Source organism: Nostoc sp., from assembly GCF_036918015.1.
In the GTDB taxonomy this organism is placed as follows: domain Bacteria; phylum Cyanobacteriota; class Cyanobacteriia; order Cyanobacteriales; family Nostocaceae; genus Nostoc.
Window position 1 is genome coordinate 1 of record NZ_JBALEO010000092.1, and the last position, 48,456, is coordinate 48,456.

Annotated in this window: 36 protein-coding genes and 2 pseudogenes; 19 read left to right on the forward strand and 19 right to left on the reverse strand. The window is 42.4% G+C overall.

Going from position 1 to position 48,456, the window contains the following annotated elements; translation table 11 throughout:
* Positions 1-571 (forward strand): tetratricopeptide repeat-containing protein (locus V7K61_RS28800; protein WP_335058830.1); only part of this gene is annotated, 571 nt, incomplete at its 5' end.
* 197 nt (positions 572-768) lie between these two features.
* On the opposite strand, the gene V7K61_RS28805 is transcribed toward V7K61_RS28800, so the two are convergent.
* The 7 genes from V7K61_RS28805 to V7K61_RS28835 form a co-directional block, all read right to left on the reverse strand.
* The gene (locus V7K61_RS28805; RefSeq protein ID WP_335058832.1) at positions 769-1,131 is read right to left on the reverse strand and encodes a hypothetical protein; all 363 of its coding nucleotides are present in this window, start codon (positions 1,129-1,131) and stop codon (positions 769-771) included.
* Between the two features lie 65 nt (positions 1,132-1,196).
* The gene (locus V7K61_RS28810; RefSeq protein ID WP_335058834.1) at positions 1,197-2,690 is read right to left on the reverse strand and encodes a catalase; all 1,494 of its coding nucleotides are present in this window, start codon (positions 2,688-2,690) and stop codon (positions 1,197-1,199) included.
* A gap of 204 nt (positions 2,691-2,894) precedes the next feature.
* On the reverse strand, positions 2,895-4,268 hold the full coding sequence (locus tag V7K61_RS28815; protein WP_335058836.1) for an alkaline phosphatase family protein: 1,374 nt from the start codon (positions 4,266-4,268) through the stop codon (positions 2,895-2,897).
* Positions 4,269-4,415: 147 nt separating this feature from the next.
* Entirely contained in the window at positions 4,416-5,642 is a 1,227-nt protein-coding gene (gene eboE, locus V7K61_RS28820) for a metabolite traffic protein EboE (RefSeq protein WP_335058838.1), read from the reverse strand.
* A gap of 351 nt (positions 5,643-5,993) precedes the next feature.
* Entirely contained in the window at positions 5,994-6,926 is a 933-nt protein-coding gene (gene eboC / locus V7K61_RS28825) for a UbiA-like protein EboC (RefSeq protein ID WP_335058840.1), read from the reverse strand.
* Positions 6,927-7,018: 92 nt separating this feature from the next.
* The gene (locus V7K61_RS28830) at positions 7,019-7,987 is read right to left on the reverse strand and encodes a TatD family hydrolase (protein ID WP_335058842.1); all 969 of its coding nucleotides are present in this window, start codon (positions 7,985-7,987) and stop codon (positions 7,019-7,021) included.
* Between the two features lie 104 nt (positions 7,988-8,091).
* Positions 8,092-8,973: an EboA family metabolite traffic protein gene (locus V7K61_RS28835; RefSeq protein ID WP_335058844.1), complete on the reverse strand. Its 882-nt coding sequence runs from the start codon at positions 8,971-8,973 to the stop codon at positions 8,092-8,094.
* 473 nt (positions 8,974-9,446) lie between these two features.
* On the opposite strand from V7K61_RS28835, the gene V7K61_RS28840 reads away from it, so the two are divergent.
* Both V7K61_RS28840 and V7K61_RS28845 read left to right on the forward strand, forming a co-directional pair.
* Positions 9,447-10,649 (forward strand): 3-dehydroquinate synthase, encoded by a 1,203-nt coding sequence (locus V7K61_RS28840; protein WP_335058846.1) that lies wholly within the window; start codon positions 9,447-9,449, stop codon positions 10,647-10,649.
* Positions 10,650-10,743: 94 nt separating this feature from the next.
* Complete coding sequence (locus tag V7K61_RS28845) at positions 10,744-11,664, forward strand: hypothetical protein (protein ID WP_335058848.1); 921 nt, start codon at positions 10,744-10,746, stop codon at positions 11,662-11,664.
* Between the two features lie 266 nt (positions 11,665-11,930).
* Here the strand turns inward: V7K61_RS28845 and V7K61_RS28850 are convergent, their stop codons facing one another.
* Positions 11,931-12,629, reverse strand: coding sequence for a YdcF family protein (locus tag V7K61_RS28850; RefSeq protein ID WP_335058850.1), 699 nt, complete (start codon positions 12,627-12,629; stop codon positions 11,931-11,933).
* Between the two features lie 312 nt (positions 12,630-12,941).
* On the opposite strand from V7K61_RS28850, the gene ctpB reads away from it, so the two are divergent.
* The 5 genes from ctpB to V7K61_RS28875 all read left to right on the forward strand — a co-directional run bounded on the left by ctpB (position 12,942) and on the right by V7K61_RS28875 (position 19,319).
* The gene (gene ctpB, locus V7K61_RS28855; protein WP_335058852.1) at positions 12,942-14,282 is read left to right on the forward strand and encodes a carboxyl-terminal processing protease CtpB; all 1,341 of its coding nucleotides are present in this window, start codon (positions 12,942-12,944) and stop codon (positions 14,280-14,282) included.
* A 148-nt stretch (positions 14,283-14,430) separates the two neighbouring features.
* On the forward strand, positions 14,431-15,399 hold the full coding sequence (locus tag V7K61_RS28860; RefSeq protein ID WP_335058854.1) for a glycosyltransferase: 969 nt from the start codon (positions 14,431-14,433) through the stop codon (positions 15,397-15,399).
* Between the two features lie 853 nt (positions 15,400-16,252).
* On the forward strand, positions 16,253-18,238 hold the full coding sequence (locus tag V7K61_RS28865; protein ID WP_335058856.1) for a sensor domain-containing protein: 1,986 nt from the start codon (positions 16,253-16,255) through the stop codon (positions 18,236-18,238).
* Positions 18,239-18,363: 125 nt separating this feature from the next.
* A complete protein-coding gene (locus V7K61_RS28870) occupies positions 18,364-18,525 on the forward strand; it encodes a hypothetical protein (RefSeq protein ID WP_335058857.1) in 162 nt (53 codons plus the stop codon).
* Positions 18,526-18,623: 98 nt separating this feature from the next.
* Entirely contained in the window at positions 18,624-19,319 is a 696-nt protein-coding gene (locus V7K61_RS28875; RefSeq protein ID WP_335058858.1) for a response regulator transcription factor, read from the forward strand.
* 630 nt (positions 19,320-19,949) lie between these two features.
* On the opposite strand, the gene V7K61_RS28880 is transcribed toward V7K61_RS28875, so the two are convergent.
* On the reverse strand, positions 19,950-20,234 hold the full coding sequence (locus V7K61_RS28880; protein ID WP_094350942.1) for an Npun_R1517 family heterocyst differentiation transcriptional regulator: 285 nt from the start codon (positions 20,232-20,234) through the stop codon (positions 19,950-19,952).
* A gap of 866 nt (positions 20,235-21,100) precedes the next feature.
* Here V7K61_RS28880 and V7K61_RS28885 point away from each other — a divergent pair.
* The 4 genes from V7K61_RS28885 (at position 21,101) to V7K61_RS28900 (ending at position 27,050) form a co-directional block, all read left to right on the forward strand.
* Entirely contained in the window at positions 21,101-21,460 is a 360-nt protein-coding gene (locus V7K61_RS28885; protein WP_094350943.1) for an NAD(P)H-quinone oxidoreductase subunit M, read from the forward strand.
* 587 nt (positions 21,461-22,047) lie between these two features.
* Positions 22,048-24,306 (forward strand): protein phosphatase 2C domain-containing protein, encoded by a 2,259-nt coding sequence (locus V7K61_RS28890; protein WP_335058860.1) that lies wholly within the window; start codon positions 22,048-22,050, stop codon positions 24,304-24,306.
* Between the two features lie 374 nt (positions 24,307-24,680).
* The gene (locus V7K61_RS28895; protein ID WP_335058862.1) at positions 24,681-26,255 is read left to right on the forward strand and encodes a CHAT domain-containing protein; all 1,575 of its coding nucleotides are present in this window, start codon (positions 24,681-24,683) and stop codon (positions 26,253-26,255) included.
* Between the two features lie 147 nt (positions 26,256-26,402).
* Positions 26,403-27,050: a hypothetical protein gene (locus tag V7K61_RS28900; RefSeq protein WP_335058864.1), complete on the forward strand. Its 648-nt coding sequence runs from the start codon at positions 26,403-26,405 to the stop codon at positions 27,048-27,050.
* A gap of 371 nt (positions 27,051-27,421) precedes the next feature.
* On the opposite strand, the gene V7K61_RS28905 is transcribed toward V7K61_RS28900, so the two are convergent.
* The 7 genes and pseudogenes from V7K61_RS28905 to V7K61_RS28935 all read right to left on the reverse strand — a co-directional run bounded on the left by V7K61_RS28905 (position 27,422) and on the right by V7K61_RS28935 (position 37,187).
* Complete coding sequence (locus V7K61_RS28905; protein WP_334839771.1) at positions 27,422-28,804, reverse strand: PrsW family glutamic-type intramembrane protease; 1,383 nt, start codon at positions 28,802-28,804, stop codon at positions 27,422-27,424.
* Between the two features lie 436 nt (positions 28,805-29,240).
* Positions 29,241-29,569 (reverse strand): annotated as a pseudogene (locus V7K61_RS28910) (DJ-1/PfpI family protein); the annotation flags it as partial.
* 172 nt (positions 29,570-29,741) lie between these two features.
* A complete protein-coding gene (locus tag V7K61_RS28915; protein ID WP_335058867.1) occupies positions 29,742-30,194 on the reverse strand; it encodes a nitrate reductase associated protein in 453 nt (150 codons plus the stop codon).
* A 59-nt stretch (positions 30,195-30,253) separates the two neighbouring features.
* Positions 30,254-30,712 carry a phosphate-starvation-inducible PsiE family protein gene (locus tag V7K61_RS28920; protein WP_335058869.1) on the reverse strand — a complete coding sequence of 153 codons (459 nt, stop codon included), beginning with the start codon at positions 30,710-30,712 and terminating at the stop codon, positions 30,254-30,256.
* 394 nt (positions 30,713-31,106) lie between these two features.
* A complete protein-coding gene (locus tag V7K61_RS28925) occupies positions 31,107-33,350 on the reverse strand; it encodes a molybdopterin oxidoreductase family protein (RefSeq protein ID WP_335058871.1) in 2,244 nt (747 codons plus the stop codon).
* Positions 33,351-33,765: 415 nt separating this feature from the next.
* Positions 33,766-35,268 (reverse strand): NarK family nitrate/nitrite MFS transporter, encoded by a 1,503-nt coding sequence (locus V7K61_RS28930; protein ID WP_335058873.1) that lies wholly within the window; start codon positions 35,266-35,268, stop codon positions 33,766-33,768.
* A gap of 314 nt (positions 35,269-35,582) precedes the next feature.
* On the reverse strand, positions 35,583-37,187 hold the full coding sequence (locus tag V7K61_RS28935; RefSeq protein ID WP_335058875.1) for a ferredoxin--nitrite reductase: 1,605 nt from the start codon (positions 37,185-37,187) through the stop codon (positions 35,583-35,585).
* 517 nt (positions 37,188-37,704) lie between these two features.
* Between V7K61_RS28935 and V7K61_RS28940 the strand changes: the two genes are divergently transcribed.
* From V7K61_RS28940 to V7K61_RS28955, 4 genes are all read left to right on the forward strand, one after another.
* Positions 37,705-38,115 carry a QcrA and Rieske domain-containing protein gene (locus V7K61_RS28940; protein ID WP_335058877.1) on the forward strand — a complete coding sequence of 137 codons (411 nt, stop codon included), beginning with the start codon at positions 37,705-37,707 and terminating at the stop codon, positions 38,113-38,115.
* A gap of 103 nt (positions 38,116-38,218) precedes the next feature.
* On the forward strand, positions 38,219-39,577 hold the full coding sequence (locus V7K61_RS28945) for a HEAT repeat domain-containing protein (protein ID WP_335058893.1): 1,359 nt from the start codon (positions 38,219-38,221) through the stop codon (positions 39,575-39,577).
* A gap of 720 nt (positions 39,578-40,297) precedes the next feature.
* Positions 40,298-41,098, forward strand: a complete 801-nt coding sequence (locus tag V7K61_RS28950; RefSeq protein ID WP_335058879.1) for a WGxxGxxG-CTERM domain-containing protein — start codon at positions 40,298-40,300, stop codon at positions 41,096-41,098.
* A gap of 235 nt (positions 41,099-41,333) precedes the next feature.
* Positions 41,334-42,281 carry a LysR family transcriptional regulator gene (locus tag V7K61_RS28955; RefSeq protein WP_335058881.1) on the forward strand — a complete coding sequence of 316 codons (948 nt, stop codon included), beginning with the start codon at positions 41,334-41,336 and terminating at the stop codon, positions 42,279-42,281.
* Positions 42,282-42,476: 195 nt separating this feature from the next.
* Here V7K61_RS28955 and V7K61_RS28960 read toward each other — a convergent pair whose 3' ends face one another.
* The 3 genes from V7K61_RS28960 to V7K61_RS28970 all read right to left on the reverse strand — a co-directional run bounded on the left by V7K61_RS28960 (position 42,477) and on the right by V7K61_RS28970 (position 45,562).
* Positions 42,477-42,653, reverse strand: a complete 177-nt coding sequence (locus V7K61_RS28960; protein WP_335058883.1) for a hypothetical protein — start codon at positions 42,651-42,653, stop codon at positions 42,477-42,479.
* 594 nt (positions 42,654-43,247) lie between these two features.
* Positions 43,248-44,192 (reverse strand): eCIS core domain-containing protein, encoded by a 945-nt coding sequence (locus V7K61_RS28965; protein ID WP_335058885.1) that lies wholly within the window; start codon positions 44,190-44,192, stop codon positions 43,248-43,250.
* A 122-nt stretch (positions 44,193-44,314) separates the two neighbouring features.
* On the reverse strand, positions 44,315-45,562 hold the full coding sequence (locus tag V7K61_RS28970) for a hypothetical protein (RefSeq protein ID WP_335058887.1): 1,248 nt from the start codon (positions 45,560-45,562) through the stop codon (positions 44,315-44,317).
* A gap of 196 nt (positions 45,563-45,758) precedes the next feature.
* Here V7K61_RS28970 and V7K61_RS28975 point away from each other — a divergent pair, with 196 nt between their 5' ends.
* From V7K61_RS28975 to V7K61_RS28985, 3 genes and pseudogenes are all read left to right on the forward strand, one after another.
* Positions 45,759-45,998, forward strand: coding sequence for a hypothetical protein (locus V7K61_RS28975; RefSeq protein WP_335058889.1), 240 nt, complete (start codon positions 45,759-45,761; stop codon positions 45,996-45,998).
* Positions 45,998-46,522: a phage tail protein gene (locus tag V7K61_RS28980; protein ID WP_094350961.1), complete on the forward strand. Its 525-nt coding sequence runs from the start codon at positions 45,998-46,000 to the stop codon at positions 46,520-46,522. Before V7K61_RS28975 ends, V7K61_RS28980 begins: the two co-directional genes overlap by 1 nt.
* 23 nt (positions 46,523-46,545) lie before the next feature.
* Positions 46,546-48,456, forward strand: a pseudogene (locus tag V7K61_RS28985) (hypothetical protein); the annotation flags it as partial.

Consider the following 48,456-nt stretch of genomic DNA (forward strand, 5'->3'; position numbering starts at 1 on the left):
ACTCTACAAATCACAGGGAAGGTACAGCGAAGCCGAACCTTTGTACATCGAAGCTTTGGCGATGAGAAAACGCCTGCTGGGGGATGAACACCCAGATGTGGCACTTAGCCTGAACAATTTGGCATTACTCTACGGTTCACAGGGAAGGTACAGCGAAGCCGAACCTTTGTACATCGAAGCTTTGGCGATGTATAAACGCCTGCTGGGGGATGAACACCCAGATGTGGCAACTAGCCTGAATAATTTGGCATTACTCTACGGTTCACAGGGAAGGTACAGCGAAGCCGAACCTTTGTATATCGAAGCTTTGGCGATGAGCAAACGCCTTCTGGGGGATGAACACCCTCATGTGGCAAGTAGCCTGAACAATTTGGCATTCCTCTACAATTCACAGGGAAGGTACAGCGAAGCCGAAGCTTTGTACATCGAAGCTTTGGAAATCGCTGAAAAATGCTTGGGGGCAAATCATCCCAATACAATAACTTACCGTGGAAATCTGGAATACTTGCGGCGGAATCGTCAGCCTTGGTTCAGGAGAATGGTTGCTTTTGTCTGGCGTTGGTTTCAGTAATTTAGGTAATCTACACCGGCTGCATTACCCGCCTGAGATTCAAATCCTAGTTTAATAAGTAGGCAGCATAATTAATTACACAATGTCATTGCAAAGACAGTGAAGCAAAATAATGAGATCGCAACGCCTAGAACTACTTTTCTACGATATGCTCTGCGAAGGGTGCGATCGCAATAACTGTAAATATTTTTATTTCTCTACTTAATGAGCCTCTGAACTCCGTCAACGAGTATTTTATCTCCGTCAACGAGGCTTTTATCTCCGTCAACGAGTATTTTATCTCCGTCAACGAGTATTTTAGCTCCGTCAACGAGTATTTTATCTCCGTTAACGAGTATTTTAGCTCCGTTAACGAGGCTTTTATCTCCGTCAACGAGGCTTTTATCTCCGTTAACGAGTATTTTATCTCCGTTAACGAGTATTTTATCTCCGTTAACGAGTATTTTATCTCCGTTAACGAGTATTTTATCTCCGTTGACGAGTCTGTTTTGATTGATCAAATCCCCGATTTCTTGAAGAAGTCGGGGATCTAAATCTAGCTTAAGTACGTAACTCACCATCCAGGTTTTCGGTGCGTTAGCCTACGGCATAACACACCCTACGAAACTACTACGAAACTACGAGGCTACCAGTTACCTACAGGTTGAGCAGTAGCACCCAGCATTGATGGATCGATTGAAATGCCCAATCCTTCAGCTACACGACGACCATAAGAAATATCTGCCCGGAAGAAGTGGCAAAGTTGACGCATTTGGATGTCTTCCCTTGCTTGAGAGAGACTACCGACAATATTTTTAGCCAGACGCTCTTGCTGTTCAGGAGTTAGTAACCGATACAGATTACCTGCTTGGGTGTAATCGTCGTTTCCTTCACGATGACTGTAGCGATCGACTGTGACATCGCCCAAATGACTAGGTGGTTCTGCATAAGCTGGATTTTCTTTGGGCGTACCCTCAGCACTATTCGGTTCATAGTTAGGAACGCTACCGCCGTTGTTCCCCGGTGCCATAAAGCCATCTCGCTGATAATGCATCACTGGACATTTGGGCTGGTTGACAGGTAGTTGCTGATAGTTACCACCCAAGCGATACCGTTGAGCATCTGGGTAAGAAAAGATTCGAGCTTGCAGCATTTTGTCTGGAGAGAAACTAACGCCAGGAACGACTGCACTAGGGCTAAAAGCGGCTTGCTCTACTTCGGCGAAATAATTCTCAGGGTTCCGATTTAGCTCTAATATCCCGACTTCAATTAAAGGATATTCTCCTTGTTTCCAAACTTTGGTCAAGTCAAAAGGATTATCAGGATGTTTTTCCGCTTGCTCTTCAGTCATCACCTGAATGCACATCCGCCACTTAGGATAGTCTTTGTTAGCGATCGCTTCAAACAGATCGTGAGTCGCATGATCGGGATCTTCGCCCTTAATCTTAGCTGATTCTTCCTCTGTCAAGGTTTGATGCCCTTGCAGAGTCTTAAAGTGAAATTTACACCAAACGCGATCGCCTTCAGCATTAATTAAACTGAAGGTGTGGCTACCAAAACCGTCCATGTGGCGATGGGTTTTGGGAACTCCCCGATCTGAAAAGAGGATCGTTACTTGGTGAAGCGATTCTGGACTGAGTGACCAAAAATCCCACTTTGCATTTTGGTCTTTGCAATTGGTTTGGGGATTGCGCTTTTGGGTATGGATAAAATCAGGAAACTTCAAAGGGTCGCGGATGAAGAAAATAGGGGTATTGTTACCTACAAGATCCCAGTTACCCTCCTCAGTATAAAACTTGAGGGAAAAACCTCTAGGGTCGCGCTCGGCATCTGCTGAACCCTTTTCTCCTCCGACTGTAGAAAAGCGCAAGAGAAGTTCTGTTTTCTTGCCAATTTCAGAAAAAAGTTTGGCTTTACTGTAGCGGGTAATGTCATTGGTAATAGTCAAAGTACCATGAGCAGCCGCACCTTTAGCGTGAACAACTCTTTCAGGAATACGTTCTCTGTTGAAATGAGCCAGCTTTTCTAAGAGATGGAAATCCTGGATTAATACAGGGCCACGCGCTCCAGCTGTAAGTGAGTTCTGGTTATCGCTAACTGGAATACCGTCAGCAGTTGTCAAGTTTTGGGGTTCAGTCATGGTTAAAGAAGCTCTCCATGTAAGTTACTCAGATTGCCCACAGTACATTTTAGTCAGTAGATTGACCGATGCCTACAGATAGAACAATCTAATTCATAGTCATAACGAGTTTATATAAAGCATACTCGATATGACTATGAATTACAAGGAATTTTTTGTATTTTGGTAAGATGTAGAGACGATATATCGCCTCTATACTGCCTTTCAGGTATTTAAATGTTTGAGAATCAACGAGCAAACATCTGTCGCCTCAATTTGATGTTCATTAACTAGGTGAGTTTGATGGGTGATAAATAGAGGCCCTTCATCAACAGAAGTGGTGATATTACCGTGAGAGCCACGCACCAGCGAAGCATCCAGAGGGATCACATCCATTAAGTAGCGAAAACCCAGTTGTTTCTTAAGTAACTTGAGAGCAACTTTGCCTTGAGGAAATTTTATTTGCGGATCGAGGAAAAGTTCTACAGGATCGTAACCAGGTTTGCGGTGGATATCTACAGTTCTAGCAAAATCAGGCGCTTTCGCATCATCGAGCCAATAATAATAGGTAAACCAAGCGTCAGATTGTGCGATCGCTACCAACTCTCCCGATCTAGGATGATCGAGATGGTAGGCTTGTTTACCCTGTTCATCCAATACCTGCGCTACACCTTCAGTCGCTTCTAAAAGCGATCGCACTTTCGGGATATACGCCGGATCGTTCACATATACATGAGCAATTTGATGATCGGCAACGGCAAAGGCAATGCTAGCACCAAAATCGAGTAGTTCTCGCCCTAATTCTTCTCGCACAGCAATTAAACCATTTTCTCGTAGTACGCGGTTCAAATCCACCGCTTTAGAAACTGGCGTAATGCCGTACTCAGAAAGAATAACTACCTGAGTATCACGTGCTTGAAAATATTCAATTAAATCTCCACAAACAGCATCAATTTCTCGTAAATCTGCTTGAATCTGTGTTTGATTGTTACCAAATTTTTGCAGACAGTAATCTAAATGTGGTAGATAAACTAGTGATAATGTCGGGCTGTAACGTTCCTCAATCCACTTTGCGGAATTGGCAATCCATTGGCTAGAACTAATGGAAGTTTTGGGGCCCCAGAAATCGAACAAAGGGAAGTTTCCTAAATCAGATTGAATTTGCGATCGCACATCACTAGGATGGGTATAAATATCAGGTAATTTTCTCCCATCTGCGGGATACATTGGGCGCGGCGTAATGGCATAATCTGCTGTGGAGTACATATTGTACCACCAAAAAAGGTTGGCACAAGTGAAATTTGGATCAATTGATTTAGCTATTTCCCAAACTTTGGGAGCCTGAACTAGCTTATTAGATTGTCGCCAAAACTTCACTTCACATTCATCGCGGAAGTACCAACCATTAGCGACAATTCCATGTTCATTAGGCAATTTTCCGGTTAAATAAGTAGCTTGAACCGAACAAGTCACAGCAGGTAACACTTTTTTGATAGGAACCACTTGCCCTTTAGCCGCCCAAGAAGATAAAAACGGCGTGTTTTCTCCTAATAAACTGGGTGTTAATCCCACGACATTTAGAACAACTGTTTTCTGCATAAACTTAGTCCTCTCTTATACCAATTTGAAAAAATTAACTAGAAATGTACCATAATGCATCTCTACAGATTTAAACTCAAAAATCCAGTTCAAATCTTAATTAATTACGAATTACGTTAGCGCAGCGTTAGCGACGCAGGAGCGTCATTACGAATTACGAATTATTTTTAATACCCACTCATATTCACGCTGAATAGAAGTTAGCAAATCTATCTTCATTTCTGACGGCAATACATCCCAAGTGTAAGTTTCAATTTCTAAATGTGAGCAAGCATTGTTTGTTTGAAGTAGCTGTAAAACAGTAGCAATATCATCTTGGGTAGATTGCAAAATTTGATAATCATGAATAAAAATTGGCACATGAAAGTGAGTGCGCCATTCTTCAGCAAGAGATTGTTCTAAATGTGGTAATGCAGTTATTAAGTCAGGATAGTGATGGAGTGTGTCATCGCTGCGACGTTCTATTACCTGGTGAAGATAAGTAGATTCAGCAAAAGGACGTAAACGCTCAACTATCAAACTACGCTTCTCAACCTCAGCAGGTATTTTTACTTTAATTGCAGCGCTGATTTGAATTTTTCCAATCTTAATTCCTGCCGATTGCAAACGTGTAAATACAGAAGCTGGCTGCTCATATTCAACTGAGAAATGGCAGGTGTCATAGCAAACCCGAACGTGTTCTAGCAATTTAGTCTCTGCTAAATCCTGCTCAATATTTAATTTCTCTGATAAATAAATACCACCAATTGGCAATAACCAATTTTGATAAAAATCAATTACTTCTGAGGTGTTTTCAATCAAACCATCAGGCTCAGGTTCTAAATCAATATGAAGTATCTTGCCTGTTTCTTCACCGATGCGAATCATTTCTACAACAACTGATGCTATATTCAAACAACTCTTTTTCAGAACAGTCTCGAAAGTTGCTTGGTCTTTTACCCACCAAGGTTTATAGGATAATGGTAATGTAGAAATTCCGCCATCAAGTCCTTGGGGTAATAAACTAGCTAAAATATGTGCCAAGTTTAATGTATAATCAGCCCGTTCTTGTGTAGACCAATCAGGTGCATAAACTTGGTCTTTTACCACCTGTCGATGAAATCCGCCATAAGGAAATCCGTTTAAGGTGAAAACATACAAATCTTCTTGAGTTAGCCAAGCTTGGAATTTAGCTAAGTTATTACTTTCTAAAAGTTGTTTTGCGGCAACATCTGCTAACCTCAAGCCAATACCAAAAGGTTCTGTAGGTGATAAACGTGATTTGAGTTCAGGAATATACTTCTCTAAATTGGCGAAAACCTCTAGCCAACTTTCACCAGGATGAATATTGCTACAATAAGTTAAGTGAAAATTATTGTTTTTTGTAATTTTCATTTTCTAGCTCTATCCTTTGTATATGTAATCTGTTTTCTTTGGCTTAAAGTATTTCGCAAAATACTTGCTACATATTCATAGTTAGGGGCGCATAGATGTCATTGGTGTCAACTTAACGTGAAACCCGCTTGGTGACAACGTTTTGCCCTCACCCCCAGCCCCTCTCCCCAAGGGAGAGGGGAGCTAGATATTCAATTCCCCTTCTCCCAAGGGAGAAGGGGTTAGGGGATGAGGGCGTGAGGGATTTGCAAAACGCCTGTCTGATATAATTTTCGGCTTAAGTTGACACCAATGCATAGATGTGCGCCGCTACTGTCAATTAATAGTATTACTGGGTGTATACATTCCAATTTAAGTAACAGCAAATAGTTTTGCTAACTTCATCGAAATTGGTAGCAAGATTAGAACGAATAAGCCGTAATACAAACCAGCAAAACCAGATGCAATGGTTGCATCTAAGACTATTAGAGATAAAACGCCTATTTTCACAGCATTTCGGATATTTTCGGCTATCGGTTCTCGCGCCGCTTTGATAAAGTTAGGCAAGATTCTGATCGCTAAGAAAATAGCAAATGGTAGGGCTGCGATCGCTGTATACTCTTCTAATAATCCTAAAGCTAAAACTGCTGTCAAAACTATTGCAATTAGCAGTAGTGCTAGTACTCCTGTAATCTTCTTACCTCCGTGAACTTCACCCTGACTAATTGCGGTGATAGCAGCAATATAAAGAACAGGAATCAGCGCTAAATACCAACGTTCTCCGATAATTTCTGGTACAGCACTTACGCCTAATAATAAGTTACTGCCACGGCACAAACCCATATTTAAAGGGCCGAAAAAAGGATGATGTTTGGCGAGTGAGTTATAGAGGAGGCATGAAAGAGTGATAAAAATAGCGATCGCAGCACTCAACAAGGATACTTGAAAAGCAGCTACAATCCCGATTGCAAACAGTATACTCCCCAATAAAGTAGCATTTTGACGAGATACGCGACCACTGGGAATTGCTCTATTTGGTCGCTCTTTTGCATCTAATTCTGCATCAAAAACATCGTTAAAAACTATCCCACCACCATATAAACCAGTTGTAGCCAATAACAACCAAGCTAATGGAATTAGTATGGAAAAATTTGCTTCTCCATTCATTAATTGAATAAAAATAATCCCAGAACCAGAAGCAGCAAAACCTAGAAGAATATCCGCCCAAGCAGTAACAATATTAGCAGGACGCATCAATTCCAGATAACCCCGCCAGCTTTGAAAATTTAAGCTTGCAACATTCACTTATCTGCCTCCCTGCCTAGTAATTTTTCAAAATAAACTGCATATTAAGATGGAAATCTCTCTTGCAATGCCCAATCCCGCCTTCCCATTTTCTACTCAATCAACACAAAATCTGAAGCTGATTTGATTCCTGGTTCTTGTCCCCGCAACACAGAATTACCACTGAACAACTGACGTTGATCGATAGATTGAGGATTGAGCCAGTCTGAAGCTTGCATCTGCCCAGTTTGACTGTAAGCAGCTAGGGCATTTTCATAACAAACCGCTCGCACATGTTCTTCAGGAATACCCCTATCTAACATTAACTGAGCCGTTTTTGGGACTGCCAAAGGATCGCTAATACCCCAATCAGCACTACTATCTACAATGATGCGACGAACGTTATCACGTCCCGCTACGCTATCGCATCCATACTTACGGACAACTTCTACCATCCTGGCGTTACCCATCTTCGTCTGTGGGTAAATCGTGAAAGCCGCCCAAAAACCGCGTCCTAATACTTCTTCAACAGTTTCTTCGTTGTTGTGATCGATAACTACTTGTGAAGGATCTAAACCATATTCAATACAGCGATCCATACTCCGACTAGCACCCGCTTTTTTATTCCGGTGAGGAGTATGAATTAGTACCAACGTATCGAGTTCTTTGGCTAATTCTAACTGTTGACAAAAGTACTTATCTTCTGCTTCTGTCATATCGTCATAGCCAATTTCACCAATGGCAACAACTCCTTCTTTACAAGCATAAAGTGGTAGTAGTTCCATAACTTCATCTGCTAGCGCTTCGTTATTAGCTTCTTTCGGATTTAAGCCGATTGTGCAGTAGTGTTGGATGCCAAACTGGCTAGCACGAAACCGTTCCCAGCCCACAAGACTACTGAAGTAGTCTTTAAATGAGCCAGCGTTAGTTCGAGGTTGTCCTAACCAAAAGGCTGGTTCAATAACGGCGACAATTCCATATTCCCGCATTACTAAGTAATCGTAAGTAGTACGGGAACACATGTGAATGTGAGGATCGATGAACATCATGGTTTTAATGATTGGGAATTGGGCATTGGGCACTTGTACTGAGCGTAGTTGAAGTATTGGGCATTGGGAATTTTCCTTGTACAAACGCGATTAATCGCGTTTCTCCCCAGTCCCTTTTATTTGTAAACTGACAAGCGTTAGCGCAGCCCGCCGCAGGCATCGCGGCTAAAACTGCTCCAAGTCAGATTACCTTGTTGAATGGATGACTGTAAATCTGGGTAATGAGAAAGTAATTCTTGTGCTTCGGGTAAAGGAGACTCAGCACAAGCTAAGGCTGCTGCTTCTTGCTCGTGTATATCCCCATTAGCCAGTACTTTTTCCAAATCTGTAATGATGGTGCTATCCGCAAACCGCCCTACAGGTCGCCAAAGTTCTGGTGTAACTGAGCGTTTAGCTGCCCAACGTTCATGGGCATAATCTGCCAACATCTTCGCCAATTCTGGGTTAGCACGCCGATCTAGACCCCAAATTAGATGTAAAGGACTGCCGACAAACACAGCCTTCAGTACCATCTGATTCCAAGCAGCATTATCTAAGTAATTTGCTGGATAAGGGTTACGCAGTGCTATAGCTTGAAAGACATTACTCATATTGCTGCGGATTCCCTCAGCAGTACGGTGGCGATGTAACTCTGGATGTGGTATTAGCGGCAAACTTTGATAAAGGGCAACTAACTCCCCCATATCGGCAGTGGAGAAGACTCGATCGAGCGATCGCACGTAGCCCTCAGCATCATCATGGGGCAAAGCTAAAAGCAAAAGTGTGCGACCGGCTTGATCTACACTCCAATTACCAGGATACCAGCCGGGAATCAGATCCTCTGCTGCTTCCAAGTCCTGGAATGTTAGCTGCAAATCCTGCTTACCTAGATAACGCGGCACAGCACTAAAAGCCGTAAAAAACACTCGTTCAGCAGCGCCGCTAGCAATCTGTGCCTGCTTCTGTTCCAACCAAGTAAAAGCTTTCTCTGAAACAGACTTTAACAACCAGTGATGCAGTAATGTGTTTACTTTACTCATGATAAATTCAGCATAAGTTGCCCAACTTTTTTGTGGCAACCAAGTATAAAATTTACCACTAAACTTGATCTTTTGGGATTGAAGCAGTTAGATAATATACTACTGAGATCATAACTTCACTAAATCTATAAAAATCTCCTGACTTTAAAGAAGATACTGTAAAGATACTATTTTGATTAGATAAATCCTAAAATTATCTTACGGAAAAAAATTAGAATTTTATGTAATAATGATCTCCATTACTAACCTCAGATATCAAGCATAGGCATTAATATAAATTTTAAATTCATGTTAATCTGAACTTTATCTGTTAGGCGAAGACACTTCAAAAGTATGATTATTTTAATAAATAGATTTGTCTAGTAATTTCTCTAAGAATTGAATTGCATAATGGATTGATCTGTTTATATTGCGATTAATTTTAATTGCAATAATGTGTCGATTTACAGTTACTTAAAAGTAATAATATTCAAATGGCTATTCAACAAAAAAGCGCTCTTAATCTACAACCAATTAACCAATGTGTCCGTGTTACTTTCAATTATGATGTTCACTTCACTAGAGGTCTGTTTCAGTTAGATAATCCTTTACTTGCACAAGCGATCGCCGCAGATGGAGAGACAACTCCAAAACAAGTGCTAGCGGTGGTAGATGGAGGATTTTTACAATATCAAGATGGGCTATTAAAAAAATTATCAGCCTATGCCCAATGTTATGAAGATGTACTAACACTGAGCGGTGAGCCGATAGTAGTTCCGGGTGGAGAAGCAGTCAAAAACGATTCTAGATTTATAGAACAAATTCATCAGCGGATCAATGCAGCTGGATTATGCCGTCACTCCTACGTCTTAGCAATTGGAGGTGGAGCCGTCCTAGACATGGCAGGATATGCAGCAACAACGGCTCACCGAGGAATTCGACTACTACGAGTACCGACAACAGTATTAGGGCAAAATGATTCGGGTGTAGGAGTAAAGAACGGAATCAATGCCTTCGGTAAGAAAAACTTTTTGGGTACATTCATGCCACCTTATGCTGTCTTGAATGACTTTGATTTTCTGACTACCCTCGACGATCGAGATTGGCGATCGGGCATTGCAGAAGCTGTGAAAGTAGCGCTGATTAAAGACGCAGATTTCTTCGATTTCATTATGACTAATGCCGATAAATTGGCTAATCGAGACATGGACATAATGGAAAGGCTAGTCTATCGCTGTTCTCAGTTGCACTTAGAGCATATTGCTGGTAGCGGCGATCCCTTTGAAATGGGTTCATCACGTCCTTTAGATTTTGGACACTGGGCTGCTCACAAACTAGAGCATTTAACTAATTACAGCTTACGTCATGGTGAAGCTGTAGCGATCGGCATTGCTTTAGATACAACCTATTCATATTTAACAGGGCAACTCTTGCAATCAGAGTGGCAAAGGGTTCTAACTACACTCAAAAAATTAGGCTTTACTTTGTACGTATCGGCATTGACAGAGCAATTAGATCAACTAGATCATCCGCATTGTCTGTTTAGGGGGCTTACCGAATTCCGCGAACACTTGGGAGGAAAATTGACAATTACCCTTCTACAAGGAATCGGAGAGGGAATAGAAGTTAATCAGGCGGATTTATCTTTGTATAGAGATGCTATTTTGATGCTGCAAGATTGGGAACTTTTGCATTGATATCCATTGGGTGTATTAGCACAAGTGATGTCTAGAAACAAGCCATTACACTAAAATGTGCTTGTTAATGCACAAATTTACACCTGGATGATTTATGCACCCAGAAACGCAAGACCTTATTAGTCGGTTTAGAAATTATACAGAAAATCGTCAGCCGTTTGTCTGGAATACAGAGAATAGGGGAGGACTGAATTGCTGGAATTTATTATTGTCGGAAGGCTTTGTTCAAACTACTGATTTCGATCAAGTGATTGCAACATGGAAAGGGATAGCACGTCGGGGAATGCCAACAGACCCAAAAGAGTATCCTGGATACAAGTACGCTTCTTCTCGGCGTGAGCGTAAAGATGATTCCTGGAGTCCTTATTTGCAATCACAGCAAAACCAGTACTACAACGCTCTAGCTTATTTTCTCAAAAGCAGCTTACAAAACCTTAGAGCCTACAGTCTTCGCAGCATTAATCGGAGCCTTAACGTTTCTTGGGCACAAGAATTTAAGATTTTTATCATCGTTGGTCAAACTTCAGATTTAGAGTGGATCTGCCTTGCACCTACGGTTCCCGATCAGGTTTGGAATCGATACACGAACTCTTTCCATCCAGAACTTGCTTCATTAACTGCCTGTCAATCGACGAAGCCAGTCGCACGAGACATACATGAAAAAATTAGTAAGGTGCTTGTAAAGTTAAAGCCGATAGAGTGTTACGGGTATTACGATTACGTCGTCTACAACCACCAAATTTTTTGCACAATGTCCTCAGAGGAACCGATCGCAATCGAACTTGCCTTAAAAGCAGGAAAGATGTTTGATGACGATCCTTACTATTTCAAAGTTAAGTATGATGGAGATTCATCGGAAAAACCTGTTACCCAATTCATGCGTAACAATTTCCAACAAATTCAACGATATATGTTTTGCTTTTGGGATGTTGGATATGGGTACAAGTTTGGTCTTACTGAACATGGAGATTGGGTTGGCTTGAAGTATTTGAGTTACATGGACTATAACCCTTGATAGCAGTCTAATAACCAAATTCACTATAGCTCGATATGAAGTCTGCTAAGTGTCCCATTTCATGCAGAATGATCGCTAAATTATTTTTATAAAAGTGAGATTTTATTAAACTACGCCCAATAAGGAAAAAGCCGAGGAATTCTCGCAGTCCTTGAAGACAATCCTTTTCAAAATTCTCCACCTTATGAAAAGCTGGTTGGTATATGAGGTCATCGAATCCGAGCAAGTAGTCAAGATAATTCGGATGTGGACGCATTACGAGTAAGTTATCTCCTCAGCCCCCCTTGGTGTTCGCAATGAAAACCTCGATTCTCCCAAGCTTGCATATCTACTTCAGTAAGTCTTGTAATATTTGAGCATTGCGGTTGCATAATTTGACTTAAAATTGCCCAAAATAAGCTGCGTGTTACATCTAATCCAGTTTTAGTCCAAGATTCACTATTACCAGGAACACCCAACTCCTGAACAATTTCTGGCTCTACCCAAATACCATGAGCGCCCAAAAGAATCTGTGCCATCCATTTAGCTCTGGGTAAATGACTGGGCGAAGTAATCAACATGACTTTATGCACTCCCCAACGGCGCAGAATTGGAATACTATAATAAAAATTTTCAAAGGTAGAATTCGCGCAGTTTTCTAACCAAACGTTTTGTACCTCTGCTAATTCCGCCTGAAAAATTAACCGTATACACGGATCTGGGGAACCATGAGAAATTAAAATTGGGGTTTGTGGGTGTTGTTTTGCCAGTTGGGCAACATAAGTTTCTCGACGAATACTGCCACCCAGCACAAAGAAGGCATCTATTGGCTGCGAAGAAGCAAAAAGTAAGGTTATAGTAGTGAAAATCAGCCAAACACCCAGGACAACATACAATCCACCACTGAGTTTTTGTAACAATTGCCACAGATTAGCAGATTTTTTTTTAATAGAAATTAATGATTTGATGGTAAATTTGCGTTTCATGACTTAAGTAAGAAAAACTGATTTTATTGCTGTATAACAGTACTGCAATTCAGCGATCAAAGTGCTATCTTATAAAAGTAATCTAGAATGCAAAGATGACGCTAATTAAAGTGTCACATACTCAGTATAGCCTTCCGGAGAAGACTAACAAACTGAGAAATGATTGTTAATAACTAATGCGGCATTTTTGGCATCATTTAAGGATAAAAATGATGAAGAAGCATAGTTGATTCTGGGGTATAAAAACTTAAAAATTTCTGGAAAGCCTGATTGCTAAACTGTCAACAACACAATTATTCCAGCTAAATATACATGAACCAATCTGCGAAAAGTTACTCACCGCTCCAAGTAGCCTTGATTGGTGGAGCGATCGCCACAACTGCTACCATATCCGTGTTCGGCCCCGCTTGGACTCGTGGTGTCCGTGCTGCTCTAGCCCTCCAAGACAGCCCAAAAGTGATAGTTGACCAAGTTTGGCAACTGGTAAATCATGAATATGTTGATGGTAAATTTAATCAACAAGATTGGCAAGCAACTAGGCAAAGCCTGTTGAGCAAAGACTACTCTTCTAAGGAAGAAGCATACACTGCCATCCGCGAAGCTTTACAAAAATTGGGAGATCCTTACACTCGGTTCATGGACCCCCAACAATTTGAAGCTCTAACTAGCCAAACATCTGGGGAAGTTTCTGGGATTGGCGTTCGGATGGAAGTAAACGAAAAAACTCAGCGCCTCACTGTTGTCGAAGCCATAGAAAATTCTCCAGCACTCAAAGCTGGGGTCAAAGCAGGCGATGAAATTTTGGCAATTGACGGCAAATCCACTCTCAAAATGAAAGTGGATGATGCTTCTAAGCTAATCCGTGGTAAAGCGGGTACTCCCATTAAGCTACGGTTGGGACGCCCAGGCCAAACTGCCTTTGATTTGAAGTTGACAAGGGCAAGTATTGAAGTGCCAACAGTACGTTATACCCTCAAGCAAGAAGGGAATCGCCGCGTTGGCTATATCCGTTTGCGAGAATTTAGCGCCCACGCCGCAGAACAAATGCAACGAGCCATCCGCGATTTGAACACTAAGAAAGTTGATTCTTATGTCTTGGATTTGCGGGGGAATCCTGGCGGTTTGTTGCAGGCGAGCATTGAAATTGCTCGGATGTGGTATAATGACGGCGGAATTGTCAAGACAGTAGACCGTGTGGGCAGCACTGAGGAAACTAAAGCTAATCGCACTGCTTTGACAAATCGTCCTTTGGCGGTCTTAGTGGATGGCAATTCAGCTAGTGCTAGCGAAATCCTTACAGGGGCACTCAAGGATAATAAGCGGGCGGTAGTCGTAGGTGGTCAAACTTTTGGCAAAGCCCTAGTGCAGTCAGTTCATGAACTCGCCGATGGTTCCGGGTTGGCTGTCACCATAGCCCATTACTACACCCCGGCGGGAACAGATATTAACCATAAAGGGATTGCCCCAGATATCAAGCTAGACTTGACAGAAGCACAAGAGCGCCAATTGGCTTCTAATCCAAATTTAATCGGAACTAAGAGCGATCCCCAATATGCTCGAGCGATCGCAATTCTATCAAATAACAACTTTGCCCAGCCGCCAGCAAATCAACCGACTCGACCCATGAGCCGCGCCGATAACCTGAAATTTTAAACTGACGCGAATGATTTGTTCCCAGGTGTTTATATAGTAGTATTCCCAAATCCAGATTTTTGGAGTTATGAAAACTGCTTGATATGCCGTTCCAGGATTTTGGTTTGGGAATACTAGCTACTAATCCCATCTCCAAAATCTCAGATTTATGAATCATCAGCCAGTTGATGCAACCGCTGCCACCAGATTTTTACCAATGGTGTCGGTGGTTGTTCCTATTTATAACGGTGAGGCGGATTTACCAGAGTTAATCAATTGTCTATTGTCTCAAACTTACCCAAAAGACCGGGTAGAATACTTGTTGGTAGACAATAACAGTAGCGATCGCACTCTCACCATCCTGAAAACATCTGCCGAAAATTGCCCAATTACAATTCGCCCTTTGAGCGAAACCCAAATTCAAAGCTCTTACGCTGCTCGTAATACTGGGATTCGCGCCGCTACGGGGGAAATTATGGTTTTTACCGATGCAGATTGTCGCCCACAACCGCAATGGTTAGATACACTAATTCAGCCTTTTGTCAACCCAGAAGTAGTAATTGTTGCTGGTGAAATTTTGGCACTACCAGGCACAACTCTGCTAGAACAACACGCAGACCGTCAAGAAACTTTATCGCAAAAGCACACCCTGAAGCATTCCTTTCGTCCTTATGGTCAAACAGCTAATTTGGCGATTCGCCACATTGCCTTTAAAAAAGTGGGTTTATTTCGTCCCTATCTAACTACTGGTGGTGATGCTGATATTTGTTGGCGGATTTTGGGGGAAAACATCGGGCGTTTGGAATTTGCCCCAAATGCGATCGTTCAGCACCGCCACCGCGCTACACTTCAAGAACTGCAAAGTCAATGGCGGCGTTATGGACGCTCAAATCGCTATCTGCACGAACTGCACGGTGTAGATTTAATGCGAGAGATGACACCTAAAGAATACGGCTATCGTTTGGCACGTTGGTTATTGAAAGAAGTACCAAGAGATATTAAAAAGGCGTTGGTGCAGCAAGCCACCCTTGTAGATTTATTAAGTACTCCCATTGGTTTGTTCACAGCTAGGGCGCGTACTGCTGGACAAAGAGACGCCAAGCTACCAGAGAATGCCAAGATAATTGCTCGACTGTAAATAAGAAAAAGGGCGTTGCTGACTTAGATGTATAAATCTTGGTGTAGAGACTAGTAGCACAAGGCGGAATTCAAAATTCAAAATTCAAAATGAATACAGCGTAAGCGTTTAGTTGATGGCAAAACCCGCACTTCTTTACGAGAAGCTGCGCGTAGCTTGCTTCCCCGTAAGGAGTACGACATGGTTCGACTCCGCTCACCAGCCGCTCAGTGAACACCTGCACGGGTTGAAAACCTTGATTTTGCATTAGTCCGCGTAGGCGGACTTTGTTTGTATAGCCGCGATTTCTAATCGCCAGCGCTAGGTGCAAGATATGAGGTTTCCCTTCTGCCTCCAGCCTCCAGCCTCCAGCCTTCTTTTTCATGCCTAAATTCAGCAACGTCTAAGCAAAATGCTCTTGTCAGCCCAAAAGCATTGACTGAGACGCTTATTCTTTCTTTAGCTCACAAAAGCGAATATATCTTAAGAAGTATTTTCAAAAATAGGGAAAGCAAATATGCTGTTATTGACAAGTTTTAACTTTGATACTTTGTATTTAATAAAATAAAAATTTCAGTAGGTAATGCTTACTGTAACTTTGCACATTAGCCGTTATTGGACAAGTTTGTGGTACTGAATAGGGCGAAAAGTTGATTTGAGCCTGCACAAATTTGATTGCTCCCTCATCATTAATAGATCAGTTAGTAAATCAAAAAACCAAGTTCTGTCATATTTATTTATAGAGTGTCCGCTCTTGCAAGTAACCTGCTCCTTGCCTGCTCAATAGCGTCTGAAGCCTTGAGGAAAGCATGGGTTTGCTTCCCCTGCTCTCTTCATTTACAGCTACGCTTCATAGTTTTGTGAGTTGAGCAACATGAAAGTGGATGGATTTAGCCAACAAATAGAGAAATTGCGCTCACAGATACAGGGACTATTACAATGCGATGGAACTAAACTGAACTCACAACAGGAGATGATCGCAGAGGCTTTCGAGGAACTTAACACCGCAATGGAAGAACTATTTATAGCTTCCGAGGAGTTAGAGGAAACACGAGCCGTATTAGAGAAAGAGCGGCAGCGTTACCAAGATTTGTTTGAGTTTGCTCCATATGGTTACTTGGTAACTAATACCAGCGGGACAATCCAAGAGGCAAATAATGTAGCAGCAACTTTGCTCGGTGTCCAACAAAAGTATTTAGTAGGTAAACCATTAATTCTTTTTATTGCTCAACAAGACCGCCAGTCCTTTAGCTTTCAAATAAACAATTTGCAAGAGATACTGAACTGGGAAATTTACCTACAGCCACGGGGAGAAATGCCTTTCCCTGCTAGTGTGAAAGCATCTGTAGTATATGACCTTGAGGGGAAGTACCTTGGCTGGCGTTGGCTGCTGTGCAACATCAGTGAACGCAAACAAGCTGAAGAAATGTTGCACCGAGCTTACGGTGAGTTAGAAATACGGGTGGCGGAACGGACAGCAGAACTGGTAAAAGCAAATCAGAAATTGCTCAATGAAATTACAGAGCGTAAACGAGTCGAGTCACAACTGCTGCACCTTGCTTTTCACGATGCACTGACGGGTCTGGCAAACCGCGCTGCATTTATGAACCGCCTAAGACATACGATAAATTATTCAAAACGGCATTCAGATTATCTATTTGCTGTGCTATTTATCGACCTAGATCGGTTTAAGGTGATCAATGACAGTCTAGGGCACTTAAATGGAGACCAATTATTGCTTGCTACTGCAAGTAGGTTAGAAGTATGTATACGCTCTATAGATACAGCTGCACGGCTTGGGGGAGACGAATTTACAATCCTGCTTGAAGGAATTCAAGATGTGGCAGACGCCATCACAGTAGCTGAACGAATTCAGAAGGAACTGGTGTTACCCTTTGAGCTTGGCGGACAAGAAGTCTTTATCACGGCAAGTATTGGCATCGCGTTGAGTTCGACAGTAGACTATCAACACCCAGAAGAACTATTGAGGGATGCTGATACAGCAATGTACCGAGCCAAGGTGCTAGGCAAAGCGCGTTATGAGCTATTCAACTCAGATATGTATGCTAATGCTCTAGCGAGATTGCAGTTAGAAACCGATTTGCGCCGAGCAATTGAACGCGAAGAATTTCGGGTCTATTACCAACCGATTGTTTCGCTCACTAGCGGCTCTATTTTAGGTTTTGAGGCTCTGTTACGCTGGCAGCATCCAGACCGTGGTCTGCTTAATCCAGCAGATTTTATTCCCCTAGCAGAGGAAACTGGACTAATTTTCTCCATTGGCAAATGGGCATTGCATGAAGCCTGCCGCCAGATGCAAGTTTGGCGAGTATGCCATTGTTCTAAATTACTAGAGAAAATTAGTGTTAATCTCTCCGTCAAGCAATTTTCTCAGCCGGATTTGATAGAGCAGATTGGGCAAATTTTGCACTCAACTGGCCTTGATGCTGGCACTTTAATGCTAGAAATTACTGAAAATGCAATTGTGGAAAATGGCAATAAGGTAACTGCCGCAATCTTGCAACTTCGAGAGATGGGGATTGAGTTATCAATTGATGACTTTGGTACGGGCTATTCCTCATTAGGTGGTCTTTATAACTTTCAGATTAGTGTGTTGAAAATTGACCGTTCTTTCATCAGCTTGATGGGCATTAATAGTAAGAATTTAGAAATTATTGAGATAATTGTCGCCTTGGCACACAAGCTAGGTATGGATGTGCTTGCCGAAGGGGTAGAGACAAAAGAGCAACTATTACTTCTAAGAAAGTTAAACTGTCAATATGGCCAGGGACATTTTTTCTCAGTTCCGTTAAATAGCTCGGCAGCAGAGGCATTAATTATGGAAAATCCTCAATGGTAAGGGTTTTGAACCTCGCATGACTAAAAGTCACGAGTGTGCGGCTTGCAGAAATCAAAAAAATTCGTAATTGATAATGACGCTCTTTTTATGCTCATGGAGACTGGCTTACTATATGGTCGCTTAGTTTGAGTCAAGACGAGCCAACTCTCGTTAACGGTAGCCAACATGAAACCATCAACTGTTGGGATGTGGCTATAGGGAAATGTCGGCAATCTTTGCGGTCAGATCGTCCCGATGAGGGCACGATGGTTAATCCAGCAGCAGGGTTGACGGAGGCAGAGATGTGAACTTTAAAAGCTTTAGAGGCGGTAGAGGTGAATTCAAGTTGCTCAATGCCTACCAACTTTCGCTAAATTGGAAAAAGGAAAACTCAAGGGAATTTTAAATGTCAGCACAATTGTTACTGGTGGATGATGAACCAGGGATACGGGAAGCCGTGAAAGACTATTTGCAAGAGAGCGGTTTCAGCGTTCAAGTCGCCAGTAACGCCCTTGAAGGTTGGGAATGGATGCAGGTGAATACACCTGACTTAGTGATTTCCGATGTGATGATGCCTCAAGTGGATGGCTATCAGTTCCTGAAGCAACTACGGGAAGACCCCCGTTTCCAAGCACTACCGGTAGTATTTTTAACTGCTAAGGGTATGACAGGCGATCGCATTCAAGGTTATCACGCTGGTGTTGATGCCTATCTACCCAAACCCTTCGATCCAGACGAGTTAGTGGCTATAGTCGAAAATTTGCTAGCCCGTCGCGCTGCTAAGGCTGCGAGTACGGGAGATGACGCTGAAACCCCCGATCTTGCTGAACTAGCCAATCAGATTGCCCAAATAAAGGCATTGTTAACTCAAAGAAATGCTATTTCCCAATCGCCAGCCCCTTTTAAAATTGATTTGACTCCCAGAGAACAAAGTGTTTTAAATTTGGTCGCAGAAGGGTTGATGAACAAAGAAATCGCCCGTCGCTTAGAAACCAGCGTCCGTAATGTAGAAAAATACGTCAGCCGTTTGTTTAGTAAAACCGGTACCAATAGCCGTACAGAGTTAGTTCGTTTTGCTCTGGAACACGGTCTTGCTAAATAGGGATGGGAATTCTTGTACTGCCCTTCCCTGCGGGAAGCTACGCGGAGCGTCTCGTAGAGAAGTGAAGCCTCTCCAAGAGTTGTATTGGGTATGGAGAAGATGACAAGGTAGACAAGGTGGACAAGGAAGAAGGGAGAGACTTGTCCCCTTGTCTCCCTTGCCTCTGGGTAATTGATAATAGCTAACCGGCTGTTAAACCATGACCTATTACCAGTAATAGATAAAACATAAGTATTTCAGCAAATCAGGCACTTAGCTTAAGCAAAAAGCTAAAAGAAAGGTTATTTATTTTACTTCGGTCTTTTAGATTTTCATTTGATTTGCGCCTGTTATCCGATTCCCCATCTGTAAAGACACAGGGTTTTATTATTCTGCAATGTTTTGATAAAAACTCGGTAAAATGCACCCGGCTGAATTTGCTTTCAGATTCTACCAGTACCCTTTGCTACAAAGTTTTTAATAGCGGAAACTGTTCCTGGGACTTTGTGCTGCTAAATAAGACTTTCACAAGGTAGAAATCAAAATATTTGATGAAATCTACTGACTGCTTAGTTTTTATGGCAACGGGGGTATGGGATCAACATTTGATTTGATGCCCAATTCACGTTTTTCACTACTTAAATTACACCTTTAGGTTGGAGAATTTTCCGCTACATTACGCAAGCGCATTAGCTGACGCCGCATTTGAGGCGAGGCTTTAAACTCAGATACTTCCTGGGCTTTAACGGACGCTTGGAGCGTTTCTAGAAAGTCATCCGAACCTTCGGTTAAAGCATCAAGTAGCACCTGTAAGAGTTGCTCGCGATCGCTTAATAGACTCTTTTCCTCAATCAACCGGAATTTGAGATGTATTTCACACTCATAAACACCTACTTCGAGATTATTTATCTGGCGTGGTAATGCTTTGGAGTTCATAACTATTGAGATTCCTTTACTTGGTTGTCATGAGGGTAAGGAGGTAGATGTCCAGCAAAATTCTTTATATCTCTTTTGAATCCAAAGTGCTTGAATTAAGAATTTTTCTTCATCAATCACCTTTGTATTCCATTTCACTCTCCTGTGGTGTATTTTCAAGCTAGATTTTCAGTGTCTAGATTTTGAGGTTTCTGTGCCAGATGTAGCTTATGGTAAGCCATAACTATTATTCAGTTTTTAAGATTCTACACAATAAAGTTTCTGTAAGAAGTTGTTCAACCTTTTTAAAGGTTTTTACATCAACTTTATGTGAACGTCAATAACAGTTTGACTTGTTACTCTAATTTTGGTGTTTATACGTAAGTAAAACCGCTGACTTTTTTTGAGTTTCTTAAAGCCAGCAGTCGATGTAGCGCTATTGCGTGAAATTACTTGATGTACGTTTTTTGCAATATAAAATTCAGGATAAATTGCTCGGCATAATTATTAATGTCAAAACTTTTGTTCTCTATAAAAAAAGCACACAGAGCAAATTATTTATGCTGAGTGCCTTGCCCTACTGTGTTTTGGGCTTGATTGAGTCCAAAAATCTTAGCAGTAAGTCAGATTTGTAGACTAAATGAAAATACTCTACCAATTAATTTTTACAGAAAAATAATTCGACTACTGTCAGTACTAGCAGTTAAATATATCTTCAACTCATAACAGAAGTAGCAAACTCATCAGCAAAGGTGATATTTTTACTTATGCCCATTCAATATACCCTTTTAAAACAGCATTCAAAGCTTTTAAATTGGGAGCATTCAAGCTCGGATATAAGGTCTACAATAATTTCAGTGTAATCCACGCAAATCTTACACCTTTTTATGGATAACCCGATGCTGCTCAAGTCCACAACCCGGCACATCCGCATTTTTGCAGGTGAAATTGACCGGGATGGCGATCTAGTTCCTAGTCAACAAGTCTTAACCTTAGATGTTGACCCAGATAACGAATTTAATTGGAATGAAGATGCACTGCAAAAAATTTATCGAAAATTTGATGAACTAGTAGAAGCATCTAGTGGCGCAGACCTCACGGACTATAACTTGCGCCGTGTGGGGTCAGACTTAGAGCATTATCTGCGATCGCTTCTGCAACTCGGCGAAGTCAGCTACAATCTTTCTGCCCGTGTTACTAATTACAGCATGGGAGTCCCTCAAGTTGCCATTGACGACAAACAATAAGCCAATGAGTTGGTAGCTGGCTGCCCAAACCCTTCTGTACAAAGAGTGCTGAGTTAAAAGTGTTTCGGCTGAGAGTGGAAAAATTCATAAGTCTACTTTTTAACTCAGCACTGGCTAACCCCGCCGCTGCCACTAACAGCAGTCCGAAAAAGATTCTTAGAGTCACTGCATTTCTCAGGTACTTTTGCCAAAATTAATATTTGCTATTCTTAATTCTTAATTAAAGTTAATTCTTGCTATCCTACTTATAAACTAAATAAATACCAACATTCTCTGCCTGTTAATGATGGAGTAATTTAGCAAAAACAAATCGCGCAGTTATGCTTGGGTTATGCTGTGGTGACAGGGTTGGAGTTAGTTGCTTTGGCGATGAAGAGTCACAGGGCAATAGAAGCTATGATTAGGCTGTAGGGTTGAGTTAGGAGCGTATTTTTTGGATTCGGATAAGTATTAGCACCTGCTGATATCCGCCAGCTAAAATCATCATCTAAAGTCTGGGTATGTCAAGTTTAAGAAAGATGAGCGGTCTAGATTGTCCCTACTAATGCTATTAAAGAAATTGCCAATCGCTGATCGGTGCGAAAACTATGGAAAATGACGCGGCAACGCTCTACTGTCCAAACGAAAATTGTCAGGCTGCCAACCCCCTGACTCACAAGTTTTGCCAGCGATGTTCCACGCCCCTACCCAAAAATTATCTCTGGGCTGTAGTAGATAGCCCAAGTGTGGGTACCCCTGGAGAAATATTAGCCGATCGCTATTTAATCCTTGATAAATTTCTTCTTTTAGATACGAAGCCCGGTTTATTAGCGCTAACGCCTGAGTTAGATAATTTGCAGCCTCTAAAAGCGTACCTGAGACTGATTCCTTACCGTCTACACGTACCGCAGGTATATGGAGTGCTTTTTGTTGCTGACGGGTCTTCCCACCAAGAAATATTACTCTTAGAAAAACCGCCACTATTAGTAGATGACACTATCCAACAAGTACATTTGGGCAGCGAGTTAACCACCGCTTGGCGTGATGCAACATCAATGCGCCAACTGAATTGGTTATGGCAAATAGCTCATCTGTGGCAACCTCTGGTAAGTGAAGGTGTGGCCTCTAGCTTACTTGACTCTTATGTATTACGGGTAGAAGGATCGTTAGTCCGGTTGTTGGAATTGCGTTTTGACAGCGCCACATCACCAGAATTGCCGCAATTAGGTGAATTTTGGCAGCAGTTGGTCAGCACTGCCAAACCAGCGATCGCAGAATTTGTCGATCGCGTTAGCCTAGCTTTAATTCAGGGAGAGATTAATTCCACCGATCAATTAATCGGAGTTTTAGATCGGGGACTGGCTGGGTTAGGGCGATCGCAAACACCCACGATCCAAATTATCACCAAAACCGACACCGGGCCGAGTCGTCAACGTAACGAAGATGCTTGTAGCCCCCCCAGTGGAACTCCAGTGAGCAAGCCACCCCAGCCAACAGCCTTAGCAATTGTCTGTGATGGCATCGGTGGACACGAGGGTGGCAATGTCGCCTCAAATTTAGCCATTGAAACCATCCAGCAGCAGGTACAGCAACTAACAAAGGTTCCTTACGACCACATAGACCCTGAAATGCTGCTGAATGACCTAGATAAGGCAGTGGCAATGGCCAACGACAAAATCAGTCAACGCAATGACAGTGAAAATCGCCAAGGGCGTCAACGCATGGGCACGACTTTAGTCATGGCATTGCCTGTTGCTCATGAAATGTACATTACCCACGTCGGTGATAGTCGTGCCTACTGGATTACACGCCACGGCTGTTATCAAGTTACCCTTGATGATGATGTCGCCTCCCGTGAAGTGCGACTAGGTTATGCCATTTACCGCGAGGCAGTGCAACAGAGTGCCGCTGGCTCTCTCGTCCAAGCTTTGGGGATGGGTTCTAGCACTTCATTGCATCCCACATCGGGAAGGTTTATGCTCGATGAAGATGCTGTTTTTCTGCTCACATCCGATGGTTTGAGTGACTTCGATCGGGTAGAGGAGTACTGGGAAACAGAAATCTTGCCGATTTTAGTTGGGGAAGCAAATATAGCAACTGTTGCCGATCGATTAGTCGAAATTGCTAATACTAAAAATGGACACGATAATGTCACCGTCGCTTTACTTCACTATCAAGTCCAATATTGGGAACCAGAAATCACCATCCAAGCAATAATTCCCCAGAGTCATTCTGCCAAAACTGTTGATTTAGCATCCAGGGCCACAGATGCGACAGTTTTAGGCAGTCAAAACCACAAAACTCAGGTGATTCCAGACACTGAGCCGGCTAAAACTCGTCAATTCCCACTACAGTGGATAGTTCCATTAATATTTGTGGTGGCAGCAGGTTTTTTAGGATTGTTCGTCAGGCAACTGCGAGGAACCTCTCCAATTTTTTCCAATCCCTTACAAACTCAAAACCCTGGCATCGAAGCGACACCTACACCGCGATCGCTGGCTAATCTTTCTCCTGGTTGGGTAATTCAAACCAACAATGACATCTCCTTGGGAAACAACCAATCACTTCCCCGTGGGACTTTTTTAGAAGTTATTAATAAAACATCAAATCCCAAACCTGCTTCTGGGAGTTTTCTGGTGTCTATGCGAGTCTGTGCTAATAAAAGTACACAAACTCCAGCTAATACTAATAACCCCGCTGTAACTAACTCAGTTCCACCAAATTCAAAACCTTTGCCAGCAACAGTATTGCTAAACTCCTCTCAAGTCAACCGTTTTGGCATTGTTTTACAATCAGACGCACCAAATCCATGTAGAACTGTCACGCAACCGCCAGTTACCGAACCAGCTGACACCAGTCCAACTTAATCAAATACTCGATAAACTGGTAAAAACCTGGAATAATAACAGGTAACAATCAGAGTAAAAAACTTGCAAGGTCAAAAAAGTAGAAAATTTTCACCTTGGAGAATTGTTATCAAAACAGAATTTAGGAGTCAGAATTCAGAATTCAGAATAAATCAATTATTTACGACTGGTAGACTTCGGCGTGAGCGCTCAGTCGAACGCTGAATAACCGAGTTCAAAACCCCACCATATCTCTAATTTAGTGCAAAACAATTAATGTCGGGTTTAAATCCCCCACTCCTGACTTCTGAATTCTGACTCCTGAATTCTGAATTCTGGCGTATCTGTTTTCTTCTCTTGAAATTATTTTTTTTAGCTTTTAATTTAATGAATCCATGCCATCCCTGAATTTGGCGATCGCCCGTCTCGTAAATACTGGCACTGACAACTTCGCCATTTGGGTGGTCAAGGCTCCGTATCCCAGTGGCTACGTTTTACATGACTGTGTATGGCCTGTTGAACTTACCCAAGTGTGGCACGAATGGCAGCAGATGTTTGCTGGTCATGGTCGCTTAGATATTTCCCCTAACTCAACATCTCAAAAGAGCAACCCATTTCCCATAGATTGGATTTCATCCCCTTCAGGTCAACCTACTGGCCCCTACACCAGTCGTCTGATGCAATACTTGGGAATGAATTTATGGCGTTGGGTATTCGACGGGCAAATTCTTGGTAGTCTAGAACGCAGTCGCGGTATTGCTATGGGTCAGCATACACGTTTGCGCTTTCGACTAGAAATCCGCGACCCGGATCTGATCGCTTTTCCTTGGGAAATTATGCAGCGTGAGCCTGGTCAATCGGCTATGTCTCTCTCGCAAGATTTGTTATTTAGTCGCACCACCACTGAAGTTGACGCTTTACCGCATTTGCGAACTGACCAAGCTTTAAGTATCTTGCTGGTTTTAGGTCATGATGACAAGCTGCAACTAGAACAAGAAGGCGCTATGTTACAGCAAGCTCTTGCAGATACGCCTAGTAACTCCCAAAGATATGCACCTTGTGTAGTGAATCAACTCATTCAACCAACTCCACAACAGTTGATTGATGAATTAGAAACCAAAGAATATAATGTTTTCTTTTACGCTGGTCATGGTTTGCCAGACCCAGACGGAGGGTTACTGTTTTTGCGACCAGATATGCCCCTCAATGGGATAGAATTGGCGCAAGTATTGACCCGTACAGGTGTGAAATTAGCGGTTTTCAACGCCTGTTGGGGCGCACAACCAGCTGCGATCAATCATCAAGCTATCCCTGCCAGTAGTTTAGCAGAAGTATTGATTCGTCATGGTGTGCCTGCGGTTTTGGGGATGCGCGATGAAATCGCTGACCATGAAAGCCACAGTTTTATTCAAGCCTTTACCGAAGCTTTGCGATCGCACAAGCCAATTGATGAAGCCGTAGCACAGGCTAGGCAAGAGTTGTTAACACTGTATAAATTTAATCAACCTGCTTGGACTTTGCCTGTTCTCTACCTGCATCCAGATTTTAATGGCGAACTGATTAAAAATCTGGATGAAGGTATTACCGAACTACCAGATACAGCCATTCCTGAGGTCGGTTCCTCGCTTCCAACTGCAAGTTTACGATCGCTGACTCCAAAAGGTAAAACCTGGTTACTGCGTTATGGAGTTACCCGCATCGGCCGCACGAAAGATAATGATATTGTCATCCCCGAACCATCTGTATCCAAACGCCACGCCGAAATCTTCTGCCGCAACACTCTTACAGATGCTACACTAATGCGAACTTATTACTTGCAAGATTTTTCCACCTACGGGACAACCTGGTTTTTAGGCCCTAATGGCTGGCAACAAATCCTCCGGGAGGAAGTCCCTTTGAAATCGGGAATGCAGTTAAAGTTTGGAAGTGCTAGAGGTGAAACCTGGGAGTTTGTGATTGAAGACTCCTAGCGGAGCTATTGCATAAATGAATTTGAGCCTTTAGCATTAGCTTTTAAAATCTGTTTTTTTTAGAGAAAAAATCAACAGTTTTTGCGGAAATCTCCTCTTAGAACTTGTAGCTGTCAATACCACCAAATAATCATGAGGGAAGAAAATATGGCTCACAAAATTAACGGCTCAGACACTTTCCCATCTTTGCCATCTCAAGTAGATTTAGAGTTATTAGAAGCGTTACTAGAACCAGAAGATGCTAACTATCCCTGGAATCCAGGTGATGAGGAATCAGAAGCTTATTTTCAAGAACTAGAACAACAGTTCGGAATGGAAGATTTGCTTGATGAAGAACTAATGAGGCGATCGCAAGATTTTTACGGACATCTAGATACACTTTGGTCTAGTATTACTCCTACATCCGAGCACAATAATAACCTACAACAGGCAGTAGTGCTTAACCTCCAAGAAACATTACGTACAAATTTTTCTGCCTGTGTCCCCCAAATATTGCTCAACACCATCGCCAGCAAAGCTGCTGAGATATTTGCTGCTCGCCAATTAATCAGCGAGCAACTGGTTGAGTGCGTTCAGTCAGTGCTACCAGCTTGGGGAACAGAGGATCTTATCGTCTTGGCTCGTCCTTTTGCTTATGCTATGCGAAGTAGCGAATCGCAAAACGCGGCATCTGCACTCAGTAATCTTCAAAATAGTGAGTGGACAGCTTTATCAGAAGTAGATAAAGCAAAGGTTAGTTTAGCGATCGCTTCTTATGCTTTTACTGAACTTAACAAGTCTCAGTCTGAAGTATGAATGGGGAGTAGGGAGTAGGGGATAGGAAAAGTTTTCATTATGCATTGTGTTCGTGTAACCCGCGCTTTGCTGTTTACTCTATTTTGAGGTGTCTTTTGCAAAGATGTTGGTTTGCCTTACGCAAAGGAAGAGTCGAAAATCAACACTTTGTGCAACAATTTTAATGATTTTTATTTTTGTAAGTATATTTACTCCACAATAGGTTAACAATACGCTGCTTTTCAAATTAGGCCATCTATCCTAAGAGGTAAATACTCAAGCATTGGTCATTGGTCATTTGTCATTGGTCATTTGTCATTTGTCATTTGTCATTGGTCATTTGTCAAGAATTATTCTCCCCTGCTCCCCTGCTCCCCTGCTCCCCTACTCCCCTATTTTGGGCCAAGAAATCGGGTAGCAAAATTTTGCGATCGCGTCGGTGACAGCGCCCGTGCCTTGAGAATTGCCGCCATCAGAAAGGCGTAAGATAACACTCCAACAACTACCAACAGCAAGGCATTGATTGACCCTGTAGCATTCCAGAGAGCGTGGAGCGCAGAGGCGCTCAGATAACCAATAGACAGAATTTGCCAACTTCTACTAGGTTTGAGGACAGCCAACCCGATAAAATAACCCAAGTAGCCACTATAAGCCATGTGTCCGGCTACAGAGCCTAAAATTCGCGGAATTAGCAGTTGTAAACCTGCCAGTTGACCAGCAGCCCCTATACCCACCTGTTGCGTGACATTTTGAGTGATATCAGGCACATACTGACCGAGGGTTTCCAAGAGAGTGAAGCCAACAGCAGAAGCCGTACCCAGGAGAATACCATCTAGAGGTTCCCAGATACCGATGCGTTCTCGCCAAGGTGAAGACAACATTCTACCGATGGCAAAAGCCCCTAATACAGGTAATGCCTTGAGTAATTCCTCCATCAACCCAGCGCCAAAAAACATCCGCACCAGTAGCTCTGTGAAGGTGATAGATTCTTGGGGTGTGGGCAAGCTTCCAGGCAAGATGCCGCGAAATACGAAAATAAATAGATCCAACAGTGGACTGAGCAAAATCAGGATTGTACCCAATGACGTAGCCATTAGCACCCACCAAGGCTTCTGTTTTCCGCAAAGTTGGTAAACAAAATAGTAGGCAGCAAAGGCGATGTAACTTGCTACGATCACTTGATTAGCTTGGGGCCGACCGACTGTAGCGAACATCAGTACCACAAAAATTACGGTCAGTATTCCCGGTACGAGGTAAGCTTTACTAGTTAAATCTTTACCAGTGGAAATAATTGGAAAAAGCTGGGTGAAGCTAACAGAATCTGGCTGCTTTAATTGCGTGTGGTTGTGGTAATTAGTCGCCGAAGGCAGTGGTGTAATTTGGTTGACTGTCGTCGCCGGAGTCAGTGAGGTATACTCGTATTCAAAAATGTATTGCGGCCCATCAGCACCTAGAGAAATGCGATCGCCTGGGTGCAATTCCTGACATTCATATAAGCGTTGTCCATTCAAATAAGTGCCATTAGCACTATTCAAGTCACAAAGCACCCAGCTAAATTTGCTATCTGGGGATAGAGAGAGGGGACGAACCACTGCATGACGACGAGATACCATTCGGTACATCATGGCATCCAAGACAACTTGGCAGCTGGGGTCGCGTCCAATTACCATCTCTTTACTGGGGGGCAGCGAGTAGCGAGATTCTGCTCCCAAAGCTGCCCCATTACCAGACACTAGCCGCAGAAATGCATTATGTCTTGCGTTTTTGCCTGTCATCGATAAGAAGTGCGTTTCTAAACTAATTCTTCACATAATTTGGCAGCAGGACTAACCTTAGCCACATTAGCAGCAGCATTGCTAAATCCACTATAGCTTCACTTACTGCTAAGAAATTTAAAATTATTGGTGCAAAATTTCAAATTGTTTCACCTCATGTAAAGAAGTATTCCATCTGCTGAGAGTTTGCCCTAAAACTGACTTGTTAGGCGGATAAATCAGATTGTCTGGATGCTGTACTTTTGACATCGTAGCTGCAAATTAAAGCCACTGCAATTTATTAAAAAATAGTATTTTTTACTGCATTTAGTTCCATTTCAAAAATATATAATTTTTAGTCGTCTGTTGTCAGTTGTTTTTGCCAAAGCTCTTTTGGAGTAGGGAGTGGGGGAAGAAACTGTTATGAAGTGAAGTAAAATATTTCTGGTATCTTATCTCAAACAACTGTAGTCAGTTCTGGGTGTTCAATTTTAGTTCCAAGTACTTTGATAAATTCTGCTAGCCAATGTGAGTGAGCAGGCCAAGGTGGTGCTGTCACCAAGTTACCATCAACTATTGCCCGATCGACAGCGATATTAACATAGATTCCTCCAGCACTCTTGATATCTGGGCTACAAGTAGGGTAGCCAGTACATCTTTTGCCTTGCCTTGCAGTACATCAGCAGCCGCTAATACCTGCAAGCCGTGGCAGATGGCAGCAATCGGTTTATTCGCTTGGGCAAAGTGACCGGTGATTTCTAGTACCTGCTGATTGAGGCGGATATATTAAATATTAATTTAGAGTCAGCTTTTTTCGGCGTTAGTTTATATACGATTTTTTGATACCTAACATCAATCACTGTGCTGTCATGTATCATTTCAGAGTGGCAAGTTAACAAAATGTAATAAATTTTACAGGAACACGACCATAATTCAACGATTACGATCGCATGATAAATTAAAGCAGATGAAATTCTGCGATCGCTCTAGGAAAATTTTTGTTTTCATGTCCTGGATGGCTGAGTTTAATCAAAGCAAAACGCTGTAAGGGTGTTAAAGCTGCCCAATTTTGCTGTGTCAGGGTTACACCTATTTCTTGAGCTTTTTCCTGAAGGCTAGCTGGTACAGTGGCAGAGTCTAGCCATGCAGGATGAGGCTCGATGGGCAATTTTGTAGCTGGTATACCTGTGCGTTGTATGATTAATTGCTCGATATTTTCGCGGTAAGACTGAATTTCTGTTTCTGTAGTGCAAGGTAATTCGACTAAAGCTTGCCGTTCATCTGTCGTCATTTGATTCCAGTCAGGCAATTTTAGCTTGATGCCACAAGTATCTAATTTGCAACGCACGTGCATGGGGATGCAACGCAGAGAATCAACAAAGTCTGCTTCAAATTTAAAGAAATCTGTCATAAGAAAGTATTTGAAATTAGCTCATTATACTGTTGCCTGTTGCCTCCTGCCTCCTTCAATTAACTTACATCTTTGGAATTACTGAGACGAATTATCAAATAACTAATTGATAAGGCAAGAATAGCTACACCTAGACCAATTATATCAAGACCTCCAATTTTTTCTAAGTCAAGAATAATAATTTTTCTGGCAACAGCAATTAAAGAAGTGACAATCACTAATTCAACTTGAAAAACGTGTCTTCTTAAATAGGCTGTAATATTTTCTAGAATTTCTAAGGCAATTAAAATATTTAAAAATAAACCGAAAACCTTATATAGGGTTGTGTTAAACTTACCATAAGGGATTGTAAATAATTCTTTAAAAATAAAGATTCCTAAATCTGCGATCGCTACCAAAATTACGACCACCATAAAAATAGATAGAACTTTAGAAACTAGCACTTCTATGTTTTCAATGATGTGCATGAAGTTCTCATCTTTGGTAGCCCCTAGAATTTGCCTCAGTAACTTTTTCATCTGCCGCACCCGATTTTTAAATAAAAGAAAATCCCATAGATAAATCTAGAGGATTAAAAATAATTCGTAATTCGTAATTAAGTTTTGCAACTCTTTGACCCTGGCAAAAAACTTGCTGATGGCCTAGCTCTCTAGACTGGAACCGCCAGAATTTCTTAAAAAAAGATGTCTGACAATTTTTTGTAAGTTTCTATGCTTTTTTATTCTTTATCTATAGCTAAAACAACTCTAGTAAAACCTCTTATTGCTAGACTTTTACCTCTTTAGATATAGTAATTGGTAACAGTCAAAATTAGAGAGTTATAAAAAATGATAATAACTATTGACTATTAATTATTGACAAAATTACCTATTGCTGGTTATAAATTATCACTTTCGAGGTAAACTTTGCAACTTACCATTGTGAGGACTGGAGTTGATAATCTTTGATGGGAACTTCCAGCGAAATTGGTATCAACTGCACAGCACAAGCTTTTAATTCTGGTTGCAGCGAATCGGGGCAAGATTCTGGATGGGTGAGGGCATTGGCTTCGGCATTATCTGCCCACAGCGAACCCCAGTGCATAGGCACAAAAACTGTACCAGGCGCGATCGCTTTTGTCACTTTAGCAGGAAACTTGGCTTTACCACGACGCGATCGCACTTCTATATACATACTATCGACAATACCCAACCGAGCAGCATCACGGGGATGAATTTCGATAAACGGTTCGGGATGCATTTTGCAAATTTTTTCAATTCGACCGGTGCGTGTTTGCGTATGCCAGTGTCCGTAAAGTCTTCCATTAGTTAGCACAAACGGATAATCTGGGTCTGGCGGTTCTGCCAATCCTTTGGAGTAATATGCCCCAAATCGAGCGCGTCCATCAGGGGTGTGGAAGCGGAGATTGGTGTAGAGTCTTTTAGAGTGCTGAGTTTTGAGTGCTGAGTGCTGAGTTGTTTCTTTAAACTCAGTACTCAGCACTCGGTACTCAGCACTCTCTTCAGGGTGAGGCCATTGCGTCGGGCCTTGTGTCTGTAATTGCGTGTGACTGATACCTGTCATATCGCAGGGGCGATTTTTAGTTAGTTTGACAAACTCAGCGTAAACTTCAGCAGAGTTAGCAAAGGCAAATTCTTTCTCAAAACCTAATCTACGTCCAACTTCGGCAAAAATTTCCCAATCGGCTTTAGCTTCTCTTGGCGGTTGGCGAAATGCTGAACACAGAGTTACTACGCGTTCGGAATTTGTCATCACGCCAGTTTTTTCACCCCACTGGGCTGCTGGTAGCAAAACATGAGCGTAGGCAGAGGTTTCTGTGGGATAATATGCGTCTTGGTAAATAGTGAAAGGCGATCGCAACAATGCCTTTTTAGTCCGCTCTAAATCTGGCATACTTACAGCTGGGTTGGTAGCTGCAATCCACAGTAACCCTACAGCATCATTTTCCAACCCAGTAATCATCATATCCCAAGCAGTCAAACCGGGATTCGGCGAAATCTGTCCCGGCTGGAGTCCCCAAAATTCCTCAACTTCTGCACGGTGCTGAGGATTTTTCACCGCCCGATAACCCGGTAATAAATGCGCCAAACCTCCAGCTTCCCGTCCTCCCATCGCGTTCGGTTGACCAGTGAGAGAAAAAGGGCCAGCCCCAGGTTTGCCAATCTGTCCAGTCATCAGGTGCAGGTTAATAATCGTTCTTACTTTAGCCGTCCCTTCTGAAGATTGATTTACACCCATTGACCACAAAGACAATACTCGCTCAGATTTACCCCAGTAATGTGCTGCTGTTTCTAAATCTTCAATACTGATTCCACATTGACGAGCTACCACTTCTGGCGGATAGTGGCGAATAACCTCAGCATAAGCGGGAAAGTTGCTGGTGCAGTCGTCCATGAACATGGTATCAATGTAGTTCCAGCGCATCAACAAGTGGGCGATGCCGTTCATTAAGTCGATATCTGTACCGGGACGAATGGCTAAATGCAAATCAGCGGCTTCTGCGGTTGGTGTGCGACGGGGATCAACCACAATCATTTTGACTTTGCGGTTCTTTTTGTGATATTTCTCTAGGCGGTTAAAAACGATGGGGTGACATTCGGCTGTATTAGTACCAATTAAAAATGCACAGTCGGTTAACTCCAAGTCTTCGTAACAGCATGGAGGCCCATCTGAGCCAAAGCTTTGAATGTAGCCAGCCACAGCACTAGACATACATAAGCGAGAGTTGGCATCAAAATTATTAGTACCCAAACAGCCTTTCATGAGTTTCTGGGCGATGTAATAATCCTCAGTTTGAAACTGACCGGAACCATACATACATAAGGCTTCTGGCCCTTGGGTGAAGCGGATAGTTTGAATACGTTTGGCTATGAGATTAAAAGCTTCATCCCAACTAACGCGGCGAAACTCTTGATCTAAGGAGTCTCGCACCATTGGGTAATGTAATCTATTTTTATCTAAAGATTCTGCGATCGTTGCGCCTTTGACGCAAACCATTCCCTGACTGGATGGATGGGTTTTATCGCCGCGCACCCGCCAAGTTGGATTTCCTTGGCTGTCTCGATTAGTTGCTTTGCCAAGTTGGGCTGGGGGTGAAACTTCTAAACCGCAGCCAACACCACAGTAGGGACAGAGAGTTTTGGTAAATTCACTCATGGCAGTTGTACCATTTTATTGTTTTGATTGTGCAACCTTAGATGTAGCGGCAGTTTGAAAAATTTGTGTGTTATGCAAAAACTCTTTGAAACTCTTATTCCTTAGCGTCCTTTGCGTCCTTTGCGGTTCGTTTTTTCATAAATTTTCATGGAAATTATTTTTTTACGAACCGCAGATAGAGCATTCCCAATTTTGTAATTTACTATTATTCTGCTTGAAGAGAAGAAGAAGAGAATGAGTAAACGAACCGCAAAGAACGCAAAGAGCGCAAAGTTAAGAGAGTTAGAAAGGGTTTTTGCATCAATAGAGAGAATAAAGAGGAATTTTTATGAATTAAGATTGCTAGAGAAGGATGAAGTGTAAAGTTCCTAATTCAGATTTGATAGTTAATTTTACTACTTCATCTTTCAGTTAATTATTCTTCAGTTAAGAAGATAGGGTTTTTCGTTGCGGTTTCTGGTAATTCACTTTCAAATGTAGCGGCAAAGGAACCTTTTGGTTCTTTGAGGAAGAAGGCACACATAAAGGCGCAGACTAGTGCGGCTAAACCCATTGTGGAAAATAGTGTGGGAGCGTCGGTTAAGCTGAAAATTGTCAGGTAAACTACGCCGCCAAAATTACCGTAAGCTCCGACGTTACCGGCTATTTGTCCAGTGGCTTCTTTCTTAATTAGGGGGACGATGCTGTAGGTTGCACCGCAGCCAGCTTGGGCAAAGTAAGCGGCTAACATTGTAACTGCGATCGCTACTGGAATCGGCCAGCTACTACTAATAAAATGTGCCATCAAATAACTAACACCAATGCCAGCACTGATAATTGTCATTGTCCACTTCCGGGAGTTAAATTTATCAGAAATTAAGCCACCACTAGGACGAGAAATCAAATTTAAGAAGGGATAGGTAGCGGCAATCATCCCAGCAACAACGTGTTCTAAAGCAAAAGTTTTTTCAAAGAATGCTGGGAGCATGGACACGGCTGCCAATTCGCTGCCAAAACTAGTTATATAAGTGAATTCGAGTAAAGCTACTTGACCAAATTGGAAGCGTTCTGATGGAGCGTAAGTTTTCTTGCCAATTAAAAGTTCTCGGTTTACTTGCCAAGCTTTGTAACTTTGGTAAGCAAATAATCCTGCTAATAGTAACCAAGTCAGATACATTTGGTTCAAAGTTAGGAAGTGAATGTTCTTTTGTTCCAAACGCCAAGCCAATAAACCCAAGGCGAAAATCAAACCAAAATTTGAGACAATCATCGCCCAGAAGCTTTTAACACTGGTTACTTCTAGAGAACCATTTTTCTTGGGTTTCTTGTAGACTTTGCCAGTGGGCGTATCTTGGACGCTATTGTAATAAATTACGCCGTAGATGGCTGCAATAATCCCTGTAAGTGCGATCGCAAATCGCCAGTTGGAAGCACCACCAGCGAAAAAGCTCGTAGAAACTGCAAGTATCGGCAAGGCAAATTCTGCGCCAAAAGCCCCAAAGTTGCCCCAACCGCCATAAATACCTTGAGCAATTCCCATTTCTTTCGGCTGGAACCATTCGGACACCATGCGGATACCAACTACAAACCCAGATCCGACAATCCCCATCAGCAAACGACTGATGACTAGTTGATTAAAATCTTGTGCTAGCGCTGTTGCTAAACAAGGAACAACCGCAAACATCAACAGGATTGAGTAGGTGATTCTGGGGCCAAAACGATCCAGAAGCATCCCAATAATTAGTCGTGCGGGAATTGTGAGGGCGAGGTTACAGATGCCTAAAGTTTTGATTTGTTCTGGTGCTAGATGTAGTTCTCTGCCAATGGTTGTAGCGAAGGGGGCAAAGTTGAACCAACAAACAAAGGTGAGAAAGAAAGCAAACCAAGTCTGATGTAAGATCCGGTAGCGATCGCTAAATGAAAATAAGTTTTTAAGCATTCCAATCTTTCTAATTGAATAAAATACGGTGAAGAGGTAAGAAAAAATGAGCCTTTAAGGTCGAGGGTTAAGCCTTTAAGGTCGAGGATTAAGTCTTTAAGGTCGAGGATTAAGTCTTTAAGGTCGAGGATTAAGTCTTTAAGGTCGAGGATTAAGTCTTTAAGGTCGAGGATTAAGTCTTTAAGGTCGAAGGTTAAGTCTTTAAGGTCGAAGGTTAAGTCTTTAAGGTCGAGGGTTAAGCCTTTAAGGTTGAAGGTTAAGCCTTTAAGGTCGAGGTATGAGTTTTACCCAATGCCGAATACCCCCGATAAGTACTAGCCGTTACCAACTAGTAAGGCTTCTTGCTTGAGTTTCGCCCCGAAGTTTTTGATTAGTAAATCTTGCAATATTGGCTGCAAGTCTTCGCAGGGTATGCCTTTGATGATGCAAGTTCCTAAATGGGCATCTTTGCCAACTTTGCCGCCCATATAGATGTCAACACCTTCCAAGGTTTTGCCATTTTTGCGAGTTTTAGTTCCCATCAAGCCGATGTCTGCAACTTGCGGCTGTCCGCAGGAGTTGGGGCAACCTGTCCAGTGAATTCGTACTGGGTTGGTGAAGGTTAACTCTTCTTCTAAGACTTTAATTATTGCCAGGGCGCGATTTTTGGTTTCAATCAGGGCAAAGTTGCAAAATTGTGCGCCTGTGCAAGATACTAGCGATCGCGCCAATAAACCAGGATTAACTGAAAATCTTTCTAGCAACGTTTCTGTTAAAAATGTTGCTAAACGCGACTCAGCAATATTGGGGATAACAATGTTTTGCTCAACTGTGAAACGGATTTCGCCAGTGCCGTAAACTTCTGCCAGACGAGCGATTTCAAACATATCTTCGGCATACAACCGACCAACAGGAATATGTAAACCTGCGTAATTTAATCCGGCTTGCTTTTGTTTATATACCCCGATGTGGTCGCGTTTTTCCCAGTCGATCTCGTCTTTTGCGGCTGCGGGTAATAATGATTTACCCAAACGGCTTTCTACTTCTGCTCGAAACTTATCTACACCCCATTCATCGATTAGCCACATCAAGCGGGATTTTTGCCGATTAGCACGTGGTCCACGATCGCGAAATACTTCCAAAACCGCTCTACATAAAGCTACTACATCTTCTGGAGCCACCCAAGCATTTAGAGGAATCGCCGCCTCACAACGTTTAGCTGAGAAAAAGCCACCAACTAAAACGTTAAACCCAAAAATGAGTTCTGAGTGGGAAAAAGACTCAGCACTCAGCACTCGGCACTCAGCACTATTTTTAAATGCTGGCACAAAAGCTAAATCGTTAATTTCAGCATGAACCGAATTGTCTCGTCCACCTGCGATCGCAATATTAAACTTCCGTGGTAAGTTGCTAAACTCTGGGTTTCCTTCCCCTTTATTGGTAAGCATATCTTGAATTTGTTGTACCAACTCTCGCGTGTCGTACAACTCATCTGCATCTAACCCCGCCACAGGATCGCCTGTAATATTGCGGACGTTATCCATTCCTGACTGCACAGTGGTTAAACCAACTGCGTGAAATCTATTAAAGATATCTGGTAAATCTTCAATCCTAATCCCCCGTAATTGAATATTCTGTCTGGTAGTAATATCAGCGCAACCATCATCACCGTAACGCTGCACTACTTGGGCCAAAACACGCATCTGGCTGCTAGTAAGAATACCGTTAGGCATCCGCAACCGCATCATAAACTTGCCTGGAGTAACTGGGCGAAAAAACACGCCTACCCATTTGAGTCGATGATCGCGATCTGTTTCGTTCATCGCCTCCCAACCCAAAGCGGCAAATTTCTCTATTTCACTCTTGATGGCGAGTCCATCTTTTTCTGCTTTTAATTTCTCAAACTTATTAAGGTTAGTGGTAGTTGCTGTGTCTGTCATGAGGCTGAATCTCGTTGCAAATTACTGATATGATCGGGAACTGTGGTCGTAATTTCCCAATACCAATCAATCCGTAGTTACATCAGGTGTTGTATCTACGAGGGTTAGGGAATAAAAACTTAATATTTAACTACGGCTGATTATTTTTACTCAAGAACATTCCTACGCGAAACTTCAAATCCGTGGTTAGTTAAAGAAAATTTGTGGCCACTTACATCTTGGGAATTTGTCAAGCAGGTTTAGATAATGTTCATGTAACAATTTCGATACTCATAACTTAAGATGAGATTTTTGTTAAAATCGTATAAAATGTTACGTTTTTTGGGAAAATCTACAAAAAACGCATGAATACTATGCACTTTTTACATTAAAGTCATCAATGAACGATGTAGAACGCTTAATCAACGGTATTTGAGATGACTGAAGCAATTTTGGATCGCCATAGATTCATCCCAAATCTAAAATCCAAAATTGAATTGCAGATGTTAGCTAAAACTTAGATATTATTTCAGCAGCTATGAAACGTCGTGATTTTATTAATTGGGTAGGTTTGGGTTTGATTGCGAGTTCTCTACCTGTAGCGATCGCAGCTTGTTCTTCTCAAACAACTCCAGTATCTAAAGATTGGCAAACAGTAGGTACATCGGCAGAATTAGATAAAACAGGTCAATTGCTAGCAAAAGACTCACCTGCTGGGCCTGTGCTGGTAGTCGGCACATCTAAAGCCGGAATAACTGCTGTTAACCCTACCTGTACTCATGCAGGTTGCACTGTAGCATGGAAAGCTGATGCAAAAAAATTCGCTTGTCCCTGTCATGGTTCGGAATTTGGAGCCGATGGTAAAGTGCAAAAAGGCCCAGCAACAGATCCACTAAAAACTTACGCCGCCAAGATTGAGGGTAATTCGGTTGTAGTCAAGCCAACTTAGTGGAGGCAGGGGGCAGTGTTTCGACTACGCGGCAGTTGAGCGTAGTCGAAACTCAACAACCGGGCAGAGGGCAGAGGGCAGAAGATGATAATTAAAGCAAGATATTGTGAGTAACATCAAACAGCTTTTGGTACAAGCCGAGGCAGCACATAATGCCGCTGATTGGTCATCACTAATTCAATATTTGCAACAGTTGATTTTAGGGGCAGACTCGGAAGATCCAGAGATAGTTAAAAATCGAGAATATCTCCTGAAATTAACACTTTCAATGTTAGAGATGGGGGATTTTCAGCAACGCTGGGAAATCACCAAAGTATTGACTAACTTAGGAAATATTGCCATCCCACATCTCATTGAAATATTAGAAGATGAAGACACAGAAGAAGAGTTGCGTTGGTATGCAGCCAGGACTTTGGGCGAATTTAAACACCCAGAAGCGATCGCGTCAATAGTTGAATTGTTGAAAAATGATGAGGATGAAGAACTCAAAGCGATCGCAGCGACAGCACTGGCACAAATGGGTACTGTTGCCATTGCTTCACTAACTGAACTTCTATTAGATGAAAATACACGATTGTTAGCAGTGCAATCGCTTTGTTGTATTCGGCAACCAGAAACCATCACGCCGCTGTTGAGTGTAGTGCAAGATCCACAAGCAGCAATCCGCGCCGCTGCAATTGAAGCCCTCAGCAGTTTTCATGACGAACGTGTACCGCCAGTATTATTAAAAGCTTTGGATGATACAGCCGCCACAGTCAGGCGTGCAGCAGTGCTTGGTTTAGGTTTTCGCCCCGACTTACACCAAGCATTAGATTTAATAACGAGACTGCAACCCAAACTTTACGACTTTAACCTTGATGTTCGTTGTGCAGCCGCAGTTACCCTTTCTCGAATTGGTAGTGATGACGCTGCCAAACACTTATTTGATTTGCTGATTTCACCCCAGACACCAATAACGCTGCAATTAGAAACCATCCGCGCTTTAAGTTGGGTGGGGACGTTATCGAGTTTGGAATATTTGCAAACAGCACTGAATCAAAGCACTTCCGAGACAGTATGGCAAGAAATTGTCACAGTTTTGGGACGAGTCCAAAAACCGCAGTTAACTACACCAGCGACAGAAATCTTACTGCAAATACTGCGATGCCTTTCCTGCGGAACGCTACGCGAACGGCAAGCTTCTCTACGAGACGCTCCGCGAACGCACCATCCAGCCACAGAGATTGCTAAAATCAAAAGTGCGATCGCCTTATCTTTAGGACAGTTAGGCGAAATGCAAGCAATTGAACCATTGATTTCGCTGCTAGGCGATTCTAATGCATCGGTGAGACTACATGCGATCGCAGCACTAAAAAATCTGGATGGGGAAGCCACACATCAACAATTGCAGCAGTTAGCAAATAATGACGCAATCACACCAGATTTAAAACAAGGAATTGCGATCGCTTTAGCCGAATGGTAAATTTCAGTGTCAACTTTTAATCGCGTAGCGTCTCGTTAGTGTGGTCACTGAGCGGAGTCGTACCACTTGCCTACGGCACGCTCCGCGAACGTGGAAGCAAGCTACGCGCAGCGTCTCGTAGAGAAGTGCAGCGTGCCGTAGAGAAGAGAGGACTAAAAACCTTGCTACAAACCTTTAATTATTTACGCCGTCCTACTTAACTGACAATAAAAGTATTCCTTAAGTCTAAAGCAAGACACATCTTGAGTATGAAGTTATAAGTTCTCAGGTGAAATAGTATTGTGAAGTATTCTTAATAGAGTCTCAACTGCTATCAGCATCTGGCTGTATAAAGTTTTTAGTTAAGTAGAAGTCCGGCGAAAACTAACACTCATGCTATCTAACAGGAACAAAATAATTCACAATAAGTAATTAAATAAAATGGCATGGATAGAAGTAAATACAATACTTAGTTTCTATTGTTTTGAACAAGCGAATTTGTTCGTAGGTTCTTAATCCTGAAAGAGTAATTACTGATTATGAGTTATTTTGCTTAATGTGACGAATAGTAAGTTGCTGTGGTATTTTCAAATCCTTTCGACTTTTCCACAAGAAGCTAAGTAAACACTCTTCAATCTATCTTTTCAGAATTTACCTAATTTAGCAGTGGATTGAAGAGACAATATTGCTTTTGTAAATCAATTAACCACACAAATCTAGAACATAAAAGGAACCATAAGCATGAAGCCTTTCGATTTATCTAAAGCTGTTTTAGCTACTGTCTTTGCCATCAGTTTCGCTTCTGTATCCTTACCTCCTTCAGTTTCTGCCCAAAGTGGAGGCTCCGGTAGTGGGGGTTCTGGTAGCGGAAGCTCCGGTAGCGGAAGCTCCAGTGGTAGCACTGGAACAACAGGCACTGGAACAACAGGCACTGGAACAACAGGCACTGGCACAACAGGCACTGGCACAACAGGCGCTGGAACAACAGGCACTGGCACAACAGGCACTGGCACAACAGGCACTGGCACAACAGGCACTGGCACAACAGGTACTGGCACAACAGGCACTGGCACAACAGGTACTGGCACAACAGGTACTGATACCACAGGTACTGGCACAACAGGTACTGATACCACAGGTACTGGCACAACAGGCACTGGCACAACAGGCACTGGCACAACAGGTACTGGCACAACAGGCACTGGAACAACAGGTACTGGAACAACAGGTACTGGAACAACAGGTACTGGAACAACAGGTACTGGCGGTACTGATACCACAGGCACTGGAACAACAGGCACGGGCACTGATACCACAGGTACTGGCACAACAGGTACTGATACTACAGGCACGGGCACTGATGCCACAGGTACTAACAGGAATACAGGCGTCGTAACTTCCGAAAGAACTAGCGATCGCGGTTTCAATTTTGGTTGGCTAGGTTTGCTAGGTTTAGCTGGTTTAGCTGGACTACGTAATCGCGAAAAAGTCCGGGCTTATGGCGATCCTGATGAAGTAGCAGGTTCTCGCTCCAGAAAATAGTATTCACCACACACACTTTAGGAGGGTACAGATGTAGTTTGTGCCCTCTATTATTTTTTTTGGCGAAATTTACCGAAAAAATCGGTGCAAAGCGCATCATTCAGGACAAAGGCGGTCAAATCTGATTTACTTAAATATCAATCAGAGAAAAAAAGCTGTAACAAACTCTACTAAATTGTGGATAAAAATCCGTTAACTTAATAAAACTGATAAATGTAATTCAGGCTACATAAAAATGCGCCTAGAGCAGTTGCAAGCCTTTCTAGCGATCGCCCAAACCGGCAGCTTTCAACAAGCAGCGCGAACATCTGGTGTTACTCAATCGACAATTAGTCGCCAAATCCAAGCATTAGAAGCAGATTTGGGGATAGAACTGTTTCACAGAAGCACTCATGCCAAACTGACGTTAGGAGGTGAACGTTTGTTACCCCGCGTCCGCAAAATTTGCCAAGAGTGGCAGACTGCTACAGAAGAATTGGCTGATTTAATTGCCGGAAAGCAACCAGAACTTTGTGTTGCCGTGATTCACTCCCTATGTGGATCTTACTTACCACCAGTGTTGCAAAAATTTTGTCATGATTATCCAGATGTGCAATTGCGAGTGACTTCATTGGGGAGCGATCGCGCCCTGAAAGTCCTCAAAGATGGATTGGTAGATTTAGCAATTGTGATGAATAATCGCTTTTTAACCACCAGTAGAGAAATGGTGGTAGAAGTACTTTACGATGAACCTATAGAAGTTTTAACCGCAGCGAATCATCCCCTAGCACAATATGAATTCATCCCTTGGTCGGAGCTAATTCGTTATCCCCAAGTGGTTTTTAAAGATGGCTATGGGATGCAACGCTTAATCCAAGATAGATTTGAGCGGATGGAAGCTACACTCCAGTCGGCTTTAGAGGTAAATACCCTAGATGCCTTTCGGGGAGTCGTGCGCCAAGGAGAACTGATAGCTTTACTACCTCAATCAGCATTATTGGAAGCTCGTCTTGACCCTACCCTGGCGATTCGTTCCTTAGCCAGCAATAATACTAGTGGTTTAGCAGATGGTTCCAGTTTGACTCGTCGGGTAGTTATGGTAACAACTCAAGACCGTCTGCAAATTCCCCCCATCAAACATTTTTGGCAACTAGTGCGGGAAAATATTCCACTGCAAATTGACCAGCAGCGATCGGCTTCTTAAGCGTTATTAGTCATTATTCAAGAATCTTTAATTTCTGATGGGACTTTTGCAAGATAATTAATAGTTTATAAAAACTAATTGTGCCGTAGTTCTTATACCATTTCTTTGTAAGGCTGCGCCAAATTTTCTTTCTTCTTTGTGTCCTTTGCGGTTCGTTCCTCATCTAGTTTGGCGCATCTTCATACAGAATTGGTATTAGCCCGGATTTCTCACGCATAGTGTAGGCTTCAGGGGAAGAGGAGTGTGGGGAGTGTGGAGGGTAAGACTTCTTCCCCATCCTCCCACACTCCCCACACCTCCCACACCCCTTGGATTTCTCACAAGTGAGAAATCCAGGTTAGCCAGCCCTGAGTCTTGTTGGGATAAACTCATGCTCTATGATCTTGTTATTCTCGCACGTTAGTCGCTGCACACCAGTTAGCCACTGTTGCGACCCCTGTAACCCGATTTTGAACTTAACTGTGCGGGATTTATAATCTTGTGTGATTGTGATCTGCGGCGGATCAAGAAATCTTGCCGTGAGCGACTTACCTGGATCTATAATCATGCCCTGAGTTCCGAGTGCGTAGCTACGGAAAGTATTAGAATTTGGCCTGTTTGCGTACTGATCCAGCGATTCTGTTCCTGTAGTTCTATTGCCGCCGTTGTCTGTCGCGATCTTTGTTATTTCCTCAAAATATTCCAGTGGTGGCGGTGTCAAAAGGCGCAATCTTTTTTGCGATTTGTTGTACCATCTGATATTTATATATAAATTATGCCCAAATTGCCTGTCCGTTATGATATCGCTAGGCTGCATCGTCAAGATATCTAACTCCAAGTATTTTTTCCAGTCCTCCCCGTTCACCTGTATTTCTTCTATTTCATCGCCACCGCCTTTGGAAAAGAATTTTTTCAGCTTTTCAAAAGGGTTACGCTGGATTACTGGTTGATACCCAGAAGGGGAGTTAAGAAGGGTTTTGGCTTGGATTATTGTTTTTTTTTAATCTCCTGGTCAGGAAGCAATTTACGCCCAAGCGCACTACCATTTTGTTGGACAACGTGAGTTAACTCATGGGCAAGTAGTTCCTTTCCTCCATGACTCTCTGGAGCATATTCTCCTTGACGGAAGAATATATCTTGTCCTGTAGTGAAGGCACGAGCCTGGATGGATTGGTTGAGTTGGTCAGAGCGGCTATCTGTGTGGATTTTGACACTGCTGAAGTCAGTCCCAAAAGCTTGCTCCATTGGTTGGCGGATATCGTCTGAGAGTGTCTGTCCACTTCCCCGTTCCTGCTGGATTGAAGTTTCTAAGTCAGATGTGGCTGGAACCCCACCACCCTGACGTTGCAGTGAAATATTGGTATCCGCCAGAGATTTCATTTGTAATTCTTCTTCTTCCTCTGGCAATGCTTCCCGTTGTAGTGAAGTATTGGTATCCGCCAGAGATTTCATTTGTAATTCTTCTTCTTCTTCCTCTGGCAATGCTTCCCGTTGTAGTGAAGTATTGGTATCCGCCAGAGATTTCATTTGTAATTCTTCTTCTTCCTCTGGCAATGCTTCCCGTTGTAGCGAAGTATTGGTATCCGCCAGAGATTTCATTTGTAATTCTTCTTCTTCCTCTGGCAATGCTTCCCGTTGCACAGACTGTTTACTTACAGGCTCGCTCATCGTCTGCATCACTTGCTGTGCTACTTTATCAGCTTCCTGCTCATAAACATCTCCTGGCTGGTTAACCGTGAGTTTTGTTTGGGGACGCAGTGATATTCGACTGATATCGTGCATTAAAGGTAAATTTCGCGATCGCACCTCATTTGCTGCTTGGGATGAAGCACCAGAGGGCTCTAAACCAAAACCACGTGTCGGTTGTTTGAGTGAAGGTATTGAGAAGGAAGCAGTAGTAGCTTTTTTGGGCTGGACTATGCGTTCTCTCATTTTTTCTCCTGATGCCTAAGCAGTAGGTGGATGACTATTTGGCTATTACTAATATCTAGAGTACAGCGATCGCACTCATCAAGCAATTCACTCAAAGAGCGATCGTTTGCTACATGGTCAGGTCAACCTTCTGCTTTCTCTTCTGCCTCCGATCTCCCAACGACGCTCATGTTTGCAACTAGCCCCATAAAGACTTCAGGCGATGTACCACCACCGATCCCCAGACTAAACCCAGCTTCACCACCCTCTGATTTAACCCCAACCTTGTTTGGTGCTGTGCCCTCATTCGTTGAGGCCTTTGCAAATGAGTCGCTCCCCCCTTCTTTTATCAATGTGCTTTTTATCGAATTTGGCACAGTCTTTCCCTTTACATCCGGGAACGCCATTATCGCACTACTAAACAACTCCCGTTCGGCTCCGGGACGCAGTGTAAATTCTACAAGTACTTTAGGCTCAGGGCTTTTACGATATAAGTAGTTTTGAGCCTGTTTGAAGTCTCCTAAATGTCCACTTAGCTTCGCGTGATTACCTCCTTCAAGTTCTTTCCAATCCTCTAATTTCATTGTCCGGTATACCTTCAATGTTTCAGGTTCGCTTTCACCTGCTTCAGCATCCGTTGCTGACTGCGTTCCAGTCTCGCGTTTTTTCCAGCCGTAAAGTGTCATGTACTGCTCCTGTAAGGTGTGTTCCTGATCCGGCATACTCTTATGTTCTATGTCATAAGTTAGTGCTTCCGTAAAATGTTGTTCGTTTTCAAATTCTGCATCCGTGGAAAAGAGCTGTTTGAGGTGGAATTCAACTACCTCTGGAGAATATTTCGTGAGACTGATTATGAGTGGCTTATAGAGCGGGGACTTTTTAAAAGCACCAAAGTTTGCGTATGATTTTGTTTGTTTACCCTTAATCTTGACTTTCAGTTGCACTACGTGCCCACTTGATAAAGCAGTCGTCAAGCTCGTAATTGCTCCTGTAAGGCTTTCTTTTTTCTGGATGGGTTGCTGTATCGGTTCAGCAGATGTTTCTAAAAAGGAATCTTCCTGCGTTTTCTCTAATGGCGATCGCTTCACCGCCTCTGGCATTTCTTGACGTTGGATAGACTGACGATTTACAGGTTGCGCCATTCTTTGCATTACCTGCTGTGCAACGCTATCAGCTTCCTGTTCGTAAATGTCTCCAGGCTGGCTAATTGAGAGTTTTGCTTGGGTACGCAGTGGTATGCGACTGATATCGTGAGTAAGTGGTTGTATTTCAGGAACCGCTTGGCGTGAAATTGCCGACGACTCCAAACCAAAGCCGCGTGTCGGGTGTTTTAAGGATGGGATTGAGAAGCCTGTAGTAGTTTTTTTCTGGCGGCTGACGTGTTCTCTCATTTTCTTCTCCAGATCCCCAAGCAGTAGCTAGATGAATATCTTGCTGTTATTAACATTTAGCTAGAGTACAGCGATCGCACTCACAACACAATTTATCGAAAGTCTAAATTTAGGTAAAAACTTAAGTTCGACTTTTGGCTACTTTTGATTCTGATGCAGTACCTTTAGCCTGGATTTAGGGAGAGTTTTTTAATTTATGGACTCAAATCAGCAACAAAATTTTTTCACGTTCGATGGAGATGTTGGCGGTGCTGCTGGATACGCCGGGGTTTCAGAGACTTCTGATGCTAGCAAGGCGGCTAAAACGGCAAATAAATATCTCAACGACTCACTGCTGCTGAACGAACTCACAGAGCGCGTATATAAACTTTTACTAGAAGACCTGCGATCGCAGCGAGAAAGACTCGGTAATTATAATTCTCAAAGGTGGTTGTGATGGCTACAGGCGCTAATAACGGCAACATTACTCACGAATTAAATTATGTTACTACTAATCGTTTCTATGTAGAAATAGATAGTTCTATTGCTGCGTCTTTCGCTGAATGTACAGGATTAAGTATTCAAATTAAGAAAAATGTTTTTCAGGAAGGTGGTGTCAACGACCAACAAAGAATTTATTTAGGTCATACAGAATTTGCAGACATCACTCTTAAACGTGGAGTTACCGACCATCCAGGTTTTTGGAATTGGATGAATGCAGTTTTTGATGAACAAAAGAAAACATCTCGACGCAATGTCAATATTTTGATTTTCAATCAAGCCGGTGAAACGATGATGAGTTGGACTTTAATTGGTGCTATTCCTATAACCTGGAAAACACCTGCACTCCAAGCAGACGGCAAGGCAGTTGCCATTGAAGAATTAACTTTAGCTTATGAAGGCTTACAAGTTGCAAGGTCTACAGGAGGAGGCACTTCTGTACAACGAAATCAAAAAAGTGGATATTTCGTTTCTAGCTAATTGGCTATTTTTAAACGATAACTATGCAAATTATTCAATCTCCACTAGGAAACAATATTCATCCCCTTGGGGTAATATCATCATTATCTACTTCTGATAGAATGGTATTGAGAAAACAGTCTCATTTTCTGCATTCACGAAGTAATTTTCTTAGTCCCATACAAACTAAACTACCATTAGTTAAATCCTCTAAATTTTTCTTATTTCGTGAACATGAACCATCGATACAACCATTAATAGGTTGGGATAGTTGGGATAATCAAGATATAAATAGTGATTTGCCATTACTGGAATCTGATTCTTTTGATTCAATAGCTCTACCAGAAAATAGTGATGTTAATACTAGTGAAATAGTAAAAAAAAGTATTCCAGAGATACTGCCAAATCGGATTGATAAAAAACCGAGTGATGATACCTCACTACAAATAAATATTAAAGATAAATCTAAATCAAAAAAAATAAATAAATCTCAAAAGCCCCTTGAGAAAAAATCCAAATCCAAATCTAAAAAAGCAGTCAAATCATCTGTGGGTAAGAATATTGTTCAAAGCAATGTTACTATTAATGGTCAAGAAGATAGCTTATTAGCATCAGATGAGTCTCTGTCTGCTGAGGCTAATTTGGAAATACCCACATTGCAACTGGATAATGCTGTCATTAATCATTCTCTAGCTTTGCCGTCAGCGCTGACCTCACCTGAACTTGATGATACACCTACTTTACTCCATCCTTTTGCGAATGATGAAAATACTGTAGGAGAGCATATTGCTGTACCTAATTCTGAGTCTTCAGTCGCAAAAAATCCTATTGTAATACAACAAGAAATTGATTCCAATGTTTCAAGTGAGACTCTAGCGAGTATACCTGTTCAGTTAACACCTACCTCAGCCGATATTGAAGATGCACCTAGTTTATTCAGAAACTCTGATAATAATGAAGCGTTAGTAATTTCAGAGTCCCAGTCTGCTATGTTGGTTAATGTCTCAGATATCTCAGCAAATCTGACTTCACTACAACGTGACAGCTATATTGAGAGTACGAATAGCGAGTTTACAGAAAGTCAGCCCATTTTAGTACCACCTGAGATTGTTGAAATACCAACAATTCCCTCCAGATCATCAGAGATTAATGAAACTGCGATCGCACCACTTCTAGCTACATCACCTGAAATTGTTGAAACACCAATAATTACTCCTACATCATCAGAGATTGGTGAAACTGCGATCGCACCATTTACGGCTACATCGCCTGAGATTGTTGAAACACCAACAATTACCGCTATATCTCCTGAGAATTTTGAAACTGCGATCGCACCACCTCTGGCTACATCGCCTGAGATTGTTGAAACACCAATAATTACTCCTACATCATCAGAGATTGGTGAAACTGCGATCGCACCACTTACCACCACACCACCTGAGATTGGTGAACCACCAATAATTACCGCTACATTACCTGAAATTGTTGAAACACCAACAATTACTCCTACCTCACCTGAGATTGTTGAAACTGCGATCGCACCACTTACCGCCACATCATCTGAGATTGTTGAAATACCAACAATTACTCCTACATTACCTGAGAATTTTGAAACTGCGATCGCGCCACTTACCGCCACATCGCCAGAGTTTTCTCAAATACCAACAATTACTCCTACATCGCCTGAAATTGGTGAAACTGCGATCGCACCACTTTCCGCCACATCGCCAGAGTTTTCTCAAATACCAACAATTACCGCTATATCGCCTGAGATAAGTGAAACTGCGATCGCACCATTTACGGCTACATCACCTGAGATTGGTGAAACACCAACAATTACCGCTACATCGCCTAAAATTGGTGAAACTGCGATCGCACCATTTACGGCTACATCACCTGAGATTGGTGAAACACCAACAATTACCGCTACATCGCCTAAAATTGGTGAAACTGCG

Coding starts and splice junctions, on each gene's coding strand:
- V7K61_RS28805 (WP_335058832.1), bottom strand. CDS start 1,131: ATGGTGAGTTACGTACTTAAGCTAGATTTAGATCCCCGACTTCTTCAA.
- V7K61_RS28810 (WP_335058834.1), bottom strand. CDS start 2,690: ATGACTGAACCCCAAAACTTGACAACTGCTGACGGTATTCCAGTTAGC.
- V7K61_RS28815 (WP_335058836.1), bottom strand. CDS start 4,268: ATGCAGAAAACAGTTGTTCTAAATGTCGTGGGATTAACACCCAGTTTA.
- eboE (WP_335058838.1), bottom strand. CDS start 5,642: ATGAAAATTACAAAAAACAATAATTTTCACTTAACTTATTGTAGCAAT.
- V7K61_RS28835 (WP_335058844.1), bottom strand. CDS start 8,973: ATGAGTAAAGTAAACACATTACTGCATCACTGGTTGTTAAAGTCTGTT.
- V7K61_RS28840 (WP_335058846.1), top strand. CDS start 9,447: ATGGCTATTCAACAAAAAAGCGCTCTTAATCTACAACCAATTAACCAA.
- V7K61_RS28845 (WP_335058848.1), top strand. CDS start 10,744: ATGCACCCAGAAACGCAAGACCTTATTAGTCGGTTTAGAAATTATACA.
- V7K61_RS28850 (WP_335058850.1), bottom strand. CDS start 12,629: ATGAAACGCAAATTTACCATCAAATCATTAATTTCTATTAAAAAAAAA.
- ctpB (WP_335058852.1), top strand. CDS start 12,942: ATGAACCAATCTGCGAAAAGTTACTCACCGCTCCAAGTAGCCTTGATT.
- V7K61_RS28860 (WP_335058854.1), top strand. CDS start 14,431: ATGAATCATCAGCCAGTTGATGCAACCGCTGCCACCAGATTTTTACCA.
- V7K61_RS28865 (WP_335058856.1), top strand. CDS start 16,253: ATGAAAGTGGATGGATTTAGCCAACAAATAGAGAAATTGCGCTCACAG.
- V7K61_RS28875 (WP_335058858.1), top strand. CDS start 18,624: ATGTCAGCACAATTGTTACTGGTGGATGATGAACCAGGGATACGGGAA.
- V7K61_RS28880 (WP_094350942.1), bottom strand. CDS start 20,234: ATGAACTCCAAAGCATTACCACGCCAGATAAATAATCTCGAAGTAGGT.
- V7K61_RS28885 (WP_094350943.1), top strand. CDS start 21,101: ATGGATAACCCGATGCTGCTCAAGTCCACAACCCGGCACATCCGCATT.
- V7K61_RS28890 (WP_335058860.1), top strand. CDS start 22,048: ATGGAAAATGACGCGGCAACGCTCTACTGTCCAAACGAAAATTGTCAG.
- V7K61_RS28895 (WP_335058862.1), top strand. CDS start 24,681: ATGCCATCCCTGAATTTGGCGATCGCCCGTCTCGTAAATACTGGCACT.
- V7K61_RS28900 (WP_335058864.1), top strand. CDS start 26,403: ATGGCTCACAAAATTAACGGCTCAGACACTTTCCCATCTTTGCCATCT.
- V7K61_RS28905 (WP_334839771.1), bottom strand. CDS start 28,804: ATGACAGGCAAAAACGCAAGACATAATGCATTTCTGCGGCTAGTGTCT.
- V7K61_RS28915 (WP_335058867.1), bottom strand. CDS start 30,194: ATGACAGATTTCTTTAAATTTGAAGCAGACTTTGTTGATTCTCTGCGT.
- V7K61_RS28920 (WP_335058869.1), bottom strand. CDS start 30,712: ATGAAAAAGTTACTGAGGCAAATTCTAGGGGCTACCAAAGATGAGAAC.
- V7K61_RS28925 (WP_335058871.1), bottom strand. CDS start 33,350: ATGAGTGAATTTACCAAAACTCTCTGTCCCTACTGTGGTGTTGGCTGC.
- V7K61_RS28930 (WP_335058873.1), bottom strand. CDS start 35,268: ATGCTTAAAAACTTATTTTCATTTAGCGATCGCTACCGGATCTTACAT.
- V7K61_RS28935 (WP_335058875.1), bottom strand. CDS start 37,187: ATGACAGACACAGCAACTACCACTAACCTTAATAAGTTTGAGAAATTA.
- V7K61_RS28940 (WP_335058877.1), top strand. CDS start 37,705: ATGAAACGTCGTGATTTTATTAATTGGGTAGGTTTGGGTTTGATTGCG.
- V7K61_RS28950 (WP_335058879.1), top strand. CDS start 40,298: ATGAAGCCTTTCGATTTATCTAAAGCTGTTTTAGCTACTGTCTTTGCC.
- V7K61_RS28955 (WP_335058881.1), top strand. CDS start 41,334: ATGCGCCTAGAGCAGTTGCAAGCCTTTCTAGCGATCGCCCAAACCGGC.
- V7K61_RS28960 (WP_335058883.1), bottom strand. CDS start 42,653: ATGAGTTTATCCCAACAAGACTCAGGGCTGGCTAACCTGGATTTCTCA.
- V7K61_RS28965 (WP_335058885.1), bottom strand. CDS start 44,192: ATGAGAGAACGCATAGTCCAGCCCAAAAAAGCTACTACTGCTTCCTTC.
- V7K61_RS28970 (WP_335058887.1), bottom strand. CDS start 45,562: ATGAGAGAACACGTCAGCCGCCAGAAAAAAACTACTACAGGCTTCTCA.
- V7K61_RS28975 (WP_335058889.1), top strand. CDS start 45,759: ATGGACTCAAATCAGCAACAAAATTTTTTCACGTTCGATGGAGATGTT.
- V7K61_RS28980 (WP_094350961.1), top strand. CDS start 45,998: ATGGCTACAGGCGCTAATAACGGCAACATTACTCACGAATTAAATTAT.